This window comes from Acinetobacter sp. YH12116 (assembly GCF_013418895.1).
Lineage (GTDB): Bacteria > Pseudomonadota > Gammaproteobacteria > Pseudomonadales > Moraxellaceae > Acinetobacter > Acinetobacter indicus.
Genome location: NZ_VPBE01000019.1, coordinates 1 through 57,664 on the forward strand (window position 1 = coordinate 1; position 57,664 = coordinate 57,664).

Here is a 57,664-nt window from a genome sequence, read left to right on the forward strand (position 1 = left end):
CGCCTTACAAAACTGTAAAGCGTATATTGCAAGAACGGACTGACCGCTACAAGTCGGAACTGACCGACTCAGGCTCTAGTTACACGCTTGGCAACAAGACATTAACAGAGTGCGAATTACTCCTTGAGTATGTTTGAATACATTTTAAGGAACAGGTACACAGCCGGATTTATGCCCAGCTCTGTCAGGATAACACCCATATTATTCTGGCGCATTCCTTAGGCACGGTAATTGCCTATAATCTGTTAATTCAGCATCCGGAACTGAATATTGCACGCTTTATTACCCTCGGTTCGCCGCTGGCCTTTCGGGTGATTCAGGAGCATTTACAACAGCCGATTCAGCGCCCCACTGCCCTGCATGGCGACTGGATTAATTTTTATTCTCCGGATGATTTTCTGACCGCCTTTCCACTGTCGGAACCACCGTTTTTAAACCGGCCATTCTGAACCAGCAGGTACAAACTCCGGTAGATCGTCCTCATGAAGTCTATGGCTATTTACAGCATCCCCAAGTCTTAGAGGCCTTGGTCGAGTTACTGCCAGAAAGTGCTTAAATTGAGGGAATTTTCACCTGATTTATGCAAATTGTTCTAAATTTATTCGCTTAAAAGCCTTGCAGCCAGAAAATTGTAGAAAAGCGTTTGACACCCTCCTTTTTTCACCCTAATATACGCCCACCTCTGAAACGTCCCTATCGTCTAGAGGCCTAGGACATCGCCCTTTCACGGCGGTAACCGGGGTTCGAATCCCCGTAGGGACGCCAATTTCAGAAGTAATATTTTATTAAGTCCCTATCGTCTAGAGGCCTAGGACATCGCCCTTTCACGGCGGTAACCGGGGTTCGAATCCCCGTAGGGACGCCACTTCTTACAATCAAAAGAAGCGGTTTAAAATATTCTTCTGCACTGTCCCTATCGTCTAGAGGCCTAGGACATCGCCCTTTCACGGCGGTAACCGGGGTTCGAATCCCCGTAGGGACGCCATATTCGGGTCACACACGTGATTCATAAAAAAGCCCAAGCATTGCGACTTGGGCTTTTTTATTGCTGCAACTTTTTATTTGTACAGAACGGGAGCTAGGAAAAATACTATCACCCGTTTAAAACAGTCATACCACCTGCACCCAGATCCTCATCCACTTCATACAATCTCCTGTGAATATGGATGGAAATGCTCAAAAAGGCTGAATAAAGCGTAGATGGGGAATCGGGATGGATCACCCTCATTCCCCATTTCTGTTTAGGCCGATTTACGCGAGTTAATCTGTCCTTTAATGACTGCAGTCAAATTGCCTTTTAAATATTTAAAAAATACTTTTAAAGGCGAGAGTTTTGGATTCGGCTGTTTGCCTTGGGCAATGTCCTTGAACTGCGCGGCATACCAGATAATTTCCATAATTGCCATTTTATCAACCAGTGGAATGCCGGTCTTAATTTTATCGACACCATAACGCACGTCTTGCCCTGCCAGCAAACGATGTGCCAGATCTGGCTCTACCGCAAATGGGCGAGCAATCCCGATAAAATCACAGGCGCCGCTGGCCAGTGCCGTATTCATGCCTTGTACGGTCCGGAAACCGCCGGTCACCATTAAATGACAACGAACTTCCTGTCGGATCCGCTCCGCAAACTCCAAGAAGTAGGCTTCACGCGCTAAAGTCGAGGCTTTGCGTTTTTCCGCTTTTACTCCGGCCATGGCCGGTGCTTCATAAGTCCCCCCCGATACTTCAATCAGGTCAATTCCGGCAGCATCAATCGCTTTAAAGACCTGAATCACATCTTCCTCACTAATACCACCGCGCTGGAAATCCGCCGAGTTCAGCTTGACTGAGATGATAAAATCTTCAGAGGTCGCAGCGCGCACCGCCTGATAAATTTCCAGCAAAAAGCGCATCCGGTTGTCAATCGAGCCACCCCAACGATCTTGGCGTTTATTGGTTAGCGGTGATAAAAACTGGCTGATTAAGTAGCCATGTGCGCCATGCAGCTGCACCCCTTCAAAACCGGCCTGCTCACAGATCTGCGCTGCGCGGGCAAAGCGCTGGATAATATCAAGAATCTCATCTTCACGCAGTTCACGCGGTGTGCCAAAGGTGGTGGCCAAGGCCGGGCTAAACGGTACGGCGGAAGGCGCGACGGTTTCTTTGTTCAGGCCTTTCGGACATTGCCGTCCCGGATGCGACAGCTGCACCAGTTGCACCATGCCATACTGCTTGCCAATCTGTGCCCACTGTTGCAACTTGGCCAGATCACGTTCTGATTCAATGGCCACCACGCCCGGTTCATTTTTGGCACGAATATCCACCATGACATTGCCGGTAATGGCACAGCCCAGCCCACCCTTGGCCCAGGCCTCATATAAGCCCAAATGTAACTGGTTCGGCTGACCAGCCATATTGGCCAGCGCCTCACTCATAGCGCCTTTAATGATGCGGTTTTTAAATGTGGTCTTTCTAATTTGAAGCTGATCTGCAATCTGGCTCATTGGTCAATCCTGACATTGTGGTCTAGAGCAAATACTCCATTGAATTACCCCAATGGTCAAGCAAATTTTGACAACTCGTATTGTCAAAAATAGTCACAGATCAATATTGACTGGCCTGAATCAGCTGCCGGGTATAGTCAGTTTGTGGCTGTGCAAACAGATCTTCAGTACGCTGGAATTCCATCACCTTGGCATGTTTCAGTACCAGTACCTTCTGACACAAGGCCTTGACCACCTGCAAATCATGGCTGATAAACAGATAGCTCATCTGCTCCTGCTGCTGCAAACGCCGCAACAGTTTAACGATGGCGCGTTGTGTGGTGCGGTCCAGCGCCGAGGTCGGCTCATCCAGAATCAGCAGTTTCGGTTTCAGCACCAGCGCACGTGCCAGTGCAATCCGTTGCCGCTGTCCACCGGATAGTTCATGCGGATAACGGGTTTTAAAACTGACCGGCAATTCAACTTTTTCCAGCGCCAGATCAATACGCTGCTGAATTTCGGATGCTGACAGCTTTTGTAAGGCCAACCCTTCGCCAATGGTCTGCTCGACATTTAAACGCGGATTCAGGCTGCTAAACGGGTCCTGAAATACAATCTGAAATTCACTGCGTAATGGCCGCAGCTGCTTTTCCGAAAGCTGGTTCAAGTCCTGGCCCAGCAAATCAATTTTGCCCTCACTGGCAGTTAAACGCGAAATCGCCAGCGCCAGCGAGCTTTTACCGGAACCACTTTCCCCGACAATACCGATGGATTCGCCTTGGGCCAGATTTAAATCCAGCGGCTCCACCGCGACAAAATAATTTTTGACCCGATTGAGTAAACCCTGCTTAATGGGAAACTTCACACCCAGTTGTTGCAGTTGCAATAAAGGCTGAGTCGCCTCTACCTGTAAAGCCTGACCAAAATCATGATGCAGCAGTTCCCGGGTATAGGCCTGCTGCGGCGCATGAAAGACCTGTTCAACCGGCCCCTGCTCCTCGACCTGGCCTTTGTTCATGACAATGACCTGATCGGCATAATGCCGCACCAGATTCAAATCATGGCTGATTAAAATCATGGCCATCTGCCGGCTGCGCTGTAAGCTTTGCAGCAGGTCCAGAATTTGCGCCTGCAGGGTCACATCTAACGCAGTGGTCGGCTCATCGGCAATCAGGATGTCCGGATCAAGCGCCAAGGCCATGGCAATCATCACCCGCTGGCGCTGCCCACCTGACAGTTCATGCGGATAACGCTTCAGTTTATCTTCCGGCTGGGGAATGCCAACATCTTGCAGCAATTGCAGCACGCGTTGCCGGGTTTCCGCCTTGGAATGCCCCTGTAACAGCAGGCTTTCGCCAATAATTTTTTCTACCCGATGCAGCGGATTTAATGCCGTCATCGGCTCCTGAAAAATCATGGCAATGCGCTGGCCGCGAATCTGGCGTAGTTGTACCGGATTCAGCTGTAGCAGATCCTGCCCCTGAAACAGTGCCTGCCCCTGAATCTGTAGCTGACTCGGCAACAAGCCCAGCAAGGCCAGACTACTCACCGATTTACCCGAACCACTTTCACCGACCAGCGCCAGCGTTTCGCCAGCGTGCAATTCAAAACTTAAATTGTGCACCAATAGCTGCTGTTGATGCTGAATCTGGAGCTGCTGTACCGTCAGCACCGGCGTGCGCTTACTGGCGTCTTGGATCGAATGCATCACGGGTCGCCTCTCCAATATAAATCAGTAAAGATAAAACAATCGCCAGGGTAAAAAAGCCCGACAATGCCAGCCACGGCGCATTTAAATTATTTTTGCCCTGTAACAGCAGTTCGCCTAACGATGCGGCATCGGGCGGCAAACCATAGCCGAGGAAATCCAGTGCAGTCAGCGCGGTAATATTCGCGGTCAGCATAAAAGGTAGTTGCGACAGACTCGAACTCATGGCATTCGGCAAGATGTGCCGGAACATGATGGTACGGTCACTCACACCCAGACCGCGGGCAGCACGGACATAATCAAAATTACGTGCCCTTAAAAATTCGGCCCGGACCAGTCCAACCAGGGTCGGCCAGCCAAACAGCAGCATAATCAGAAACAGCCAGTACACGCTTGGGCTAAACATACTGACCAGAATCATTACCATGAACAGCATTGGTAAACCACCCCAGACTTCCAGAATCCGCTGTCCCAGCAAATCGACCCAGCCGCCATAATAGCCCTGTATCGCCCCGACGATAATGCCAAGTGCAGCAGAGGCCAGCGTTAAGGCAAATCCGAATAGCAGTGATACCCGCAGGCCATAGAGAATCCGCGCCAGTACATCTCGGCCCTGATCATCGGTCCCGAGCCAGTTATCGCTGGTCGGTGGTGACGGCACCGGCACAGCCAGCTCTAAATTCGGCGATTGATAAGAATATTCAATCAGTGGCCAGATGGCCCAGCCCTTGTCCTGAATCAGTTGCTGCACGGCCGGGTCCTTATATTCTGCTTCGGTTTCAAAGACCCCGCCAAAAGTGGTTTCAGGATAAGCCTTGAACACCGGCATATATAAGCTGTTTTCATATTTGACCAGCAGCGGCTTGTCATTGGCGATCAGCTCGGCCGCTAAGGACAAAATAAAAATCAGAGCAAAGGCGATAAAACAGCCAAATCCCAGCCGGTTCTGTTTAAAACGCTGGAGCCGCGCCTGCATCAAGGGAGACATTATTTGGCCCCCCGTGATTCAAAATTAATCCGTGGATCAATGACCTGATACAGCACATCGCTGATCAGTCTGAGGACTAATCCTAACAAGGTAAAAATAAACAGGGTGCCAAAAATTACTGGATAATCACGCTGTACAATCGCTTCAAAGCCCAGCAATCCCAGACCATCGAGGTTAAAAATAATTTCAATAAACAGGTTACCGACAAAGAAAATCCCAATTAATGCTTCCGGCAGGCCAGCAATCACAATTAGCATGGCGTTACGAAAAACATGGCCATACAGCACCCGCGATTCGGTCAGGCCTTTGGAGCGTGCCGCCAGCACATACTGTTTATTCAGTTCTTCCATAAACGAGTATTTGGTTAAGTAGGTCAACCCGGCAAATCCACCAATCACCATCGCCAGCAGCGGCAAGGTCATATGCCAGAAATAGTCTTTGATTTTACCCAGCAGACTCAGCTGATCGAAGTTTTCCGAGACCAATCCCTGTAGCGGGAACCACTGAAAATAGGAACCACCGGCAAAAAATACAATCAATAAAATCGCAAAAGCAAAGGCCGGAATGGCATAGCCAATGGCCAGCAAAATAGACGTGGCTTTATCAAAGATCAGACCATGCTGACGGGCTTTTTTTATCCCGAGTGGAATAGACACCAGATAAATCAGCAAGGTGCTCCACAATCCTAAAGACAGCGATACCGGCAGTTTTTCCCACAGCAGCTGGGTCACCGGCTTGTCTTTAAAAAAGCTGGTGCCAAAATCAAATTGCAGATAGCTGCTCAGCATTAGCCAGAAACGCTCATGAATTGGTTTATCAAACCCATATTGCGCTTCAATTTTAGCCACCATTTCATCACTTAGACCTTTGGCGCCCTGATAGGGCGTTGAACCGGCCGCAGCAGTTTCGGCACTGCCACTCCCGCCCATGCCCTGAAAGGCTTCTGCCTGCTGAATTGCCTGCTCGACCGGACCGCCCGGGGCAATCTGGATCACAATAAAGTTAATCAGCAAAATCAGAAACAGTGTGGGAATAATCAGCAACACACGTTTCAGGATATAGGTTCCCATGCGCTCAGCATCCTTGTGGCAAAGCCAGCTTATTGTTTACGCAGATACTGGGCTACTTTTTGCGCCCCGGCTGCATCACTCCACCAGTAATCAAGTCCAATGGAAAGTTTTGGTTTTATTTTCGGTTGTTGGTACATATTCCAGTAGGCCAGCCAGTGCTCGCCTTTGCCATAGGTCGGAATCTGGTAATAACCAGCGCGTAATAAGCGGTCCAGCACTTTGGTCCGGACAATCAGCTGCTGGCGGTCAGGCGCGTAAATAATTTTCTGAATGATGTCATCAATGACCGGATTCTTGATGCCGGCATAATTATAATTGCCCGGCTGATCTGCCGCGGCACTGCTCCAGAATTGCGCCTGTTCATTGCCCGGACTTAAGGACTGTGGCAAGACCATGGTGCTTAAGTCAAATTCTGCCCGGCGCATCCGTTCAATATATTGCGGCACATCGACCTGACGGATATTCACCACAATCCCCAGACGTTTTAAATTGCGCACAAAAGGCATTAAAGTACGCTGTAAGCCATCCTGATGAATTAAAAATTCCAGCTGGATGGTGTTGCCTTTCGGATCAAGCAAACGGCCATCCTTGAAGCGATAGCCGGCATTCAGCAGGATCTGCCGGGCTTTGAGCAGACCACTGCGGTTAAAACCGCTGGCATCACTGACCGGGAATTTCCAGTTGGCCAGCACCCCCTGACGCTGCACCGGATGCAACTGTTTTAAATACGGCTTTAACAGTGCCAGCTCCGCCGCGCTTGGACGACCTTTGGCTTCCAGTTCGCTATTGCTAAAATAACTTTGCAAACGCTGATACTGTCCGTAAAACAGGGCTTTATTCTGCCATTCAAAATCATAGGCATGGCTGAGCGCCTGACGGAAATGAATATCCTGCATCGGTGCACGCCGGGTATTAAACACAAAACTTTGTGTTGGCACCGGGTTTTCATGCCGGAACTTATATTTCACCACCATCCCCGCTTTCACTGCCGGGAACTGATATTCCGTCACCCATTTGCGCGCGGTATATTCTTCATGCAGCGTGTATTGGCCCGACTTAAAGCCTTCAAAGGCCACATCCATATTGCGGTAATAGACAAATTTAAGCCGGTCAAAGTTATAACGGCCCTTATTTACCGGCAGATCTTTGCCCCAATAGTTCGGATTGCGCTTATAAGTAATACTGCGTCCGGCATCAATCCGTTCAATCAGATACGGGCCTGACCCCAGCATCGGCTGCAAGGTAATCCGGCTAAAGTCCTTGCCCTGCCAGTCTTTCTGGGAATAAATCGGTAAGGCCGATAAAATCAGCGGCATTTCACTGTTGTTATCGGATTTAAAGGTCATTTTGACCTGATGTCTGGACAAGACTTCGGTTTTGTCTAAGTCAGCAATATACATCTGCAAACCCGGATTGGATTTGCTCTGGAAGGTATCAAAACTGAATTTGACATCAGCCGCGGTAACCGGGGTGCCATCGCTAAAACGCGCTTTTGGATTCAGATGAAAAATGACAAATTTAGTCTGCTTCGGGTCATAAGTCACTTTTTCTGCCAGCAGTGGATACATCACCCCCGGCTCATCTAGCGAGCTGGTCATGAGCGAATCAAACAGATAATTCACCCCATCGGTCGCACTGCCCTTACCGTTCATGCTGTTCAGGTTGTCAAAAGTGCCATTGCTGGACTGACTCAGTATGCCACCTTTCGGTGCTTGCGGATTGGCATAGGGCATGGCCGCAAGCTGGCTGTATTTCGGGCTGCTGTGCAGCGCGATATACGGCGTGGTCTGCAGCGCAGCCCAACTCCAGCTTGAGGTCAAGGCCAGTGCTGTTGTCACAGCACTCAAGCCATATAAAGATCTGTTCATGCGGTCACGACTCCTTGTGCCCGGCAATTACAGGTTCGGAACCTTGATGATCTCTCCAATACGCAGCTGCGTATTCGGTTTAATCTCGTTCATATCGGCCAGTTCACTGGTTTCCAGACCATAACGGCTGGCCAGCCCAATCAGGGTATCACCGCGCTTGACCTTATATTCTGTCATGGTTTTTGGCAATTGCAGGGTTTGTCCCACTCTTAAACCGGCACGCGGACTCAGGCCATTCAAGGCCGCCAGTTCAGCGACCGAAATACCGGTACGGCTGGCAATGGCATTTAAGGACTCACCGGCTTTAACGGTATAGGCTTCGGTTGCTTTACCCGTGCTGGCGCTGCTCACCGCTGCACTTTCCGCGGCACGGTTGCTACTGCTGTCCAGATCACCTTCAATTTTTAAACGCTGGCCAATCCGCAGTGCAGCAGTACGTGGCAGATCATTTAGTGCGGCCAGATAGTTCAGCTGCAAATGATATTTACGCGCAATACTATTTAAGGTCTCACCCGATTTTACAATATGAATATCAGAGTTTGCCGCAGTTGTGCTGACCTTACTTTCTTCCACTAGCGCTGGCTCACCGCTGAGTTTCAGGCGCTGGCCGGTACGTAAACCGGCAGTCCGGCTGATGCCATTTAAACTGGCAATCTGCTCCAGACTCAGGTTATAGCGGTTGGCAATGGCAGTTAAGGTATCTCCCGACTGTACTGTATAACTATCCGGGATGGTCGAACCGGCTGGAATTTTTAAAGTTTGTCCAATTCGCAGGCCGGTATTGGTCGAAATCTGGTTTAAGGCGGCCAGATCAGCCAGACTCATTTTGCTTTGTGCGGCCACACTCGATAAGGTGTCACCACGCTGGACAGTATAGTTTTCTGTTTTAATCTCAGCAGTTGACGTACTTGGCGCTGCACGACGACTCTCTGCGGCCGTTTCAGTTTTTGCTTCGGCTTTCGAGTCACTTACAGGCACATTAATCCGCTGTCCAACCAGCAAACTGCTGCCCGCAGTCAGACCCGGAGTTAAGGCTGCCAGTTCTGCATTGGACAAGCCATGACGGTCCGCAATCAGTTTCAGATATTCACCGCGCTTCACCGTATAGCTTTGCGTGGCCACTTTGGTTTCAGCCGCTTTCTGCTCAGCTGCCTTGGCACGCATCTCTGCTGTTTCTTGCAGATTCAGCTTCTGGCCGACAAACAGGCCACTGCTTGTGTTCAGATTATTGTAATCCGCCAGTTGCTTGACCGATAAACCAAACTGATTGGCCACGCCGGTTAAGGTATCGTTAGCTTTAACCACATAGGATTCCGGCTGCTCTTTGGCTTTGGCTGGCGCGGCAGCTTGTGGTTTGGCATCATATAAATAGATGGTGGTACCGGCATATAAAGTCGAGTTTGGATCAATCTGGTTCCATTTTGCCACATCACGCCAGTTCACCCCATTTTTCATGGCAATCAGCACCAGGGTATCGCCGGCCTGTACCGTATAGGTACTGCGCTTGCCTTTTGGCGGCACCACCACCACTTCAGTGTCGGTCTTGATTACGTTCTTGCCCTGGTTCCGCTGGGCTTCATCTGAATCTGGACGGGTGCTATCCGCGACACTTTTCGGGTAAGCAAAACCTTTGGTCAGCTCTTTGCCTTGCTGCTCGGCCACCGACAGACTGGTCTGAATCGCGGTCAGCTTAATTTTGCCATCATAAGGATCGACAATTTCAGTGCCTTGTGGTGCAATTTCTTTTAACTCGGCCACCACCTGCGCCTGTTCAGCCTGAGAGGCCACCGGCTGCAACACCTCTTCTACCGTTTTGTTCTGGTCTTCAGTTTTCACTGCCGCCAGAATCTGTTCACGTTCTGCTGCTGAAATTGGCGGTTCGACCTTCACCGGCTGAATATTCTGTGCCGGGGTAATGGCCACCGGAATACGTGGAGCACTTGGAATATCGGAATTGGCCGCAAAAGAGGCCAAAGCCGATGAACCGCGTGGCGTACTGATCCGTTTGGTGCTGGTTGTAGTCGTGCTGCTAGCAGTTTTGGCTGTGCTCGCTGGTGTAGTCGTAGCAGTACGCTGAGTCACACTGGCCGTCAAAGCGGGTGTGGTGGTTTTTGTAGCTGGGGCACTGGTCGTGGTCTGCGTCGTCACACTAGGACGAGTGTTGCTGGCCAGCAATCCACCACCTTGCAGGTTTTTCAGACGTTCATCGACTGTTGGGCTTAAATCGGCTGGAATCAGAATCCGCATCGGGCTGGCACTGTCAATTCGGTCAGTACGATGGCCCGGGTTCAGTGCATATAACTCGGCACGGCTAAGACCAGTAATATTGGCCACATCATTTAAATTCACCGCTCCGACCGTCACTTCACGGAAATGGGGACGGTTGGCAATTGGCGGCAAACGCACCCCGTAGGCACCTGGATTTTTAATAATTTGCGCCACTGCCAGGAAACGCGGCACATAGTTCATGGTTTCCTGTGGCAATTTCAGTGACCAGTAATCGGTCGGTAAACCGGCAGCCTTGTTACGGTTAATCGCCTGCTGAATACGGCCCGGTCCGGCATTATAAGCGGCCAGAGCCAGCTCCCAGGAACCAAACTGGTTATACAGGCTACCGAGGAATTCATAGGCAGCACGGGTCGATTCGACCACATCACGGCGGCCATCATACAGCGGGGTCTGTTTCAGACCATAAATACGTCCGGTACTTGGAATAAACTGCCATAAACCGGCTGCAGCAGCGCTACTGGTTGCTGCCGGGTCGTACGAACTTTCAATGACTGGTAATAATGCCAGTTCGGTCGGCATGCCACGGCGCTCGGCTTCTTTGACTGTGTGATACAAATAACGTGAAGCACGCGCACTTAAACGGTCAATATATGGCTGACGTGAAATAAACCAGCCGCGCTGCGCTTCAATACGCGGATTCCAGTGTTCCAGATCCATTTTGAAACCTACGGTCATACGCTTCCAGACATCACCGTGTTTTAAAATCAGTAAACGGTCGCCTTCTACCGCGCGCATGTCGGTGGCCGACAATAAATCTTCCAGTGAATCTAAACTGCTGGCGTCCAGATAACCTGAACCAACCTGACTCGACGTTGACGCTTTGCTGGCACTTTGTGTAGAGGTACAGCCGGTGCTGATGCCGAGCGCGGCCAGCGCTGAACCCAAAACTGTAATTTTAAATAGTGCCGGGACCATAGGCTGCCACATGCGTGTGGTTGGTTTATACATAGGAAATCCAAACAACTCGTCTATAAATTATTTTTTAGATTTGACATTGTAGTGAAGCATCACTACGACACAAGGTTTTACTCTAGCGCGATTCTAATATAAATGTTACAAGAAATTAAAAAATTGACATCTTCGGCGTTTCTGATCTGCAATTGCGTTATACAATAGCAGCTCGGTTTTTATTTGGCTCTTTTTGGATCTGGCTTATGTCTCAAACAATCACACTATATGTGGATGGTGCTTGTCGTGGAAACCCTGGCTTGGGCGGTTGGGGCGCATATGTCATTACAGAAACCCAGCAACACAAACTTTATGGCGGTGAACTGGAAACCACCAACAACCGTATGGAGCTGACGGCAGCCATTGAAGGCATTCAGTTCTGCCCGGCAGAGGCCAAACTGATTCTCTGGACCGATTCCAACTATGTCAAACGCGGCATAACCGAATGGATTGCCGGCTGGAAAAAGAAAAACTGGAAAGATGTGAAAAATCCGGACCTATGGCAAAAACTGGATGCCATCTGTCAGGGTCGTGAACTTGAATGGCACTGGATTAAAGGTCACGCTGGCCATGCTGGCAATGAAATGGCCGATCAGCTGGCCAACAAAGGGGCCGATCTGGTATTTGCACAGCAGGTCAAAGTGACGCCGGTACAAATCATTACTGAAGATAAAAGCGCTGAGTCTGAAGTCATCCCGCCGGGCACGGCTAAAAAAAAAGCAGAATCTGACTGGTTGCTCGATGACCCTTTTGGCTTCGATCTAGACGACAGCCAACTAGACGTTGAAGTCGAAGAAGAACTGCTAATGGTGCAGGAGGATCATCTCAGTCTGACCCAGCACAGCATTACCGTGACGCAAACCCTCAGTCAAAATGACAGCCCGAATCAGAACGAAGTCCTGATCCAAGATGAAACCCAGAACCAGAGTGCAACAGCGCCAGCAAACACGTCATCGCATCCCCATATTGTGATTACCCCGGCCACGGTTCAGGCTTATGGTCCACGCCAGCTGATTCTGGATACGGAAACCACCGGTTTTTATTATCAGGATGGTGACCGGATTATTGAAGTCGGCGCGATTGAAATGGTCAACCGCAAACTGACCGGCAGCTCGATTCATATTTATATCAACCCGGAAAAACCGGTCGGTGAATCGGAAGTGGTGCACGGTATTTCGGATGAGTTTTTAAAAGACAAGCCGAAGTATGCCGAAATTGCTGCAGTGCTGTATGACTATTTAAAAGGCGCGGAAATTATTGCGCATAACGCCACCTTCGATATGAACTTCCTGGATATGGAGTTTAACCACTGTGGTCTAGGCGATTTATCGGCGGTGTGTGAAGTCACCGATACCCTGGTAATGGCCAAAAACAAGCATCCGGGACAAAAGAACTCGCTCGATGCCTTAGTGAAGCGTTATGAAATTCCGGCGCGTGACCGTACCTTCCACGGCGCCTTGCTCGATGCTGAAATTTTGGCCGATGTCTATCTGGCCATGACCGGTGGCCAGGTATCCTTTGATATGGATGCCCTGTCAGCTCATCATGAAGAACAAAGCGGTGAATCGGGTCGTCGCAGCATTGAAGTGGAATTGCCGGTGATTCTGCCTTCCGCCGCAGAGCTGGAAGCACATGAGAATTGGGTCAAACAATTTGAAGAAAAGCATGGACAGCCCTGCTTTTTTGCCAAATAAAAAACCGACGATTGTAATTTTTTGTATTTAATCTGTTCCTAGTTCAGTTATAGTTAAGATAAACAGGTCTGCTGTTTTTGCAGCAGGCCCATAAACAGATAAAACACTAGGAAAGGTGCAGATACATGTCTTACCAAACCTCTATTCATTTTGATCCGACTGCGTTACTGATAATAAAAAATGAGGTTGATAATTCAATCAAATTGGTGGAATCCGCAGTCAGCACCTTGGCAGAAGATCAGACTTTACCTTTCGGGATTGATGATGCCCTCAACCAGTTTGAGCAATGTGCCCAGGTACTGGCCCTGATTGATATGTCGAGCCTGGCAAAAATTGCCCAATATTCAGCAGAATTAATGCGCAAGATTATGGGGAATCCGGCGCAAATTAAAACTGAAGACGTGATTGCCTTAAGTGAAGGCACCACCATGCTCAAGCGCTACATCGAATTTATTTGTCTGCGCGAAGTTAAAATTCCACAGTTCCTGCTCGATACCTTAAACCGTCTGGAACGTGCCTTGGGTAAACCACTCACCCAGGAAGGCCAGCATATTGAATCTCTGCTGGACTGTATTCACCCGGAATTCAAATTGCCACAAGCACCCGGTCTGGAAAAATCAGGCTATGTGCATCAGCTGTATAAACTGTCACTGTACAAACTGCTGAAGCAGGAAGAATCCGAGCTGGATCTGCAAGCCATGAAACTGGTCGGCACCTATTTAGCCGGTCTATCCGCCCAGCATCCAAGCCAACAATACTGGAATCTGGTCTATGTGGCGTTAAACCAGATTGATAACCTGCTGCTGAATGAACCACGTTTACGCACCTTAATCAGTATTGAACTGAATATGCGTCAATACTTTGCCGCACCAGACAGCTTCCAGGCCCAGTTAAGTGATCTGGCCAACATCCTGAGCCTGTGCATTAGCCAGGAAGATCAGGTGGCCCAGCACATCCGCGAACAGCTGAATATTGGTGAAGACCTGCTGACTGACACCCAGTTACAGGTCTTCAGCCGTCATCTGTATGGTCCGGATTTTGAAACCATGCAGACCATCAGTGCTCTGGCGACCAGCGAAATGGCGCAGATTCGCAATGACATCGAATACAACTACCAGAACATGACCCCTGAAAAAACCCAGGAGTTGCAAGCCAAGCTCAAAGATCTGGCCAACATCTTTAAAGTGCTGAACCTGAATGAAGCCCACCGTGATCTGCTGGTTCAGGCCGACGCCTTGAGTCAGGCCGAAGTGCTCAAAGAAGAAAGCTTTGCCCAGCAGCTGATGAACACCATTTTGTCGGCGATGAACTCGATTGGGGTGCTGGAGCGTCATCATACTTCTAGCCGTTTACAGCTGCGCGTTAACAACATGCACATTTCGCTGGACCGTTTAGATGAAGCGCATGAAGTATTGCTGAGCGAAACCAAAACCTTAATTGATCTGGCTCAGCAGATTCTGGTGCAGCACGTTCAGGATCAGGATGTGCGTTTATTGGAAAACACCTGTACCCAGCTGCGTGAAGTGGCCGGTGCCCTGCTGTTCCTGAATGAAGAAAAAGGCCAGCAGGCGCTGCTGACTGCCGCTGACTTTATCTATCGTAAATGCGAAGCCGGTGAAACGCTCAGTAGTGACGAGCTGAATGCCGTGTTAGACACCTTGGCCGGTGCCGACATGCTGATTGACAATTTAAAAAACAAACAGCCTGTTTTACAGTCGATGTTTGATGTAGCATTGGCAAGTAGCGAAAAACTGAAAGCTGTAGCCTAATGTCTGAACTCTCACTTGCCTATATTTTTCACCAACAGCAACTGCTGGTCGATGAACAGTTTCAACTGCCCCGAGTTGAAAAATTAGCAAGTGACCTGTCTACGGGCAATCAGGTGATTGCCCGCGACTTACTCCCCGATGAGCCCATTCCTGAAGGCTATCAATTATTGCCAATTCGCCAGCTGTTACAGTTCTGGAACAGTGCCGAATTTGAACAGGCCAGCCGTGCAATCCAGTTGCTAGAATGGCGTCGTAATCACCGTTTTTGCAGCCACTGCGGCCATCCAACCGAAGCGCATGCCACCGAATATGCCATGGTTTGCCCGGTCTGCCAGTATCGCCAATATCCACGTGTACAACCCTGTGTCATTACCGTCATTACCCGCGGTGAAGATGAAATTCTGCTGGCCAAAAATGCGCGAAACACCACCAATATGTATGGCCTGATTGCCGGTTTTGTTGAGGTGGGAGAAACCTTGGAAGAAGCGGTACGCCGTGAAACCGCGGAAGAAGTCGGTATCCAGCTAAAGAATATTCAGTATCTGGCCAGTCAGCCCTGGCCTTTTCCAAGCAACCTGATGATTGCCTTTAAAGCCGAATATGCCGGTGGTGAACTGCAGTTACAGGAAGAAGAAATCAGCGACGCACAATTCTTTAAATTTGATCAACTGCCGAATATTCCGTTCAAAGGCAGTATTGCCCATGCCATGATCAAACACGTGACCGAAGGCTCTGCCGTCGCCGACGACAGCAAAGCCTGGCTCTAAAGAGACGCTACTCAGGAACTTAGTGTTTCTTCCAGCGCCTGCATAATCGTGTGCTTGGTCTTAAAATAACGGCTAAACAGACTCGATACCGAGCCCATAATACTGACATGCCCGGTGCGTGGAATGGTGATCAGCTGACTATGATTGCCATGCTTGTTTAGCACATGATCAAAATCAACCGCATTACTCAAATGCACAATCTGGTCATTCTCAGCCACCAGCAAATAGTGACGAATGTGATTACTTTCCACAAAGTAATACGGCATCACATCATGATAAGGAATGGTCTGATCAAATGCATCGGCACAAAGCGGATCATCTTTATAGTCAAAATGATAGGGACCAGCCAAGCCAATCGCAGCCCGAATATTGTCTCGGCAGTTCAGCGCATAAGGCTGCGGATGATAAAGCACCGACATGATATTAAATGCACCGGCCGAGTGCCCCATCAGGATAATCTGATCAGTGTTAATCCTTAACTCTGCCTGCTGATCATGCATATAGTTTAGTGCCAAAGTCAGGTCATCAATATAGACCGGAAAAATATTCTGCGGCGCCAGTTGATAATTAATGACGGCAACATCAAAACCCTGCTGGGCAAAAGCTTCGCCAACAAAGCGGTAGTCTTTTTTATCGCCCCGTGACCAGGCACCACCATGGACAAAAACAATTAACGGCTGCTGGGGACGTGGCTGGACAGTCCGGTACAAATCCAGCTGATGGCGTTCATTCGCTCCATAAGCCAGATCGTTCTCTACCGTATAGCCCTGTCGTGGAGTCAAACGGTTCAGGGCATAACTGCCAAAATCATACAGGCGGAATTCCTGATATACACTTTTGGCCTGAACCAGACGATATTGCAGCTGCGTTTTAAACTGGAACAACTTAGAGCGCATTCGTTGGCTCGATCTGATCCGGATCAATGGCGACCGGGGTTTGTACATCTGGCTGCACATTCATCATCGGGCTGGCAAAACCAGAAGATGTGGCCTGTGAGGCTTCAATATTATCAATTAAGGTCACAATTTTGGTGACATTACCGACCTGCTGTAACACCTGATTTAAATCGGCGATTTCCGCATTATTCAAACGGCCCATCACATACAGCACGCCATCTTCGGTGTGAATTCGCACTTTACTGTCAGAAACCACCGGCGCTTTCATAATCAGGCCACGGGTATTGGCGGTCACGGTGGTGTCCTGCATGATGGTGCTATAACCAATCTGGTTGCCCACGGTAATATAGTTGTGTACGGTTTTGACATCGCTCATGGCGCGTACATTGTCTTCCGCCAACTGCTTCAGATGTGCATCTGGCACCTGACCGGTCAGCAATACATTGCCGTGGAAACTTTCAATATTAACGCGTGACTGTTTAAAACGGGCATCCAGCTTATATAAATTAATTTTTGCTGTACGTTCAATGGAGTTATCAATAAAGACCTGGCCAAGTGAGCGTGCGCCACTTTCCGTTCCTACAGGTGCAGAACCCGTACCACTGGAAATAAAACTTGCACAGCCGGATAAACTTGCCACACACAGCACTGTGATTGCGATACGATTTAACACTCAGCAAGACTCCTCATTACTTATTCATTTCTGTTTTCAAGCATCTTTGCTTCAATTCTCTTCAAAGATTAATGAACTCTGAATCAAAAGTAAAAGCATTTTCAATCCATTGCAGATCATACGTGAAATTGGAAAAATCTTGCTGTACTGTTTTTGCAATTTGTTCAGTAAAATCAAAACAAATCACATCAAATCGACAATAAAAATCCTGTAATTGTGCAGAATTGCTCAAATAGGTCAGCGCAGTTTTTATCAGCTTTTGCTGCTTGGAGATGGAAACCACCTCCACCGCCCGGCCATAATCGCTAAAAGATCGCGCCTTTACCTCCACAAACACCAGCTGCTGATCCTGCCGGGTAATCAGATCGATTTCACCATAACGGCAATGGTAATTGGCCGCCAGAATCTGATAACCCTGCTGCTCTAATAACATTGCAGCCTGCTGTTCGGCCCACTGCCCCAAACGCGCGCGCTGACTGGCCATTTACAGGATCTGTACCAGCTGTTTCTGCTGCACATAGCATTTCGGAATACGCTGAATCTGGTTGTCCTGAATCCGGATTAAACCGGTTCGCCCTTCAAATTCAATGCGGTTTAATTGTGGCTGTTTCAGATAATAATTGGCGATCTGCCAGGCATCTCCACCAAAGGCCACCAGCCGCTGAAAAGAAAAGTGTTCCGCCTTGGCTGCCTGAATTCCGGCCTGTACATCTGCCCAGTGAGACTGATACAAGGCCGGCGCATCACAAAACTGCAGGCCTTGCGGTAACTGCTGCTGTGACTCGACGGCATTGGCCAGGCTGTATAAGCGCTTTTTGGGCAACCTGTTCTGGCGATTGATCCAGCCATTTGAACCCAGCAATAACACCCCCTGCTGACGTTTCAGCCATCTCGGCGGACTGTCCACCACCTCCACCGGATAGTCCAGCTGCGACACCAAAGACATCAATAACAGTTCGTGTTCAGCTTCGGTGCCGGGTTCACGCAGAATATATAAATGATTGATCTGATCTTTCCGGAACAACTGCTTTAAGGTCTGTGCATCATCTTTTTTTGACAGGCTAAACTGTAACACCCGCGGATGCTGCTGGATCACCTCGTTTAAGGCCAGTGTGCGCACTTTGGGCCGCAGCGCAATTAACTGTTCCACATCGGCACGTGCCAAAGGTCCAATCACCACCCGGGTCTTGGCATTGACATGCTGACGTAGCAAGGGACCAATTTTGCGCTGCTCGGAATTAATCAATTTAACCGGCATCTTCTCACCCGATGCATGATAAGCGTGCATAAAACCCTGCTGAATACTGAAACCGGCTCGCGCCATAGGACCCGATTCAGGTAGAATGACCAGAATCTCGGCCTGGGCGACTGAAAGTCCCGCGCCCAACAGCGCCGTGGTGATAATTACTTTTTGAAGCTGTCTTTTATTGTTATTAATAATTTGCCTAAACATGGAGAAACCTAATGAGTGCTCAGTTATTTGTTGTAGCCACCCCAATTGGGCACTTAGACGACATGACCTATCGGGCGATTGATGTTCTAAAGTCTGTAAATATTATTGCGGCAGAGGATACACGGACCTCTGCTCAATTATTAAAGCACTATAATATATCAACTCCGTTAACGGCGTGCCATGAACACAATGAAAGTAACAAAATTGATATATTGGTTCAGCGCCTGCTGAACGGCGAAAATATGGCCCTGATTAGTGATGCCGGTACCCCGCTAATTAGCGACCCCGGTTTTAAACTGGTCCGCGCCGCCCAAGAACACAATATCCAGGTGATTCCGGTTCCGGGAGCCTGTGCCGCAATTGCAGCGCTGAGTGCGGTTGGTTTACCGAGTGACCGCTTTAGCTTTGAAGGCTTTTTACCGTCAAAACAGTCACAGCGTATCTTGAGTCTGGAAAAACTTAAAGACCAGACTGCGACCCTGATTTTTTATGAAGCGCCACACCGGATTCTGGACAGCGTTAAAGATATGGCCAATATTTTCGGGGCCGAGCGCCCGGTCGGTTTTGCCCGTGAAATTACCAAAACCTTTGAAACCATCAAGAAGATGACACTGGGTGAGCTGGTCAGTTTTATTGAAGCCGATCATCATCAGCAAAAAGGTGAAATTGTACTGGTGGTGGGTGGTGCAACCGCGGAAAAAGATCTGGAGCAGGAAAAGCTGGATCAGCTGCTGACCCGACTATTGCAGGATTTATCGGTGAAAGCCGCGTCACAGCTGGCCGCCGATTTAACCGGAATCAAGAAAAAAGTGGCCTATCAGCGTGCGCTGGAACTGAACCAGAACAATGATGACTGATTCTGGCTGTTGATTCGCAATAAAAAAAGCATCACCGGAGTGATGCTTTTTTCTTATTGGCGTGCAGCCTCATCTGGTGGGACTTCAGTAATTTTTCCCCCACGTGCCAAGAAGGCCGCAATTTCATCTTCTAACGCTTGGCGTTGCTTCTGTTTAGCGGTTACGGTTAAGGTTTCTGCTTCCGCCACATCACCATCGTTTACGGCATCTTCGCTGTCCAGTGCACCTTTTTCAGCCGCTTTTGCCTCATCGTCATCGACGGTGGTATCTTCTACATCATCATAATCGTTCATATCCGTCATTTTAATCTCCCCGCAAATGACCTCAATTGAGTCCTGGTGAACGTTGTCATGCAATTAGGAAGAAATTTATCAATCTCTGCGCCTTTCGCCTAGAGGTAAAGACAAAAAAATCGTGTCTTTTTTAACCAAATTCGTAATCATGTATTAATGAATGTTTAAAAAATAACTATTTCTAGCTAGACCGCATACCGCGTGTCTTTCAGCAGATGCAAACCATTGGCCTGCGCCATAAAAGCATCCTTTAACACCGGCAGCTGTTCAACCTGCTTCAAGCCAAAATTACGTCCCCAGACCAGCGGGAATAACTGGGTGGTTTCCAGCCAGCCTATTGCAGACATGCTGTGCATCATTGCATCATTTTGACCTTTACGACGATGCTCATAACGCTTCAAGGTCTGCTCATGCGCCCAGACCCCACGTGCCCGGTCATGCAGCAGGACATCACACAAGACCGCGGCATCCAGACAGCCAATATTGACGCCCTGCCCGGCCAGTGGATGAATCACATGCGCCGCATCGCCAATGAGTGCCAGTCCCGGCTCGACATAGTGCTGCGCAGCACGGGCTTTTAAAGGGAAACGGGCACGTGGTGTAGCTTCCAGTACTTGACCCAACATATGATGGCTTTCACGGGTCAACAGCTGGGTAAATTCCTGATCGGATAATGCGGCATATTCTTCTGCATAATCCTCTGGTAGCGTCCAGACAATAGATTGCCAATGGCCATCCTGTTCAGGCTTGAGGCTGCTCATCGGCAGGTATGCCAGCGGACCGGTTTCCAGAAAAATCTGGCGCGCCACATGCTGATGCGGCTGGACAGTTCGAATAGCACAACTGATGCCTGCCTGCTGATAATCCAGCACATCCAGATCAATAAAGGCCTGTTCGCGGACAAAGGAATTGGCCCCATCTGCGCCAATTAACAATTTGGTGCTGAGCTTCGTGCCATCGGCCAGGAAAATATGCCAGACGCCAATGCCCTGCTCAATCCGGGTCACTTTGACCTGGGTACGATAATCCTGAATCTGCGTCAGCATGGTTTGCTGAATGGCCAGATTTAAAATACTCGGCTCCACCATCGAACCCAGCGCCTGGTCCACTCCGGGTGTTTTTTCTGCCGGCTGACCAAAATTGATTTCGCCATAGCCATTTTTATTCCAGACCTGCATGCCGGTATAAGGCTGCTGACGCGCCAGTTTGTCCCAAACACCCACATTTTTTAGCAAGTGGATAGTGGCCTGACTTAAAGCCAGTACACGTGGATTGGCCACGCTTAAGGTTTTTTCTGCATCCAGAATTGGCGCGGCATCCAGCACCGTGGCCTGCACTCCACCTTGGGCCAGTAATAATGCGGTTAAGCCACCGACCAAACCACCACCCACAATAACGGCGTCTAATACGTGTGCTGTCTGGTTCATGCTTTTAGTCCCATGGCATAGTTGGCAACAAGTGGTTTAATTCCCGGAATGGTATCAAAGGCAATCAGACCGGTATTTCTGAGCAGTTTCAGCACCGGATTCTGGTTACTAAAACCACGTACCACGCTGTCACAGAATTTGATCACACGCTGCTGATCGGTCAGACGGGATTTTTCATAATCTTGCAGCATGGCGGCATCGCCCAAATCGGCCTGTTGAGCCAGTTGTTCTTTTAAATAACGCACCAACACATAAGCATCGCGCATACACAGGTTAAAGCCCTGTCCAGCCACCGGATGGATGGTATGTGCCGCATTGCCCATTAGTACTACTCGGCCCACCGCCTGTTTTTCTGCCAGCACCTGCGAAAGCGGGAAGCTAAAACGGCGCCCGGTTTTCTGGAATTTTCCAGCCCGATCACCATAAGTCTGCTGCAAGGCATCGAGGAAATGCTGGTCATTGTCCTCCCCCAGCCATTCATGTTCCGTGCCTTTTTTCACCGGCCAGACCACTGAACGACGATATTCACCCGGCAAAGGCAATAACGCCAGCGGACCTAAAGGACTGAAACGCTCAAAACCGACATGATTGTGTGGTTTAGAGGTTTGTACGGTGGTTACAATGGCGACCTGATCATAATCATGTTCATCGACCCCAATGCCTAGAGCTTTACGGCAGAATGAATCGCGGCCATCGGCAGCAATCACCAGTTTGGATTGCAGTTGTAAGACTTCACTTCCACGCTGCGCTTCCAGATAAGCCAGATCTGCATCTTGGGTCAGCGAGGTGACTTTTACCCCATCAATCAGTTCAATTAAAGGCTCTGTGCGCACCTGAGTCAGCAACACCCGGCCTAACCAGGCATTTTCAATCACCTGTCCAAAACTTTCGACTTTTTCCTGTTCGGCTTGCAAACGCGCCTTCCCAAAACTGCCCTGCTCGGTAATGTGCACTTCCAGAATCGGGACAGCATGTTCCTGTAAGGCATCCCATAGGCCCAGTTCCTGATAAATCTGTACGCTACGACGCGACAGCGCACTGTTTCGTGCATCAAAACTGGAGTGATACGGGGCAAGATTGGCATCATCATAATTCGGGTATTGAATTGCTTCGAGCAGTTTGACCGCAATATTGGCTTTGGCCAACATGAGCGCCAAACTCAGCCCCACCATACCGCCGCCCACGATGATGACTTCTTGTTGCATGCTTGAATCCTTATTTGTGGTATCTCAAAAGTTTAGATACATCTTAATCATGATTGATTTTATATTACATCAAGGGATTGGATTTTTATAATGATTCGTGTGGATGGCTGGAATTTCTGAGCTTCAGCGCTTGCGTGTTCTGACCATAAATCCCGTTTAAAAGATGTTATTCCATAAAATGACACTGGAATGGAGTACAATATAACATCTATACAAAGCCTGAAGCGCTAGACTTAAGCTGATCAAGCGACAACCCTGACGTAGATAAAATAAATTAAAGAATTCGTATCAGCTGTATGCTATTGCTTGTAGAAAATTTAAAACATGAAGAAATTAGAACTTATCTTTTTAGTCGTTTTAATCTTGGTTCTGTTGTGGGGCATACAATGGATGTTTCATGGCTTTCCGGCCGCAAGTTAAGTCTTCTATTATTCACTCTAAAAGCTATACTATAATTTCTTAAAGTAATTAGAATGTTAGGATAATAAATGGATCATACTGAACGTTTTATTACAGCATTTTACTACGCTGTCGCCGGGATTTTTTTGGGGCTAGGATTAGCAATTTTTTCATCCCTCTATCTCAGCCTTACAATAAGCTCAGCTCATATTGTAATTTTTACAGTCATTTGCTGTTTTGTTTTAGGCTATGTATTTCCTCATAGTGTTGGCAATATTTTTAAATGGGTTTGGTATATTTTCGTTCATTAGTCTGGATGTCTATCTCTATTTAACCCATTAACGCTGATTCAAAATCAAAAAAGCCGATCTTCTGACCGGCTTTTGACCTGTACGGCTTTTATTGGGCCGCAGCCATCAACGCTTCAATCTCGTCTACAGTTTTCACCACTTTCGCAGTTAAGTTCAGTGGACCATTTTTGGTCGCGACAATATCATCTTCAATCCGGATGCCAATGCCACGCCATTTTGGATCTACTGTTTCATCATCCGGGGCAATGTATAGGCCCGGCTCAACCGTGACCACCATACCGGCTTCATAAGCACGCCATTCGCCATCAACCTTATAAGTTCCGACATCATGCACATCCATGCCCAGCCAGTGGCCTGTACCATGCATATAGAACTGACGATAACTTTCTGACGCAATAATCTCGTCCAGATCACCCTGCATAATGCCTAAATCAAGTAGGCCCTGCACCAGAATACGCACCGCCACATGATGCGGTTCTTTATAGGAGTTGCCTATCTGTACGGCATTAATTGCTGCAAGCTGAGCATCTAGTACAAGGTTATACAGCGCTTTTTGCTCGGGGCTGAATTTGCCATTCACCGGAAAGGTCCGGGTAATATCTGAAGCATAGAACTGATATTCACAGGCGGCATCAATTAACACCAAATCGCCATCTTTCAGTTCTTTGTCGTTCTCTACATAGTGCAGAATGCAGGCATTTTCACCACCACCGACAATACTGTTATAGGATGGAACACAGCCATTTCGGCCAAATACATAGTTCAGTTCGGCTTCCAGCGCATATTCCATCATACCTGGCTTAACCGTTTGCATGGCCCGGGTATGCGCTTCGGCAGAAATATCTGCCGCAATTTGCATCAGTTCCAGCTCTTTGGTGTCTTTGTGCAAACGCATTTCATCGACCAGACGGTCGAGCTGCACCACCTGCGCTGGTGCCGAGGTGCCACGGCGGCTTTCGCCATTGGCAGCTGCAATCCATTTGGCCACCCGCGCATCAAATTCGGCATTCTGTCCAATACGGTAAAAGAGCTGGTCTTTATCCAGCAGTTTTTCCAGAATTTCTTCATCGAGCAGGTCAATGGCATAGGCTTCATCGGCCTCATACTGTTCAATGGCGCCATCAATACCGGCGCGATAGCCATTCCAGATTTCCATCTCCCGGTTACGTTCGCGGCAAAACAGGCTATAGGTATAGCCTTCATCTATAGATTCATAGGTTTCAATGACCGCGACCGCTTCAGGTTCTGCAAAGCCAGTCAAGTAGAAGAAACTGCTGTCCGTTCGATATTTATAGTCAGCATCCCGGTTACGCATGGCCACCGGACTGGTGGCAATAATGGCAATACTGTGTGGTCCCATCAGTTCAGCCAGACGGTCACGACGTTCTTTAAATTCTACCTGGGTCAGTTTCTTCATTAATTTTTCTTCGCAGCCTAAATAAAGGGAGGATGGTATCGCCCGAATCAGCTCGGACGATGTGGGGTAAACATTTCAACAATACTGCCACTTTCTGGCGCAGCCACCTGACGTGACTTGGCATGTACGTTTTGTAACAAAGAACTTTCATCAACCGCTATTTTCTTGCGGCCAACCGACAGGCTCACCGGAATCAGGCGGACAAATTCATATAATTCCTGATAGCTTTCTTCGCCTTCTTCATCATTGTCCGAGTCTTCAAACTCGACTGCTGCCACATCTTGCAGATGTTCAATCAGCTCCAGCTCATCGCTGCGGATATGTCCGGACGCCAGGCCAAAGCCCAGTACCACGCCGGCACACCAGTCAGCCAGCGCCTGTACCCGCTCCTGTAATATGTGTTCATCATCCGGTAACAGGGGCAGATAATCCAGTTCATCTTCAGATAAAGCATGCGCTACATCTTCCGCTTCACCGGTTAAAATATCCAGCGCTTCCGGGCTGAGTTCGGGCACATTCAGGGTTGCCAGAATCTGTTGCCACTCGGCTTCAGTTGGTGCATTTGTCACACAAACTATACCGGTCAGTAAACCATGTAACTCACTTGGACTTGAAATTTCTTCAATCATAGAAAAATTGCGGTACCATTCGGACCAACCTGAAATATCGTCTTGCATTCGCTTATCCAATCTCTATACTTCGTATATATTACCTTTGTTTGCAAGACTGTGCGACCACGATATGTTAGAAGAATTACAGCGTCTACAGGCGCATATTGGTGTTTTAAAAACACGACTTGCGCATTATGAGAGTGAAACTCAATCTTTAGCTGAAGCCAAGCAACAGGCTGAAGAGCAGCATCATGCACAAATTGTGCAAAGAAATGGGGTGATTACCCAAAAACAAGAAGAAATTGAGTCTTTAAGTGAACAGCTCAGCACCAGTCAGGCCCAATTTCAGCAGTTAAATCAGGATGCGACCGCATTGGCGGACCGTTATAGCCGTCTGGAAAAAAGCTGCACCGATCTTAAAAACCGCTTTCAGGAATTGCTGGCCGAACGTAACGAGCTACGCGTCATTAAAGAAAAGTTGCAGAATGAACAGCGTCAGACTTTGCAGAATGTCCAATCTTTGCAGCAAGAACGTGAACGTTTATTGCAGAAGAATGAACATGCCAAAGCCAAAGTCGAGGCAATTATTCAGCGTCTGGCCATTTTAGGAACTGCACAAGACCAGAATGCCCAGGAAATTCAGCAATTGGCCCATCCAACTGATGTCAGCGAGGAAGCTTAAGCATGAGTGAACAAATTCCTGTAGATTTACGTGTTTTAGGACACAGTTTCAAGCTGGCCACGACTCTTGAAAAACGGGCGGATCTGGAACGTGCAGCAGAATTACTGAATGAAAAATATGATGAATTCCGTCGTAAAGCACCACGCATGGAACCAAGCAAGCTGATTATTATGGTGGCCTTAGAGCTGATGCAGGAAGTGCTGTCAATGAACAAGTCCCTGCAGGAATATGTCCATTGTGAACGCTTGCTGGCCACAATTCTGGAAGAAGTCGAAACACTGACCGAATAAGGCTTTGACTTGCATAAAGCCTGTGCAAATGACACTTAAATTTACAGTTCTGTAGGCCGATAGGTTTGCGTCTAAAGCTGAATCCTTTATACTGAGTCTAACTCTGAGGTGTTCGCCAGCAGGTCTATTCCCCTGCCGATACTTAAACTTATGGATTGCGTTCTGTATATTTAGAGTGCATGCTCACCCTGAGTGGGAAGCCCAGCAAGTATACGTCGCGTCCACCTTGAACTCATCGGGTTCAGGGTAACGACACATGCAGCGGCACCGTCGGAGGGTTTAGCTGATTTATCCTCTATTCAGTCCTCAGAATTTCTATATTTCCTCCTTTTTATAAGTAATGATTCTCTCGCTCTAATCTTTTAAAGCTTCCAACTAACCGTTAAGCCCTCTTGTAGATACAACCCATCTTAAAAGAACGCCATCCCGAATTAAATCAGTAAGATCGATTTGATTAACATCTTCACAAGATTGCAGTTCAGCAAAATTTTTAAGCAGACGACTTGACTGTAGAACGGATGCAATTCCGCCCACTATGTTTTGCTTCATAAAGTTTATTATCTGCAATTTTTAGTACTGCAGCCACATCGACGGCATCTTTTGGCCAGAACGCGATGCCAATAGAAATCGTGATTTGTCCCATCTGGTTAATCGTAGTTTCCTGCATGGTTTTTCTAAGCCGCTCTGCAGCTTTATACGCCACACTTGCATCTGCAGTCGTCATTAAAACCAGAAATTCTTCACCGCCACTACGACAGCAAATATCCTGTTCCCTAAAATTAGTTAGCATTAGTTGCGCGAGCGTTTTAAGTACCACATCACCCTGATCATGCCCGTACTGATCATTAATTTTCTTAAAAAAATCAATATCAATGGCTAATACTGCAAATTCGGTACGAGTCTCTAGCAGTTCATTTAAAAATAATTGCATACCACGACGGTTGTATAAACCTGTCAATGGGTCCGTATTGACATGATGTTTTAACTCCGCAATCCGATGACTAAAGGTTTCCGAACTCATTAATAATGAGGTTCTAAACTTTAAAACCTCGAAATACCATGGATCAACTTCTTTAATTTTATTTTCAATGTCCGCATGATTAAGCATACTTGCCATACGAGCTAAGCGGTTCAAAGGTGAAGAAATAAAGCTTGAGATATACCAAATCAATAAAAAAATAAAAAAGTAGAAAATGAAGATTCCAATCGATACTTTTAAAATCAGCGTATTCGCTTGTGCAAGTAAATCCTCTGTCGGTTGTTGAGAAACCACTATCCAATTTACACTTGGAATATGTGCAAAACCTGCCAAATTATCTATACCTAAACTATTTTTTAAACGGATTGAGCCATTTTTATGCTGATTAATAAAGTCTAAACCCGTATTGTTGATAATTTTTTCACCGATGCGATTTTTATCTGGATGGAAAATAATACGGTTATATTGATCAATCACATACATATAACTTTTTTTATAGTCATATTGCGTATTAAGCATTGTATTTAATAAATTTTTCCGTTGTAAATAAATCGAACCACTGATCATCCCTAAATAATTATCTTTGCCATTATAAATAGGCTGAGACATCATGACCAAAAGATTGTTTTTTACAGACCAGTAGGGTGTAGAAATATAAGTTTTCTTTTTTTCAGTTGACTCTACTATACCCAATGAATTATAAGCTTGACCAAAATTAAAATTCAAACTACTGGGTGAAAATGCAAAAACATGCTTATTTTCCCCCACAAGTAAAACACTATTAAAGTTATCAGACTGATTCTTTAAACGCTCTACTTCTGATTTTCTTAAATCTATATTATAAAAATTTTTCTCTAATACTTTAGCGCTATATTCTAATTCTTTTAACATATCAGCAAAATGCTGATTAGTACTGGTGGCAATTTTCTCTGCATATCTTTCGTTCACAGAAAGTGAGTTTTGAATTAATTGTTGCTTAATTACATAATTTAAAATAAAAACACTTACGACAAATAAGCCTGATACACTTAAAATTGTAGAAATTAAAATAAGTTTACGCAGATCCAATCCGAGTCGTAGTAAAAAATGTTTCAACAGTTCCCACCCCAAAAAATTCAAAAAACTGCGACAAATTGTAATTTTAACACATAATTTTACAACTCAATCACATATTTGAAAGCAATACAGTTGAATTTTAGTTGTCTATTTTTGATGTTCAATTGCATAAATTAGATAGTTCGTTTGTTGCTGACTACCACCTAAATCAGAAATATATCCTCTAAATACAATTTCTAGCATACACTTCCTCAGAATGCACCGATTAATAACAAATAATGACAACTTGAGTTTTTTCGTACTTATTTTTTTGCTAAAAACCGTGTCTATTCGATAAATTTTTAGGGTCAATTACTCCTAAAATTACAAAAAATAAATATCTTTTCATGCTTAAAATTTATATAACCACTTAATAAATAGGTTTTTTTCATATATTAGACTTCTTGCGTTAGTCAAATTTTAAGCAGTAAAAAGCTATATTTTATAAGGTTTTAGCCAATTCAAAAATTAGATAAAACTATACTTTCGCAAGAGGTCTATTTAATCACTATTTTAATTTAAGCGGTTGCTCATTTTTTATTAGTCTTTCTTGTTGTGGACGCATTAGCATCAGGGCAGATTCCCATGATCATAACTCAACCTCAAACTCTACTCAGCACACCTGTAGAACGCGTTGCTCAACAAACCTTTATGTGCCAATATCTTGGTCTTATCCTACTAAAACATAGTAACAAAAAATTCAAAATTAAAACCTAAAATGGTATCTGCGTCGATTTTAGTTATAGAAATCAACTTAGCTTTCAGACTTCGCATTGTCATGATGCTACTCATCCGAATTTTATTTTCCATCCTGATCAAAACATTACCGTACAAAGCAAGTGCCTAAATATGGCAGGAAACAGAAACATGATGATGCTGAAGTTATTGCTTATAACTTGGCAGACTAACCAAAATGGTATCTCGATAGTCAGTTTATTCGTAGTGCTGATACAGGCGAATGTTGAGACATTTATATGGAAAAATGAAAATGTATAGCTGCAATCTAAATCGTGGTCAGAAATTCAATTTTATTGCATCATAAATAAAAATCACTCATCCGATTAACCTAGTATTTTCATTTAAAGATGGGGGAATTAGTGAATGATGATTTAAAAACAACTTTAAAAAAATTTAAACACAATTAATTAAGGATGCTGGCTAAACAAATCAAAAATCACTTTTCTTAACCACTGATGACAGGTTTGGTGATGACAAGACGTATGCCAATACTGTCGTACAGGATAAGTTGGAAAATTCAACGGCGCACTTACTACTTGTAAATTCCCACGTGCCAACAATACCTCACTTAAATAATAAGGTACTGTCGCAATCATATCGGTTTCTTGCACAATTAACCCAACGCCCAAATAACTTGGAATACTCATTAAAATATTGCGTCTTAAACCGCGATTGCTTAGTTCATTTTCAATATGGTAGTGACCTATACTGGTATCCACATCGACATGCGATTCACGAATATAAGCTTCAACATCTAAACTTTTTTCACTAATACGTGGATGATCTTTACGACTAATCACCACATAATATTGTAAAAATAATTGCTGCTGATAAAAACCCTGTTCTAATTCAGGTAAAAATCCAATCGCAAAATCAATTTCACCATTTGCCATTTGATAACTGGTTTCACGGGTAATAGGACGAATTTTAATCCGTACCGAAGGCGCATATTCTTTTAAAAACTTTGTCAGCTTTGGCAATAGAACCAAATGCGAAACATCGGTCATCGCTAAAGTAAATAATTGATCTGAATGTGTCGGATCAAAATCTACCTTAAAATTATTGACCGTTTCTATTTTATTAATAATTTCACTAATTGGAGAAAAAATCTGTTTTGCCAATTCTGTAGGCAGCATTTCATTGCCCACCCTCAAAAATAAGGGATCATTAAAATGCTGACGAATTTTATTTAAGCAGTTACTTACCGCAGGTTGGCTCATACCTAGAGCATCTGCTGCAGCTGATACATTTTTTAATTTATATACATAATAAAAAATCTGTAGCAGTTTGCTGTCTAACTTAAACATATTAATCTTTCCTTAGAATCGGTTTTCACTGCTCAGTTTTCATCCTCAATTAGCGCCAAGATTTTAATTTAGAGCTATGTCCAATACCCACATTAAAACTATTGGTTGGATCTAACTTTTGATAATGCTGCTTTAATGCAGGTTTCGCCACATATAAATGTCCAACATTATGTTCAGCAGGATACTCTGCGCCACGAGCATCAAGCAATGACCACATTTGATGTTCCATGGCCAACGGGTCTACCCCTTTTTGAATGATATAGTCCTGATGAAAGACATGACACAAAAAATGTCCGTAATACAACTTATGTATAATCGCCCGCTCCAATTCTTCGGGTAAATTTTCAACCCATTGCGAATCATTACGTCTTAGAGCAATGTCTAAGGCAACAATATCTTCAACTTCATCTCGATGCGTATCTCGGTAACGAATTGCTGCACCCGCCACAGCAAAACGATGCAAAAAGGCTTTACGTCCTTCATCCTCATTACACAGAAAGAAACTGCCTGAACTGCGTGTAATAAAGTAATCCAGTAAAAATTTCTGTACTGCTGCAACATCTTGCTGCTCAATACGTAAAATTAAATGATGCTCGTACAAATCACGAAATTGATTCATCCGTTCAGGTAAATGATTAGGCAACAGCTTCGTGAACATTTGCAAAACTTTATCGGACAGCCCGCGCATGCCCCAACGGCTCAGCACACCATCGACTTTATCTTTCATGGCAAAAGCGGCAGGTACTTTACTGGTGCCAAATTTCTCAATAAACAAGAAACTGTCTTTGCCATATTCTGCGCCAATGTCATAGGCAACACGGTGGATATACTCGCCTGCAATTGGAACACGGGGTAAATCACGCAATAAAAAACGGCGGATGGCGGTTAAATCATCCTGTTGATTGGTGCCAATATAAAACACCTGACTCGGGATTTTTTCAAAAGTATCCAAGCGCACGGCAAATACACAAACTTTTCCTGCAGAACCCGATGCTTCAAACAAACGGCTTGGATCAGCATTAAAACGTGCAGGGGTATCGGCATCAACTTGTGCAACATCATGCACATAACGCTGATCTGAAGCACAGCAATGTTCCGAATATTCAATATCTTCAGGACGATATTGTTGTTGCTCAAGTTTGGTTAAAATTTCTTCTGGCGAGCTTCCTAAATTTACCCCCAAATGATTGATGAGTTGCAACTCGCCCAGTTCATTGACTTGTGCATATAAGGCCAACTCGGTATAGGCAGGACCTCGTCTAACCAAAGCACCACCTGAATTGTTGCATATTCCACCCAAAACTGAAGCGCCAATACAAGATGAACCAATCACTGAATGTGGCTCACGTTGATGTGGTGCCAATTGCTGTTCCAATGCATCCAACGTAGCGCCGGGTAAACAAATCACTTGCTTGGCATTATTAATCAGCTGAATGCCTTTTAAACGCTGAGTATTAATCAGAATAACAGGACGGTCATAATCATCACCAAAAGGGGTCGAACCACCAGTCAGTCCTGTATTGGCGGCCTGCATAATAATGATACAGTCTGCCGCCACTGCCACTTGCAAAACTTGCCACTGTTGCAACAGCGAACCTGGCGTGACTACAGCAAAAACCTGCCCCTCACCAAAACGTCGCCCTTGACGATATAAGCGGGTATCCGACTCATGGGTCAATACATGCGCTTTCCCCACAATATCGACCAAATTTTTGAGTGTCGCTGCTGCATCAAATTGTGCTATTGATGAATTTGTCTGTGGCATGGTGTGCATGTCCTGAATTCCAATGGTGAAGAAAATACAATTGAGCAATCAAGCCAAACTTTTAAAGTTATGGATTCATCGCCCATGTTTGCAAATTAGTCTTTCAGCTCACGCTCAAGTCGCACCAGACAATCTGAAGTAATGGCCTGAATATTCTTGGCACCTGTTAAGGTCATTGCCACCCGCATTTCTTTATCCATCAGTTCAAGTAAATTACTCACTCCTGCACCGCCTGCTGCACCCAATGCATAAATAAAGGCTCGACCGAGCATACAAGTATCGGCACCCATGGCCAGCATACGTACTACATCTAAACCGTTACGAATGCCTGAATCCACCAGAATTTTTAAATCGCCTTTGACAGCATCGGCAATGGGTGGCAAGGCACGTGCAGTAGATAACACACCATCTAACTGACGCCCACCGTGATTCGATACCACAATACCATCGGCACCAAAGCGGACTGCATCTTTGGCATCTTCAGGGTCTAAAATGCCTTTAATCACCATCGGGCCATCCCAAAATTCACGAATCCACTCTAGGTCTTTCCATGAAATGGATGGATCAAAGTTATTGCCCAACCAACCAATATAATCTTCCAGTCCAGTCGGCTTGCCCAAGTATTTGGAGATATTGCCCAAATCATGCGGACGACCTAGTAAACCCACATCCCACGCCCAGTTTGGATGCATCACTGCTTGCATATAACGGCGCATGGCCGCATTTGGCCCACTCATGCCTGAATGTGCATCACGATAACGTGCACCAGGCACAGGCATATCTACTGTAAAAACCAATGTTGAACAGCCAGCTGCTTTGGCACGTTCCAAAGCATTGCGCATAAAGCCACGGTCACGTAACACATAGAGCTGAAACCACATTGGGCGAGAAATGGCAGGTACCACTTCTTCAATTGGACACACCGACACTGTAGATAATGTAAACGGAATACCCTTTTTGTCTGCTGCTACCGCAGCCTGTACTTCACCACGGCGCGCATACATGCCTGTTAAACCGACTGGCGCCAAAGCCACAGGCATCGACAAAGTTTCATTAAACAACGTGGTTTCTAAACTTAAAGCCGACATGTCATTTAATACACGTTGGCGCAAGGCAATTTGTGAAAGGTCTTCTACATTTCTTTTTAGCGTTTGTTCCGCATACGCACCTCCATCTATATAGTGAAATAAAAATGGCGGTAAACGGCGTTTAGCTGCTTCGCGGTAATCATTCGCAGAAGAAATAATCATGGCGCTATCCTGTTTAATCGACTCGCACGCTGACGACGCGCATCTTCCTCGTCTATCATGCGTACTTGTTGAACTACAAATTCAATATGTCCACACACTGCCGCACGGGCAGCTTCTGGATCCTGACGTTCAATTGCATCCATCACTTGAAAATGCTGATCATGCAACTGATCGAAACGGTGGGCTTCGGTATAAACTTTACGTCGGCCCAAAACCACGTTGTATTGCAACAAATCAAATAAGCCGCGCATCATTTGAATAAGCACCAAATTGTGCGATGCCTCGGCAATTGCCAAATGAAACTTGGCATCGGCAATTGCCGCCTGATCATCATCACCCAAAATTTGAAAATGGGCGATTTGCTCATAACAGGCACGGATTTTTTTCAAATCCTCAGCAGTTGCCCGCTGTGCGGCATACCATGCCGTACCACCTTCAAGCACCATTCGTGCTTCCTGCACATCAAAACGATAAGCAGGATCTTCATCAATCAGGTTACTTAAAGGCTGCACAATTTGATATTGCGACCAATTGGTTGGCAGCTGTTGCAAAAAAGTACCCGCTCCAACTTTGCTGACCAGCATGCCCTGACTGGTCAATTGCTGAATAGCCTCACGCAAAGAGGAACGGGAAACCCCGAGTTGTTCACACAACTTTCTTTCGGCAGGCAATCGGTCTCCGACTTGCATTTGATTTTTTTCAACCAGTGTGCGCAGGTCTTGAACAACTTTGTCGGAAACTTTCATGCGGCTATCCTCTTGTGCATGTGGTTATGGAATCATCCATGGGAACACATAAGCTTGTAGAGTGATAATAATACCGATCATTACGGTGAACGTGATACTGTGTTTCACGGTAAAGCGGAATAAATCCGATTCTTTACCGACTAAACCGACTGCGGCACAGGCAATTGCAATCGATTGCGGCGAAATCATTTTTCCTGTAACACCACCACTGGTATTGGCGGCAACAAGTAATACTTCTGGCACACCAATTTGCTGTGCAGTTGTGGCTTGCAAGGCTGCGAATAACGCATTGGCTGATGTGTCTGAACCAGTCAGGAATACCCCAATCCAGCCTAAAAATGGCGAGAAGAAAGTAAAGGCATTACCTGTATGAGCCAAAGCCAATGCCAAGGTGGCAGACATACCTGAATAATTGGCAATAAAAGCAAAAGCCAGCACCATACCAATGGAATAAATCGGTGTTTTTAATTCATTGATGGTTTCTGCAAAGGTTTTCACCGCTTCACGTGGTTTCATTTTTAAATAAATGATGGTGATGAAAGCCGCAATCATAATTGCAGTACCCGTGGCACTCAGCCAGTCAAACTTGAAGATGGCATCGTAGTCTTTGACGTCTGCCACCACAGGCGGCATTTTTTGTACCAGTTGATGTAAAAATGGCACCTTGATGGAAATGACCCAATCATGCATTGCACCATCTTTAGCAAATAAATCTTTGAACGGTTTGATGCTCCAAATCGTAACTATCACCGTTAAAATTGCAAAGGGTGACCATGCTTTCACAATCTGACCGATGCTGTATTTCTGCTGCTGTTCTGCAACCAAGTTGGCATCTACTTTTGTGTCTGCATCGCTAAAACGGAAAATGTGTTTTGGCTGCCAGAATTTAAACAGTACTGTTAAGCTCACCAACGATGCAATTGCAGCGGTAATATCTGGCAACTCTGGTCCAACAAAGTTAGAGGTCAAGTATTGTGCAATTGCAAAAGCACCACCACCCACCAATACCGCAGGCCAAGTTTCTTTCACACCGCGCCAGCCATCCATAATTGCCATGATCCAGAACAGCACAATAGGCACCATAAATGGCAACTGACGCCCAACCATCTGGCTAATTTCCATGGTTTCTACGCCTGAAACCTGACCCGCCACAATAATTGGAATCCCCATTGCGCCAAACGCAACCGGTGCGGTGTTCACAATCAGACATAAACCCGCAGCGTATAAAGGTTTAAAACCCAAACCTACCAACAAAGCTGCAGTAATTGCCACTGGCGCCCCAAAGCCCGCTGCACCTTCTAAAAATGTCCCAAACGCGAAGCCGACTAATAGCATCTGAAGACGCTGATCTTCTGTAATCGAAAGAATAGATGAGCGAATAATGTTAAATTGCCCTGTTTTTACAGAGATTTTATATAAAAATAATGCGCCAATAATAATCCATGCGATTGGCCACAAACCGTAGAAAAATCCATAGATCAATGAAGCAAAAGCCATTGGTGCAGGCATGCCATAGGCAAATAAAGACACTAATAACGCCAAAATCACCGTAATTGTTCCCGCAACACTTCCCTTTAAGCGAAATACAGCTAGTGCCAAAAAGAAAAAAATAATCGGGATTGATGCAATAAGACTCGAAATCCAAATATTTGCCATTGGATCATAGATCTGTTGCCAATGTTGAAGCATTGTCATCTCCTTGAAATGCTCACTCAAACGTAAACATAGGTCTAAGCGTAGAGGTAAAATTCTAATTTTGGTCTGACCAATATTGAAATGAAAATCAAAATACCCTCAATATTTGCAACAAATAATAGTTTTATACAAATAAATGTCAATATTGGTCTGATTATTTATTTAAATGGTCATACCAATTTAAATTAAGATGATCTATGTTTGCAGCATAAAAAATGCGGTGAAGAAAAATTTAAACTTTGTTTTTTCTGTAGTTTTTAAAAGGAGGGAAAAACCAAATTTATTTCGCACAGCTTTATACAACTTTAGTCCAATACAATGGAATCAGTGTGCTTTCTTCTAAGATGAATTGAACGCTTGATAAAATGAATCGTAGATAAATTCAGCTCAAGTGGCCGCTATTCGGTTTAGAAAACATGTTGGTTAAAGAATATTTTAGACAAAAAAATAACGCCATTGTTGACTGCAACAATGGCATTATCGTGTATTTATAACAGCAGATCATAAGCTTATCTGTGGGCTTAGCCTGTCACCCCACGTTTAGACGTTTTAAACGCGAAATATGCAAATCAATTTGCCCTGCAATTTCAGGTAAAATTTGCTTTAAGAACTGGCTATAGTTCATTGCATCTTCTGCTCTTAATACGCCTGCTTGTACCAATTGTTCCTGCTGTAGCAACATACTTTGTACACGGTTTAAATCAGGTTTTTGCCCTTGGCTTAACCCTGTACTAATTTGCTCAAAGCCTAAATACAACTGATCACGTTGCTGGATTAATTGCTGCATTTCAACTGCAGATACCGCAGCACGCTCTAACATAGCGTTTGTTTCAATTACATTTTCAGATTCATCTGAAAATAGACTTTGCGTTGTTTCTATCTCTGTGGAAGCTGCGTTCGGTTTCACCCATACTGTTTCCGAAACAGTCTTATTCGGCGGTTGAAACATATACACCACGGTAAACAACACCGCGACAGCCAAAACAAAAAAGCCAATACCGAGCCATCGAGTCCCTTTCATGTGCACGCTCCATAGGTAAACCATTCTAAAATGCGCTCAATTCAAATATCGTCTTGAGCGCTTTAGTATGTTTTGCCTGTTATGATCGGCTTAAAAATTACGGCGTCGACCAATCGCTTGGTGCATAACCCAAACGTACTCGCTGTGGGTGATTCCCTACTGGCACACTGCGGACTTTTTCTCCTGTAGCGAAGTCAATCACCGTGACCACATCGGTTTCACTTTCTGAAATCACACAGCTTTTTCCATCTGGACTACGGGTTGCCCAATATGGTTTACCTGCAGGAATCAGTTTGCCAGCTTTTAAACTCTGACGGTCTACAATGGTCGCGTAATCATCCATCGTACCTGCCACACAGAGTTTTTCGCCATCGGCACTAATGGATAAACCATGATGACGTGAATCATTTACCCATTTGCTGCGGTCTTTTGGAATTGTACTGCTGCCCGGTAATTGTCCAATACGGGTGACTTTATCGGTTTTTAAGTCATATTCCACCAAACCATTAAAAAATGAAACCTGTGCATAAAGTTTGCTTTCATCTTTACTTAACACCATAGGACGTACTGAATTGGATAAATCTTTACGTCCAAAGGCATCTAAAGCAGGTCGGAAATCAATTTTTTTCAGAACTTTATAATTGTTGGCATCGGCAATGGTAATAAAGCGCTTACCTTTGGTGAAGTCTTGCCACTGTGCATCCATTGAGGTTTCTACGTTACCAATCGCAGAGTTTAAGATTTTCGTTCCACCTGCAAAGTAAATATTTTCGTGCGGTTTATCCCCTGTTGCAAAACGCCCCAATTCTTTACCTGTATGAATATCTAAGACATGCACCACATTACCTGAAGATGCCGACACAGCAACACGCTGCCCATCTGGTGAAACCGCCATGTGGTCTGCACGGAAACCTTCGACTGGCGTACGCCAATTAATTTTGCCCGTTTTAATGTTGATGGATACCACATCGGCAAAACTTGGACGTGAAGCTACAATGGATTGTCCATCTGGGGTGGAATACATATCATCCACCAACTGGTCATTGCCCTCACCTGCAGTTTGTTGAATGTAGGTATAGGCAATTAGCTTGATTGGATTTAAATGAATTTCCAGCAGCCGCTGTTTGCGGTCCGGAATCATATTCACCACCCCAATCTTGCCAAAATCACCGGAAGGACGAATCACTGTGACCGTTCCATCCCAGTTATTGCCCACAAAGAAAACCTGTTTGGAATTGGCCGGTGCAGGCATTTCTGTAGAGGCTGCCTGAGCAACGCTAGCGCTGAGTGCCGTGACAGCACAAACGGCCGGCAGCAGATATTTACGCAGGGTATTTTTATAGTCCATGTTATTGTTTTCCTAACCATGTGTTCATTTTTAATTTGTTCTTGTCATACTCACGTATCAACACTGCATCAGCACAGGCCCTAGAAATCTATCCGCTTGCTGTAAAATCCGACGGAAGCCCATTTGATCTTGCAGATCGAGCATCAATAAGCTCCGGTTTTTGCAATACATCTTATTAGTGAAAATCTGTAACGGTCCTGCTCCCTTTGCAAGTTGTGCAGAAAGGATTAAACTGCGGGCACCACTTGTTTTTATGCTCCGCTCTGTGACCCACGACCTGATCCAGCTCCGTAAACAGCTGCGCAAACAACGCCGCCAGTTAAACCGCTTTCAGCAGCGTCAGGCTGAACAGCAGGTATTGCAGCGGTTACGTGCATGGCCAGCGTATCGGCAGGCTCAGAAAATTGGCGTGTATTTGCACGCCTTTGGTGAAATTCATACCACTAAAATCATTGAACTCTGTTTTGCCCAAGGTAAACAGGTGTATTTACCAATGATCTGTAATATGAATGACCGGCTGGTCTGGGTGCGTATTCAGCAAGGTCAATATCGTAATAAACGCTTTGCTCACCATCGTTTGGGTATGCAGGAACCGATGGCCAGTCGTGGCCGGCATGTCTCCGAACTTGATCTGCTCTTGATGCCTTTACTGGCCTGTGACCGACGCGGAACCCGGATTGGAATGGGCGGCGGCTATTATGATAAAACGCTGGCCAGCGCCCCGACCACACCGCTGCGGGTCGGCCTGTGTCATGATTTCCAGATTGTGGATATTCCTTTGGCGCGTGAGGCCTGGGATCAGCCGCTAGATGCCCTGATCAGTCCACATTTCCAGTATTCTTTTCAGCGCAAGTTTGCGATTTATAATCATTAACAATAAATTAAAATCATCAACTTAGCTAAATTTCCAACAATTTATAGACTTCGGCCCTTGTAATTTTTAAATTACCCATCACTATAAAAAACATGGCAACACCGTTGTCACTCATTAGGAGTGCCCATGTCTGAAATTATTATGAATGAACAAACCTTAGAGCCTCAGGTTCCAAGTGTATTACCGCTTTTAGCGCTACGTGACGTGGTGGTTTATCCGCACATGCAAATTGCGCTATTTGTAGGTCGTGAAAAATCGATCAATGCAGTTGATGTGGCTCGTAACAGTGACAATCTAGTATTTGTAGTTGCGCAAAAAGATTCGCTTACAGAAGAAATTGATCACGACAATTTATATCAATACGGTACTGTCGCGAAGATTGTGCAAGTTGTGAATCACGAAAATGATGAGAACTGCATCAAAGTCCTGATTGAAGGTCTACATCGCTCGAAGCTGGTCGAAATTATCGAAGAAGAGGACCATCTAAAAGCAGAACATCAGTTAAGCCCAATGACAGTTGCGGTAGACAGTGAGGTTCAGGCCACACGTGTGCTCGAATTGCGTGCCCTGTTTGCACAATATGCCGAAGCAAAATTACGGAATGCGCGTGAACTGATTGCTGCGGTCAACAAAATTGATGACCTGCTGCAATTGCTGTTTTTTGTGGCGACCCGCGTTCCACTGAATATCGAAGTGAAACAGAAATTCCTGGAACACGACGAGTTTGAAGCACATTTACAGGAACTCATGACCTATTTGCTGCAACAGTCTGAAGAACAGCAGATTGAGCAAACCCTGCATGATTCTGTCAAACGCCAGATGGAAAAAAACCAGCGCGAATACTTCCTAAATGAAAAAATGAAAGTCATTCAGCGCGAACTTTCCGATATGAATGGCGGTGCGGAAGATGACGTTGCGGAAATTGAAAAACGTTTGGCCGAAGCCGATTTACCGGAACACGTGCGTAAAAAAGCCGAATCTGAACTGCGCAAGTTAAAAGCCATGCAACCGGCATCAAGTGAAGCGGCGGTGGTCCGTAACTATCTTGAAGTAATTCTGGATACGCCGTGGAACAAGGCCAGCAAAGTCAGCATCAACCTGAATAAAGCGCAGGAAATTCTGGATGCCGATCACTATGGTCTGGACGAAGTCAAAGAACGCATTGTGGAATATCTGGCGGTTCAATCACGCGTGAAAAAACTGCGTGGCCCGATTCTGTGTCTGGTAGGTCCTCCGGGTGTTGGTAAAACCTCTTTGGGTGAATCAATTGCTAAAGCCACTGGCCGTGAATTTGTACGTATGGCGCTGGGCGGCGTACGTGATGAAGCGGAAATCCGTGGTCACCGTCGTACCTATATTGGCGCGATGCCAGGTAAAATTGTGCAGTCTTTAACCAAGGTTGGCGTCAAGAACCCGCTGTTCCTGCTCGACGAAATTGACAAGATGGCACAAGATTACCGTGGCGATCCTGCCTCGGCGATGCTGGAAGTACTCGATCCATCACAGAACAACAAGTTCAATGATCACTATTTAGATCTGGACCTGGACCTGTCTGAAGTGATGTTTATCTGTACTGCCAACAGCATGAATATTCCTGAAGCGCTTCTGGACCGTATGGAAGTGATTCGTCTTCCGGGTTATACCGAAGAAGAAAAAGTGAATATCGCCGATCGCTATCTGGTGCCAAAAGCCATCAAGAATAACGGTTTACGTGGCAAAGAACTGACCGTACATGAAGAAGCAATTCGTGACATCGTACGTCGTTATACCCGTGAAGCCGGTGTACGTAGCCTGGAACGTGAAGTGTCCAAAATTGCACGTAAAGTGGTCAAAGAAGCAGTCAGCAAAAAAGCCAAAAACCTGCAGGTTGAGGTGAATGCGGGCAACTTGCCAGACTACTTGGGTCCACACAAATTCGACTTCGGCATGGCGGAAGAAGAAGCAGAAGTGGGTCGCGTGAATGGCTTGGCCTGGACCTCTGTGGGCGGTGAATTACTGACCATTGAAGTGGCGACCATGAAAGGCAAAGGTACTTTCATTACCACCGGTTCACTCGGTGATGTCATGCAGGAGTCGATTAAAGCAGCCATGACAGTAGTGCGTACCCGTGCCGACTCTTTGGGCATTGAATCTTCAGTCTTTGCTGAAACTGATGTACACGTGCATTTACCTGAAGGTGCAACACCAAAAGATGGTCCATCGGCAGGTCTGGCGCTGACTACCGCGCTGGTGTCGGCCTTTACCGGTATTCCAATCCGTCCGGATATTGCCATGACCGGTGAAACCAGCTTGCGTGGTCGTGCTATGCGCATTGGTGGCTTGAAAGAGAAACTGTTAGCCGCACACCGTGGTGGTATTAAACTGGTGTTTATTCCACAGGAAAACGTCCGTGACCTGGCGGAAATTCCGGATAACGTCAAAGACGGTCTGGAAATTAAAGCAGTGAAATCCATTGATGAGATTTTACCGCTGGCATTAACCTCAATGCCAAAACCACTGGTGAAAGCGCCGATTGTAAAACCGGTAGAAGAAGGTAAGGCTGCACGTCACTAAGTGGTGCCTTCATATCTTCTCCACAAAAGAGAGCTTCGGCTCTCTTTTGTTGTTTTCGGGTGATGAAATGTTCCACTTGAAAAATTTCCGTTCATCTCCATCTATAATAATACAGAGCATATTGCTGTAAGTTTCTTTTTTTATTCCTGCTCATCGTATGGCCATTCAAACTCCAGATGAATGGCCTGTTTGACCGCAGTCCTACTCTATTTCAGGGCTGCGTTTTTTATGGCCGCTTATGGCGTTGCCCCGAGCAGTTGATGAATCAGCCCATCAATCACCTGGCCCATTTTGGTGACATTTAAAGTATCCAGCGTATCCTTTTCGGTATGATAATTCGGATTACGATAATGCGAAGTATCGGTAATCAGTAGCGCCGGAATATCATGCTGCCAATAACTGCGATGATCCGAGAAACCGGCTGCACTGACAAACGCCGGCATCACCAGCCGTTCACACTGCAATTTATCTAACAGGCGCATCTGTTGACAGTATTGCTCACCCAGCGCATTGGACTGAAAATTACTGATCGCGGCAATATAATTGCCATGACTTGGATAAATCCATTTTAACCCCATCGGATACTGCTGGATTAAACGCGAATCATAGTAGCCAATCATTTCCAGCACATAGACTGCCTGAATATGCTCTTTTTCGGCCAAAATAGATTTGGCATGTACCTGACTGCCCATAAACTCGGTCTGATAATACGGTGCTTCTTGCAGGGTATAAAAAACAAACTCGACATTATGCGGCAGCTTGGTTTTTTCCTGGCTTAAAATACGCGCTATTTCAATTAATCCGGCCACACCGGAAGCATTGTCATCAGCGCCCTTCTGGTTGCCATGCACATCATAATGCGCACCTAAAATCACCCGATCTGAACGGCCAACCTTTAAATGACAGACCACATTGCGATAACTTTTTCCATTCACCGGATAAGTCTGGTACTGGCATGGAATGCCGAATAAACGCATCTGCTCTTTAATCCAGGCCGAAACCCGGTTCAATTCTTCAATATTTTTATGATTACGGTACACGCCCGGCGGCCCGATAATCTGCTGCAAATAGACTTTCAAGTTTTGTGGATCGGCCGGTTCATATAATGAAATGGCGGCGGATAGCGGCTGCATCCAGCCCAGCAGCAAAGTACAACCCAATATCCCTAAACCGTTTTTAATCTGTTGAAATAACCACATTTATTATTGTTCCATACAAAAGCAGGTTTTATTGTCCTGTGGCTCATTAAAGCAACAGCAGCATACAGATTACAATTTCAAATTGTGTCTTTTCTCCTGCACAAGCGGCTTTCAAGGTTATAATTACTTTTCGTTTTCTTGCCTGTTTTATTATGAAAATCCGTATTCTGACCATTGGTCAAAAAATGCCGGCTTGGGTACTGACTGGTTTTGAAGATTATTTCAAACGTATACAGCCTTTTGTACAAACCCAGATTATTGAATTGCCGATGGCCAAACGCGGCAAAAATGATTCAGAAGCCGATATTTTAAAATACCGGCAGATTGAAGGTGACAGCATCTTAAATGCCCTGAAAGCCAATGAAACCCTGATTGCACTAGAAGTGGGTGGGCGTGAATTCAGCACCGAAAAACTGGCTGAAACCATGAAAGGCTGGATGCTGGAAGGCAATGATATTGCCTTGGCGATTGGCGGCCCGGATGGTCATTCGGAAGCAGTACGTAAAGCTGCAGCATGGCACTGGTCCTTATCCAAACTGACCCTTCCGCATCCACTGGTGCGAGTGATGCTGATTGAACAGCTGTACCGGGCCATGAGCATTAACCATAATCATCCTTATCATCGGGCGGGTTAAGAAAACCCTACCCATTGTTTCGTATTTAGAACATTCTGTTGAACCCGACCCGGTTTAATAAAGCATGTCGCTTTGACATGATAGGATCAGAATCGTGACATAGGCTTTCATTATGAATTTACAGACCCTTCCCGGCTTATTTATATCGCATGGTTCGCCTATGCTCGCGCTCAACCCTGAACAGGTCGGGCCGGCGCTTGCCCGTTTAAGCACCAACCTGCCCAAACCGCAGGCGATTGTGGTGATGTCGGCGCATTGGGAAAGTCGCAGTCTTGAAGTCAACACCGGTATTCGTCCAGAAACCTGGCATGATTTCCGCGGCTTCCCGGAAGAGCTGTACCAGATTCGCTATCCGGCACCGGGACAACCTGAGCTGGCCGAAGAAGTATTACAGCTACTGGCCAATGCCGGTTTTAATGCGCATGCCAACAGCACCCGCCCGCGCGATCATGGGGTATGGATGCCTTTGCTGCATATGTATCCTGAAGCCGACATTCCGGTAATTGAAGTGTCGTTGCCGATGCATCTGCAAGCTGCAGATCTGTACAAAATTGGCCAGACCTTGGCGGTGTTACGAGAACGCCAAATTCTGCTGATTGGTTCAGGTAGTATTACCCACAATTTAAGAGAGCTATCTTGGGACAACCAGCACAGCGTGGTGCCGGAATGGGCTTCGACCTTCCGTAATTATGTGGTCAGCAAACTGGCACATCAGGACTATGATGCGGTACTGGACTGGCCGACTATTCCTTATGTGCATCGCAACCATCCAACCATCGAACATCTGGCCCCCCTGTTTTTTAGCATGGGCACCGGGCATCGTTTTAGTATTGTGCATAGCAGCTTTACCATGGGCGCACTGGGTATGGATATTTACCGCTTTGACTAAAATCTAGCGCGACCAAACATAATTTTTTCTTATTTATTAACAAAAAATTATTTATGGATACATTTTGCAACCGGAAAAGGGCAAATGTATCCATTTTTTAAATAGCAAATCGGTTATATTCTGATGAATTTCCGATAAGTGCTTTATTTATAAAATGAAACTCAAATATTTAGCCATTTTACTTTTCCCTTTAAGCTTGGCCGCTTGCCAGAGTAGTGATCTGCAACGTGCGGGAGATCTTGCAGTGTCTGTATTACAACAACAAAATACCGATAAGATTGTCAGCGCTTACCAATGGTCTTTAGATACCGGTGCAGCCAAACCCTTGACCCTGAATTTTAATGACAATCGCCGTTTAAGTATTGGCACCAGCTGTAACCAGATGGGTGGTAACTGGCAGATTAACAACAACCAGTTACAGGTGGGTATGTTAATCAGTACCGAAATGGCCTGTGAAGCCAGCGCCATGCAGCAGGAACGTTTTGCTGCTGCCCTGTTCCAAAAACCTGTCAGCGTGCAGCTGGACATGAAAGATACACAGCAACCGAGCTTGATCTTGACCGCTGCAGATGGCCAGCAACATACTTTTCAGGGCAAAATGACGCCGGAAACCAAATACCAGTCGGCCGGTGAAACCATCTTCCTGGAAATTTCCCCGGAAACCAAAGCCTGTACCGGCGTTGCTCCACAAACCTGCTTGCAGGTACGCGAAGTCAAATACAATGAACAGGGTCTGAAAACCCAAGTTGATCAGGACTGGACTTTATTCTATGACCAAATTGAAGGCTTTCAGCACAATCCGAATGAACGCCAGATTATTCGGGTCAAGCGTTATGAACTGAAAAACCCGGCGGCTGATCAATCCAAATATGCCTATGTACACGATATGACGGTTGAAACTGGCCGGATCAATTAACAGCAGATCTTAAAAAATAACCCATAAAAAAAACCGAGGTCAGTGCCTCGGTTTTTTCAGCTTATACACAGTTAAAACTTAGTATACGCCTTGAGCCAGCATTGCATCAGCAACTTTTACGAAGCCTGCAATGTTTGCGCCGTCTACGTAGTTAACAGTACCATCTTCCTGAGTACCGTATTTCACGCAGTTACGGTGAATTTCTTTCATGATTGCGTGTAAACGCTCATCTACTTCTTCAAACGTCCAGCCCAAACGTAATGCGTTTTGAGACATTTCCAGACCAGAAGTCGCTACACCACCAGCATTTGATGCTTTACCTGGTGCATACAGAATTTTCGCCTCAACGAATTTCTCAACTGCGTCTAAAGTAGACGGCATGTTGGCACCTTCAGCCACACAGATTGCACCGTTAGCCAGTAATACCTCAGCATCTTCACCGTTTAACTCGTTTTGAGTTGCACATGGCAGCGCGATGTCACACTTGATACCCCAAGGACGTTTGCCTTCCAAGTATTCAAAACCGTGTTTAGACGCAAATTCAGAGATACGGCCACGTTTGATGTTTTTCAGATCCATCACTTCTTTCAGCAATTCGTCCGTGAAACCATCTTTTACATACACAGTACCGTTAGAGTCAGACAGTGAAACCACTTTCGCGCCCAGGAACATGGCTTTTTCAGCAGCGTATTGCGCGACGTTACCTGAACCAGAGATTGCTACGACTTTGTCTTTGAAGCTGTCGCCACGAGTTTTCAGCATTTCCTCAGCGAAATAAACTGTACCGTAACCTGTTGCTTCTGGACGTGCCAAAGAACCACCAAATGTTAAGCCTTTGCCCGTGAACACACATGAAGTGTCATTGCTCAGCTTTTTCATCATACCGGCCATATAGCCAACTTCACGGCCACCTACACCAATATCACCCGCCGGGATATCTGTGTCTGAACCTAAATGACGATAAAGCTCGATCATTAACGCCTGGCAGAAACGCATGATTTCGCCTTCAGATTTACCTTTAGGGTCAAAGTCTGAACCGCCTTTACCGCCGCCCATTGGCAAAGTAGTTAAGGCATTTTTGAAAGTCTGTTCAAAACCTAAGAATTTCAGGATAGACAAGTTCACTGACGGGTGAAAACGCATACCACCTTTGTATGGACCAATTGCCGAGTTGTATTGAACACGGAACGCACGGTTCACATGAGTTTGACCCTGATCATCTACCCAGGAAACGCGGAACTGGATCGCACGTTCTGGCTCGACTAAACGCTCTAACAGACCATGTGCAGCGTATTGAGGATTCTTTTCAATGAATGGCCACAGGCTGGTCATCACCTCTTCTACTGCTTGTAGAAACTCTGGTTGATAGGCATCACGTGTTTTAACGTAATCTAGGAAATCGTTAAGGCTGTTATATTTCAACGCTTAATCCTCAGCAGAATGTTGGATCAAAATTGGGCAAAATTTCAATCAATGATTTATTTTGGCGCAAAATATTAAATATCTTTTGTTAACAATCTACAATAGTTTTTTTCAAAAAACTTTATTTAATCCATATTTTCAATAAATTAGATTGATCAAAATTGAAAAATTATTCCATTTTTTGTAAGCAAATATGTATTTAAAATTGACCATTTTGCCCAAAAATAAAGCAGATTATGGTCCAACTTTGTACACAAGCTTAATGCTTGAAAACATGCTAGAATCTGCGGCTCAGGTTTATTGTTCGCTTTCTCTGCGCCCTTCGCAGCCGTGGTTTTTACATGAATTCGCAAATTGCTCTCATCCAGAATATTGATGCCCTGCTTCCTCAAACCCAATGCGGTTTATGTGGACATCGGGATGGATGTTTACCCTATGCAAAGTCAATTGCCGAAGGTGAAGCCGCCAATAAATGTGTACCGGGCGGTCAACCGGTTGCCGATGCGCTGGCCAAACTGCTGGGCAGAGAACGCTTAACCGCCGAAGCCAGTGTCTGGCCCATTCAGTCCGATGGCCGTCCGCAGCGTATGAAAGCGGTGATTCGTGAAGATGAATGTATTGGCTGTACCAAATGTATTAATGCCTGCCCGGTCGATGCCATTTTAGGTTCCGGCAAACTGATGCACAGCATTCTGACCGACCTGTGTACCGGCTGTGAACTGTGTATTCCACCCTGCCCGGTGGACTGTATTGATCTGGTTGAAGATGTCAAACCCGTACCCACAGACGCGGAACGGATGAGCGAGCAGAAGGATTTACGCCAGCGCTATTATGCGCACATTCAGCGTGAAGAGCTGCGCCGCCTGCACCGTAAAGGGCCCGTGGTGCGTGCTGAAATTGATACCGCGCTGTTCGCCCAGTTCTCGCAGCAGACCGATGCCGTACCGGAAATCCAGATGGTTGAAAAAGCCGATCATCCGGCTGTCACCCACGATGCCAAAACCACCATCGAGCTGGCCAAGCTCAGAACCCAGATCAAAAAATTAGAAAAACAGCTGAGTGTGCGTGAAGATGCCAACAAGCGCGCGCAACTGGCGCAGCTTCAGCAACAATTACAGCACTTACAGGGAGAGGCCTAATTCATGAGCAGCGCAGTCAAACCGGTAAAAAACTTGACCCGAAAGCAGGTCTATACCTTTTTTGAGCGCTTGCGTGAACAGCGTCCGCATCCAACCACCGAACTGAATTTCTCCTCACCGTTTGAATTGCTGGTGGCAGTGACCTTATCGGCGCAGGCCACCGACGTCAGCGTGAACAAAGCCACAGATAAGTTATTTCCAGTAGCGAATACTCCGGAAGCGATTTATGCACTGGGGGTTGATGGGCTAAAGGACTATATCAAGACCATTGGCCTATATAATTCCAAAGCGGAAAATGTGATTAAGGCCTGTAAAATCCTGATTGAAAAGCATAACAGCCAGGTACCGGAAAATCGGGCCGATCTGGAAGCCTTGCCGGGTGTGGGGCGTAAAACAGCCAATGTGGTGCTGAACACAGCGTTTGGTCAACCGACCATGGCAGTTGATACCCATATTTTCCGTGTCGGCAACCGGACCGGTTTAGCCGTGGGTAAAAATGTGCTGGAAGTGGAACACCGTCTGGTGAAAGTGATTCCGAAAGAATTTATCGTTGATGCGCACCACTGGCTGATTCTGCATGGCCGCTATTGTTGCATTGCTCGCAAGCCTAAATGTCATGAATGTGTAGTGGCCGATGTCTGTAACTGGCCAGACCGGTTTGAGTTTGGAGCTGCGCGCCAGATTGCAGTCAAAAATATTGAAGCTGAATCCTGAATTCAGCTTTTTTTATACTTGAAGATGACCTGCGCTGCATATTCGAGGTAGATCATTCAATAATGCTGACCTAAGCTGGGCGACCAAAAGCCGCTTAGTCTTGTGCGTCTTTATCTTGCGCTTTTTTCTGCTGCTCTAATTGCGCCTGCAATTTAGGATGCAATTGACGTTGCTGTGGCTGGTTGGCATTTTCAGCACGTTCTTCCTGACGCACTTTCAGCAGCATTTTATAGCTGATATAAAACAGACCCACCAACATGACCAGGAACAGCACCATTAAAATTAACACACCAATTTTCACCGAGGCAGTTTCCTTATACGCACGCAAATAAAAAAGGAGCCCTACTATGACCGAGGACTCCCTTAAAGTCAAAACAATCAGCGGATGATTATTTTGCCTGATCTAAAATTGCAAACAGATCCGCTTGTACGTCTTCAATTGGACGCAGACCGTTAAGTTTGTCATACGTCGGTGCATTTTCACCTGTCGCTGCGCGGCCTTGGTAGAAACCAACCAGTTGCTCAGTTTCAGTGTGGTAAGACGCTAAACGCTTACGAATGGTTTCTTCCTGGTCATCTGGACGTTGTACCAGATCTTCACCCGTTTCATCATCTTTACCTTCCACTTTTGGCGGATTGTAAACGATGTGATAAACACGACCAGAAGCCGGGTGCTGACGGCGACCAGACAGACGCTGTACGATTTCTTCGTCCGGTACATCAATTTCAATCACGTGATCAATGTTGATGCCTTCTTTTTCCAGCGCTTCCGCTTGTGGAATGGTACGCGGGAAACCATCAAAAATGCATCCATTGGCACAATCAGGTTGAGCAATACGCTCTTTCACTAAACCGATGATCAATTCATCTGAAACCAGACCACCGCTTTCCATTACGTTTTTAGCCTGTAGACCTAATTCAGTACCTTCACGAATCGCAGCACGGAGCATATCACCGGTTGAAATTTGTGGGATATTGTAGCGCTTACAGATCAACTGAGCTTGTGTACCTTTACCTGCTCCAGGTGGTCCGAGTAAGATAATGCGCATAAAAAAACATCCTCATTTTTAACAATGTACATGACACTTTGTTCATGACGAACTCAGGTTCGACATGCTGTCCAGCATCCAATTATAAGAAAGCGACAAACAAATGTATTAAACCAGCAATAAAACCGGTTACCCCTCCCAATACAATCAAGATCCATTCATCTTCCTGAAAGGCAGGACGCAATAAATTTTGAAACTCTCTTGGTGTAAGTTCAAGAATACGTTCTCTAAACATTTGATAGATTTTCTGTGCACGGCTCGCATTAAAGGCTGGGTCGCATACAGGCACCATCGTAATTTCAATTGAGCGATCGATCAAGTCTGTCTTGAGTTTTGCGTATTCTTTTGGCCCTAAAGACAATTGTAAAGAGGTTCTGACCAGTGGGGTTTCCATAATTTCATTAATATGGCGTTTAACAATCCGACGGGTCTTGTCTTTTTTACTGCCATACATCATTTCGGTCATAATGGATTTTAAAGTAATTAAATCTTCGGTGACCACACTGGCAAATACATCAGACACCTCTTCCTGGCGCTTCATAAAGGCACCCTGAACATTATAGGTGCCAATGCGCGGAATAACAGGTTTAATCCACGGAAATTTGCGACTCTGTGTTCGCGTAAAAAATTGCGGATACTTCACATAATGCGGTTCAATCGGGTTGAACACCATCCAGATCGCAATCCAGTTGGTTAAAAAGCCCCAGATGGCGGCCCAGAATGGTACGGTCCAGTGCCACGGCACAATAAACCAGACAATCATCTGGAATATACCAAAGAACATCCCGATTAACGCACTGATATGCCAGATAAAGTTAATTTCTTTCTGGCCCACTTTCAGGAACATGCGCACCATTAAACGGCGGTCACCTTCCATCTGGCGTACCACCATTTCGCGCATATCCACCAGTGACTCGACATTCAAAGTCAGTTCAGTGACCAGTTCACGCAGCACCGCAGGCAACTGTTTATGTGCCTGGGCATAAATCCGGCGCTTAATTGAATAGGGCAGGTTTTCCCACAGCACAGCATTGCGGTCGATCATCACCTCATCAATTAAATGCTCCAGCTCAAAACCGACCTGCTCGCCAATAATCCGTGCCATATCTTCCGGGTCCATGGCATCCAGAAATTCGCGCAATGAGCCCAGTTTAGACAAGGTATTGTCGGTAATAATGCCTGAAATACGCCCGGCCTTTCTCGGCACAATCCCCTGCCAGCCCACCGGCAATGGCCCCAAATGAAAGCCCCAGAAATTAATGGGATAGAACACCATTTTCAGTGCCATCCACACGTGGGCCCAGGTCACAAAAGCGGTGACAGGGATAATGCTGAGCACAGCCCAAAAATCCGGGCGATTCAAAAAGGTTTGCCACAACTGATTGATGTACTCAAGCATGCATATTTTCCATATTTATTTCTAATTACCGGATTCTAAAAGCATTTAACTCGCTATTCTGGCTATAAACCCACACTTAAAGTATAGGAAAATTGTAGTTTTGGCTCGGTTTCTGCAATCACCCGACCGGCCCGATCTTCCAGTTTTTCACCTGCACCAATCCCCACACTAAAGGTACTGATCCGTTCACGGCTCAGCAAGACATAAGCAAGATCTACACCAGCGCCCAGACGTGCTTTCTCTTTCTGGTCGACCACTTTGGATTCAAGATGACCCGCATAAGCTCCGATATAATAACCATTTTTATCTTTACCGGTGAAATGATATGGCAAGCGAAAGCCAATTTGTCCACCCGGTTCATGATCCCCATTTAAAAATGCCCCGGCTTTGGCATAGGCAATGCCGTAGGGATTGACCCATTCTGCATTTAAATGAAGTAATTTTTGTGTAATTCCTGCCCCGATATTCCAGGTTTTTGTATCTTCCCCGGTCAATTTTGCCTGTGGGAAAAAAGAAGATTGTTCGGCATAGGCCACATTGCACAGTGCAATACATGCCACTAAGGAATATACTTTTTTCATTATTTTCACCAAGTTCCTTAATTCTAATTGTAAAACAATCCTGTTTTATTTTTTTGACTGTAGCAGATTTACCCGGATTCTTATATACAGCAGCCGATCTTTTTATTGTCGCAAAAGTCAAAAACCTAAATCACATTATTTGTGTCGAATCGGTCATGCAGGCATACGCAAAGCGCTGTGTTATCGGCTAGAATAACAGCCCTATTCTCATCTCCTTGATCTGTTTAAGCCGATTGCATATGAAACAGCACTTTCCTTTAAAAAACGTTCAGCAAGAAAAGCGCATTTTTCGCAATCGGGTATTCATCTCTATCGGGCTGGTCAGTTTCTTTTTACTGCTGCTGGTTGTACGTTATGCCTATCTGCAAATCAGTAGCTTTGATGAGTTTGCCACCGCATCTGACAAAAACCGGATTCGCCTGCAACCCTTAGCGCCCGCACGCGGTTATATCTATGACCGTAATGGGGTGTTGCTGGCCGATAACTATCCGGTCTTTACCGCGACCTTAAGCCGGGCCGATGTCGAAGATATTGATGCCACCATCGAACGGCTGACCCCGATTCTGGAACTGACTGAAGAAGATATTGAACGCTTCCAGAGCCGGATTAAAACCGCGCGTAAAACTGAACGGGTCTCCATTAAACTGAATCTGAACGAAACCGATATTGCCCGTTTCAGTGAAGTAAAATTCCAGTTTCCCGGGGTGAATATTGAAACCCAGATGACCCGTTACTATCCACATGGTGAGCTGTTTGCGCATGTGATTGGTTATGTGGGCCGGATCAATGACAAAGAGCTGAAAGAGATTGATAAAGATGCCTACGCCGGCACCAACCTGATTGGTAAAATTGGCGTAGAAAAATCATATGAGCATTTACTGCACGGCGTACCGGGTAATGAATCGGTCGAGGCCGATGCACACGGTAATGTACTGCGTCATTTGGGCCGTAAAGATCCGGTTCGCGGTAATGATCTATACCTGTCCTTAGATTATGGCCTGCAAGTGGTGGCCTCTGAACAGCTGGCTGGCCGCCGTGGTGCGATTGTCGCGCTTGATCCACGTACCGGGGAAATTCTGGCGCTGGTGTCGAGCCCCAGCTTTAACCCGAACCTCTTTGTCACCGGCATCAGCCATACCAATTATGCTGCCCTGCGCGACAATATTGACCAGCCGCTGTATAACCGCGCCGTGCAAGGGGTCTATCCACCCGGCTCGACCATTAAGCCGATGTTTGGTTTAGGCGGAATTCATTATGGTCTAGTCGACTGGAGTACTGCGATTCAGGATTATGGCTATTTCACCTTACCGGGCGATAGCCACCGTTTCCGTGACCATAAAAAGTCGGGGCATGGCATTGTCAATATGCACACCGCTCAGGTGGTGTCCTGTGATACCTATTTCTATGTACTATCCTACCGGATGGGCATTGAAAAGATGAATGACTGGATGCGCCAGTTTGGTTTTAGTGAGCGCACTGGTGTCGATTTACCAAGTGAAAGCACCGGCCTATATCCAAGTCCGGAATGGAAGATGCGTACCCGCAATGCCAAATGGATGCGCGGTGAGACCATTTCGGTCAGTATTGGTCAGGGCGCCTTTACCGCGACGCCATTACAACTGGCCATGGCCACTGCCATTACCGCCAACCAGGGCTTTAAAGTCACGCCACACGTGCTGCGTGAAAGCCGCGGTGCGCGTCCATTTAAGGTGCATAATGGTACCAATGGCCGCATTGAATTTAACGGGACCGACGAAGACTGGATTAAAATGCGCGATGCCATGGTGGATGTCATTCAATCAGGCACCGGTAAAGGCATTAAAGGCGGCCTGCAATATTCAATTGCCGGAAAAACCGGGACCGCGCAGGTCAAAAGTATTGCGCAGGGCAAACGCTATAATGAAGCGCTGCTCACCGACCGTCAGCTTGACCACGGTTTATTTGTCGGCTTCGCTCCGGCAGAAAAACCTGAAATTGCCATTGCGGTGATTCTGGAAAATGGCCGTGGTGGGAGTGCTGCCACTGCCCTGGCCCGTCCAATTCTGGATTACTGGCTACTCAACAAAGACAAGAATCCGATTCGCCCATCTGCGGCCCAAATTAGTGGTGGCCTGATGACCGCCGGTTTAAAGCCAAGTGAACTGCCAAGTGCCGAAGGTGCTCGTAGCACCACCACTCCGGCTCAGGATACTGCTGCATCTGCGCCAGCAACACCGGCCGCTGCCCCATCTGCCACAATAGAGAGTGACTAAACCATGAAAAACCAGCTACGAATTATTGGTGGAGACTGGAAACGTCGCCAGTTGGCCTTTGCCAGTATTGACGGTTTACGCCCGACGCCGGACCGGGTGCGTGAAACCCTGTTTAACTGGCTGATGTGGGATGTGCAAAATGCCAAAGTGCTGGACCTGTGTGCCGGCTCGGGGGCGCTTTCCTTTGAAGCGCTATCACGTGGTGCTGCACAGGTCACCATGATTGAACCGGACCGCACTCAAGCCCAGTTCCTGACCCAGAACCTAGAACTGTTAAAAGTCACCAAAGCCCGCGCCCAGTTAAAAATCAGTACTGCACAGCAGGCGCTGGCCAGCCTGAAAGACAGCTATGATCTGGTGTTTCTTGATCCGCCTTATAACCTGGATTTATGGGAACAGCTGGCACAATTGGCTGATCCATTAATTCAGGATAAAGGCTTGATTTATGTCGAGGCCGACCGTGATCTAAACCAGCTAAAACTGCCGGCCTCCTGGCAGCAAATCAAGGAAACCAAAGCCGGTACAGTCCGCGCCGGACTGTATCAGAAATCACTTTAACGTTTGATTGAACGGTTATAAAAAAAGGATTCCAGATGGAATCCTTTTTGATTTATACGCTCGGTCGTAATGGACGCTGCACCCCAGAAGCCGGCGGCAAAGCCGTGACGGGTTTGGCCTTAGCTGGATTACTCGCCTGTGGTTTTTTCGCTGGCGGCTTGTTGGCCACCGGACGATTTGGCTTTACCGGTTTGCTTTGTGCAGGTTTACTCTGTGTCGGTTTATGTGCAGGACGGTTGGCCTGACCCGGTTTTTGCCCATGCGGACGTTGAGCATGCGGTCGATTCACTGGCTTAACCGATGGACGCTGCTGAATATACACCGGACGGCGTTCATGTTCCCAACGCGACACGGTATATGGATAGCTTGAATAGCCTCGATCATATCCGGTATAGACGCTATGTCGTGGACCATTCTCATACGGCGTGACCACACACCCGGTAAGTGCCACCGCCACCAGCGACACAAAAGCCAGCTTTTTCATGCAATTTATCCCCTGTTCAGATGGCTGCATTTTCAGCAATCAGCATGAATTTACTGGCAATTTTTTGTTGCGCTCCTGTATGTACAAGTTCACATTTCATGCATATCTTGGCTATTTTTCTGGTGGATAAAAGAAAAGACTGGCCGAGTTTCTGCCGAGTTAAGGTTTTATCTGCCCTGCCTGATCTACTATTTGCAAGTGGAGATCAAAATTGGTTCAGAAAGATGAGCTTTTGACTCGATATTCAAGCAGTGCAAATGTTAAATGCTCACAAGAAAAAAGACAGCCATAGCCATCTTTTTAGAATCAGGGAAAAATAGAGATATTGCTTAGGCTATTTAGTTTTTAAACAGGCCCTGTTTTTCAATAAACTCAATAATCTGCTCCAAACCATCTTTGGTTTTCATATTGGAAAATAAAAATGGTTTATCACCACGCATGCGCTTGGCATCCTGATCCATTACTTCCAGACTGGCGCCGACCATCGGGGCTAAATCGGTTTTGTTAATAATCAGCAAATCAGATTTGGTAATGCCCGGCCCACCTTTACGTGGAATTTTTTCACCACCGGCCACATCAATCACATATAAAGTCAGATCGGATAATTCCGGACTAAAGGTTGCTGCCAAGTTATCGCCACCACTTTCAATAATGATCAATTCCAAGCCATCGAACTTTTCACACAAGTCGTCAATCGCTGCCAGGTTAATCGAAGCATCTTCACGGATGGCCGTGTGCGGACAGCCACCGGTTTCCACACCGACAATCCGGTCTGGGCTCATGGCTTCGTTGCGGGTAAGGAAGTTGGAATCTTCCTTGGTATAAATGTCATTGGTGACCACCGCCATGTTATAGCGCTGGCGCAAGGCCTGACATAAATTGAGAGTAAGTGCAGTTTTACCTGAACCGACTGGACCACCGATGCCGACACGTAATGGAGAACGTTCTGTCATGTTGATTTTCCTTTTCTTGTCCCTCTCCTCTTAGGAGATAAGCAGTCATACTGCGCTAAGGTGAGGTGATTTCCCTCTCCCAAAGGGAGAGAGAATATTGATTAAATTTTTGAGCCCTCTCAATCTCCCTTTAAAAAGGAAGACTTTAAGAACGAAATAAGCGTGAATACTGAGTTTCATGCGCCATACTCAGCATGGCGTAATTGGGTAAGGCGCTACTGAGCTGCTCATCTTCCAGCGTTAAGGCTTTTTCGATGGCTGCCGGAACCTGCTCATGTAAATACCATAAAATCCGTTGCCCACTCATCTGCCCCAGCGGGACAGTTTTCACCGCCGCCAGCACCTGATTTTCCAGCACAGTAAAGGTATAAGCGGTTAATACATCTGCGTCATTGAGACCCAACTGGCCGCAGAGCTGGGCATAAACCGGCACAAAACCTAGCTGTTTTTTCACCGTCACCGGCATTTTCAGCACATCTTTAATCCATGCATTAAGAGAAAATGCCAGCTGCTGTGATTCTGCTAAAAGTTCACGGCTTTCCCGACTGGCACGATAAATCTGCGCCCAATGATCAAACTGTGTGTCATCATCATAAAATTGCATCAGCCGTTTTAAGACCGGTAGTTCAAAACGTACCAGTAGCATCTCCAAGACTTCTTCAAAGTAGGCGATGCTACTGCTTTCATCTTGAATCAGGCCCTGATCAATCGCACTTTCTACCCCTTGCGAATAGCAATACGCTCCGACCGGTAACGCTGTCGAGGACAGGGTTAGCAGTTTGAGCAGTTGCGCTGCATTAGTGATGGGCATGCGCGTGAATCGCTTTGATCGGGCTTAAACGATGATCATGACTGTGCTGTGCGTATGCCCCGCTTTCTGGTTCAAATGGATGCTCGACTTCACTCACAGTCAGACCCAGTCCAATGACCATTTCAGCCAGCACATGATCTGGTTCAAAATACAGTGCAGTTGGCGTGAGCATCAGCGGTACATGGCGGTTGCCGAGGTGATACGCCGCTTTCAATAAATCAAAATCGGTTTGGGCGACCACTTGCATCAGGTGTTCAGGTTTTGCATCGACCCGGAGTACATCCCCTTGTTCAGTGGCAATAAATGAGCCGCTACGCAAAATGCCGGTACGCGGCAGGTCTGCACCAATATCGGCGCCTGATTTTAATGTTGCACGAAATCGGCTCTTTTGGCGGGTGTCAAAACTGAGTTCGACGGTTTCAAAAGTGCTTCCCTCTGAAATGTGTTCTATTCGTTGAGTGTAGATGTTCATGCTGTTCCTTTTGTCACGAAGATGTTTTGCTTTGGCTTATGTTTTTCAATTTCAAAGCAAAACATCTGTAAATTTACGCATCAAAAGTAAGCATTTTTTATGCCAATTATGAGTTTTATTGGTGCGTTTACTTCCTAAATTCACTCACTAATTTAGCAAGTTGTTCCATACCATCAAATGTGGTTGGGATTTTGTCATCTGATGATACAAGGGGTGAAAAGATAATATTTTCAAATTTCTCAAAGCCTGCTGCATTTTTCTTATGTAGTTTTTCTGAATCTTCAGCATAGTTATGAATAAACTGACAAAGTGTCATTAGTAGTTCAAGCTGCATCATTTGAGATTGTACAGAACGGACGTGCTGTAAACTCACTCTTACAAAATACAGAATAATCAGCATAAATGTTGAAACAGGGAACATTACATATAACAGGTACTTTAGAATATCCTCACCTTTTATTAGAAATCCCAAAAAAGAAAATATGATCAGAGTCAATGGAGTAATGGCCTGTAGTGGTCAACAAATATTGGACACAGTTTTAAGTTTTTGTTCAGCCTCATAAGGGCTGACCCCTTGATTAAAATGATGTGGTCGGATGCGGTTGTAGTACTACATTAAATAAAAACCAATGTCTGCTTTGGCTTCTTGAATGGAATGGTAACCAAGTTTTGGGATCCATTCCGTTTTAAGACTTCTAAAGAGTCTCTCTGTAGGTGCATTATCCCAACAATTCCCTCTG

Annotated in this window: 49 protein-coding genes, 3 tRNA genes, 1 other RNA gene and 2 pseudogenes; 20 read left to right on the top strand and 35 right to left on the bottom strand. The window is 46.0% G+C overall.

The window, feature by feature from the left end; translation table 11 throughout:
• Positions 1–143 precede the first annotated feature (143 nt).
• The 4 genes and pseudogenes from FTU54_RS15305 to FTU54_RS11175 form a co-directional block, all read left to right on the top strand.
• Positions 144–556 (top strand): annotated as a pseudogene (locus FTU54_RS15305) (alpha/beta fold hydrolase); the annotation flags it as partial.
• 133 nt (positions 557–689) lie between these two features.
• Positions 690–765 (top strand) — tRNA-Glu (locus FTU54_RS11165).
• Between the two features lie 24 nt (positions 766–789).
• Positions 790–865 (top strand) — tRNA-Glu (locus tag FTU54_RS11170).
• A gap of 44 nt (positions 866–909) precedes the next feature.
• A tRNA-Glu gene (locus FTU54_RS11175) sits at positions 910–985 on the top strand.
• Positions 986–1,241: 256 nt separating this feature from the next.
• On the opposite strand, the gene FTU54_RS11180 is transcribed toward FTU54_RS11175, so the two are convergent.
• From FTU54_RS11180 to FTU54_RS11205, 6 genes are all read right to left on the bottom strand, one after another.
• Positions 1,242–2,486, bottom strand: a complete 1,245-nt coding sequence (locus tag FTU54_RS11180; protein ID WP_160242960.1) for an NADH:flavin oxidoreductase/NADH oxidase family protein — start codon at positions 2,484–2,486, stop codon at positions 1,242–1,244.
• Positions 2,487–2,586: 100 nt separating this feature from the next.
• Positions 2,587–4,173 (bottom strand): ABC transporter ATP-binding protein, encoded by a 1,587-nt coding sequence (locus tag FTU54_RS11185; RefSeq protein WP_160243686.1) that lies wholly within the window; start codon positions 4,171–4,173, stop codon positions 2,587–2,589.
• Positions 4,148–5,161 (bottom strand): ABC transporter permease, encoded by a 1,014-nt coding sequence (locus FTU54_RS11190; RefSeq protein ID WP_104487386.1) that lies wholly within the window; start codon positions 5,159–5,161, stop codon positions 4,148–4,150. The genes FTU54_RS11185 and FTU54_RS11190 overlap by 26 nt, the downstream gene beginning before the upstream one ends.
• Entirely contained in the window at positions 5,161–6,231 is a 1,071-nt protein-coding gene (locus FTU54_RS11195) for a microcin C ABC transporter permease YejB (RefSeq protein ID WP_005179212.1), read from the bottom strand. The genes FTU54_RS11190 and FTU54_RS11195 overlap by 1 nt, the downstream gene beginning before the upstream one ends.
• 29 nt (positions 6,232–6,260) lie before the next feature.
• Complete coding sequence (locus tag FTU54_RS11200; RefSeq protein ID WP_160242958.1) at positions 6,261–8,099, bottom strand: extracellular solute-binding protein; 1,839 nt, start codon at positions 8,097–8,099, stop codon at positions 6,261–6,263.
• A gap of 27 nt (positions 8,100–8,126) precedes the next feature.
• Complete coding sequence (locus FTU54_RS11205; protein WP_160242957.1) at positions 8,127–11,336, bottom strand: LysM peptidoglycan-binding domain-containing protein; 3,210 nt, start codon at positions 11,334–11,336, stop codon at positions 8,127–8,129.
• A gap of 206 nt (positions 11,337–11,542) precedes the next feature.
• Here FTU54_RS11205 and dnaQ point away from each other — a divergent pair, with 206 nt between their 5' ends.
• The 3 genes from dnaQ to nudC all read left to right on the top strand — a co-directional run bounded on the left by dnaQ (position 11,543) and on the right by nudC (position 15,566).
• Positions 11,543–13,030, top strand: a complete 1,488-nt coding sequence (gene dnaQ, locus FTU54_RS11210; RefSeq protein WP_180074760.1) for a DNA polymerase III subunit epsilon — start codon at positions 11,543–11,545, stop codon at positions 13,028–13,030.
• A 125-nt stretch (positions 13,031–13,155) separates the two neighbouring features.
• Complete coding sequence (locus FTU54_RS11215; RefSeq protein WP_005179216.1) at positions 13,156–14,799, top strand: hypothetical protein; 1,644 nt, start codon at positions 13,156–13,158, stop codon at positions 14,797–14,799.
• Positions 14,799–15,566: an NAD(+) diphosphatase gene (gene nudC, locus FTU54_RS11220; RefSeq protein WP_075167710.1), complete on the top strand. Its 768-nt coding sequence runs from the start codon at positions 14,799–14,801 to the stop codon at positions 15,564–15,566. Before FTU54_RS11215 ends, nudC begins: the two co-directional genes overlap by 1 nt.
• 11 nt (positions 15,567–15,577) lie before the next feature.
• Here the strand turns inward: nudC and FTU54_RS11225 are convergent, their stop codons facing one another.
• From FTU54_RS11225 to FTU54_RS11240, 4 genes are all read right to left on the bottom strand, one after another.
• Complete coding sequence (locus FTU54_RS11225) at positions 15,578–16,462, bottom strand: alpha/beta hydrolase (RefSeq protein WP_180074761.1); 885 nt, start codon at positions 16,460–16,462, stop codon at positions 15,578–15,580.
• Positions 16,452–17,135 carry a BON domain-containing protein gene (locus FTU54_RS11230; RefSeq protein WP_016659235.1) on the bottom strand — a complete coding sequence of 228 codons (684 nt, stop codon included), beginning with the start codon at positions 17,133–17,135 and terminating at the stop codon, positions 16,452–16,454. The genes FTU54_RS11225 and FTU54_RS11230 overlap by 11 nt, the downstream gene beginning before the upstream one ends.
• Positions 17,136–17,196: 61 nt before the next feature.
• The gene (locus tag FTU54_RS11235) at positions 17,197–17,619 is read right to left on the bottom strand and encodes a YraN family protein (RefSeq protein ID WP_168399675.1); all 423 of its coding nucleotides are present in this window, start codon (positions 17,617–17,619) and stop codon (positions 17,197–17,199) included.
• Positions 17,620–18,588 (bottom strand): penicillin-binding protein activator, encoded by a 969-nt coding sequence (locus FTU54_RS11240; protein ID WP_168399676.1) that lies wholly within the window; start codon positions 18,586–18,588, stop codon positions 17,620–17,622.
• A gap of 11 nt (positions 18,589–18,599) precedes the next feature.
• Here FTU54_RS11240 and rsmI point away from each other — a divergent pair, with 11 nt between their 5' ends.
• Positions 18,600–19,445: a 16S rRNA (cytidine(1402)-2'-O)-methyltransferase gene (gene rsmI, locus FTU54_RS11245; protein WP_104490575.1), complete on the top strand. Its 846-nt coding sequence runs from the start codon at positions 18,600–18,602 to the stop codon at positions 19,443–19,445.
• Positions 19,446–19,498: 53 nt separating this feature from the next.
• Here the strand turns inward: rsmI and FTU54_RS11250 are convergent, their stop codons facing one another.
• From FTU54_RS11250 to FTU54_RS11275, 5 genes are all read right to left on the bottom strand, one after another.
• Complete coding sequence (locus FTU54_RS11250) at positions 19,499–19,747, bottom strand: hypothetical protein (RefSeq protein ID WP_005179228.1); 249 nt, start codon at positions 19,745–19,747, stop codon at positions 19,499–19,501.
• Positions 19,748–19,923: 176 nt separating this feature from the next.
• The gene (locus tag FTU54_RS11255) at positions 19,924–21,165 is read right to left on the bottom strand and encodes an FAD-dependent monooxygenase (RefSeq protein ID WP_180074762.1); all 1,242 of its coding nucleotides are present in this window, start codon (positions 21,163–21,165) and stop codon (positions 19,924–19,926) included.
• A complete protein-coding gene (ubiH, locus tag FTU54_RS11260; protein ID WP_180074763.1) occupies positions 21,162–22,370 on the bottom strand; it encodes a 2-octaprenyl-6-methoxyphenyl hydroxylase in 1,209 nt (402 codons plus the stop codon). Before ubiH ends, FTU54_RS11255 begins: the two co-directional genes overlap by 4 nt.
• 798 nt (positions 22,371–23,168) lie before the next feature.
• Positions 23,169–24,497 carry a Xaa-Pro aminopeptidase gene (gene pepP / locus FTU54_RS11270; protein WP_180074764.1) on the bottom strand — a complete coding sequence of 443 codons (1,329 nt, stop codon included), beginning with the start codon at positions 24,495–24,497 and terminating at the stop codon, positions 23,169–23,171.
• Between the two features lie 47 nt (positions 24,498–24,544).
• Positions 24,545–25,174, bottom strand: coding sequence for a UPF0149 family protein (locus tag FTU54_RS11275; RefSeq protein ID WP_104487370.1), 630 nt, complete (start codon positions 25,172–25,174; stop codon positions 24,545–24,547).
• 64 nt (positions 25,175–25,238) lie between these two features.
• Between FTU54_RS11275 and FTU54_RS11280 the strand changes: the two genes are divergently transcribed.
• The 3 genes from FTU54_RS11280 to ssrS all read left to right on the top strand — a co-directional run bounded on the left by FTU54_RS11280 (position 25,239) and on the right by ssrS (position 26,361).
• Positions 25,239–25,790 (top strand): hypothetical protein, encoded by a 552-nt coding sequence (locus FTU54_RS11280; protein ID WP_005179239.1) that lies wholly within the window; start codon positions 25,239–25,241, stop codon positions 25,788–25,790.
• A gap of 2 nt (positions 25,791–25,792) precedes the next feature.
• On the top strand, positions 25,793–26,080 hold the full coding sequence (locus tag FTU54_RS11285; protein ID WP_104487367.1) for a cell division protein ZapA: 288 nt from the start codon (positions 25,793–25,795) through the stop codon (positions 26,078–26,080).
• A 97-nt stretch (positions 26,081–26,177) separates the two neighbouring features.
• A non-coding RNA gene (gene ssrS / locus FTU54_RS11290) (6S RNA) lies at positions 26,178–26,361 on the top strand.
• Positions 26,362–26,570: 209 nt separating this feature from the next.
• Here the strand turns inward: ssrS and FTU54_RS11295 are convergent.
• The 8 genes from FTU54_RS11295 to FTU54_RS11330 all read right to left on the bottom strand — a co-directional run bounded on the left by FTU54_RS11295 (position 26,571) and on the right by FTU54_RS11330 (position 38,024).
• Positions 26,571–28,178 (bottom strand): sensor domain-containing diguanylate cyclase, encoded by a 1,608-nt coding sequence (locus FTU54_RS11295; protein ID WP_180074765.1) that lies wholly within the window; start codon positions 28,176–28,178, stop codon positions 26,571–26,573.
• 1,121 nt (positions 28,179–29,299) lie between these two features.
• Complete coding sequence (locus FTU54_RS11300) at positions 29,300–30,199, bottom strand: LysR family transcriptional regulator (RefSeq protein ID WP_180074766.1); 900 nt, start codon at positions 30,197–30,199, stop codon at positions 29,300–29,302.
• Positions 30,200–30,248: 49 nt separating this feature from the next.
• The gene (dld, locus tag FTU54_RS11305; protein ID WP_180074767.1) at positions 30,249–31,964 is read right to left on the bottom strand and encodes a D-lactate dehydrogenase; all 1,716 of its coding nucleotides are present in this window, start codon (positions 31,962–31,964) and stop codon (positions 30,249–30,251) included.
• A 95-nt stretch (positions 31,965–32,059) separates the two neighbouring features.
• Positions 32,060–33,214 carry an FMN-dependent L-lactate dehydrogenase LldD gene (gene lldD / locus FTU54_RS11310; RefSeq protein WP_104470019.1) on the bottom strand — a complete coding sequence of 385 codons (1,155 nt, stop codon included), beginning with the start codon at positions 33,212–33,214 and terminating at the stop codon, positions 32,060–32,062.
• Complete coding sequence (gene lldR / locus FTU54_RS11315; RefSeq protein WP_005179260.1) at positions 33,211–33,960, bottom strand: transcriptional regulator LldR; 750 nt, start codon at positions 33,958–33,960, stop codon at positions 33,211–33,213. The genes lldD and lldR overlap by 4 nt, the downstream gene beginning before the upstream one ends.
• 24 nt (positions 33,961–33,984) lie before the next feature.
• Complete coding sequence (lldP, locus tag FTU54_RS11320; RefSeq protein WP_171432161.1) at positions 33,985–35,655, bottom strand: L-lactate permease; 1,671 nt, start codon at positions 35,653–35,655, stop codon at positions 33,985–33,987.
• Between the two features lie 529 nt (positions 35,656–36,184).
• A complete protein-coding gene (locus FTU54_RS11325) occupies positions 36,185–36,676 on the bottom strand; it encodes a hypothetical protein (protein ID WP_228278776.1) in 492 nt (163 codons plus the stop codon).
• Positions 36,677–36,773: 97 nt separating this feature from the next.
• Positions 36,774–38,024, bottom strand: coding sequence for a YncE family protein (locus FTU54_RS11330; RefSeq protein WP_180046523.1), 1,251 nt, complete (start codon positions 38,022–38,024; stop codon positions 36,774–36,776).
• Between the two features lie 265 nt (positions 38,025–38,289).
• On the opposite strand from FTU54_RS11330, the gene FTU54_RS11335 reads away from it, so the two are divergent.
• Together FTU54_RS11335 and lon are read left to right on the top strand one after the other, a co-directional pair.
• Positions 38,290–38,898 carry a 5-formyltetrahydrofolate cyclo-ligase gene (locus FTU54_RS11335; RefSeq protein WP_160242950.1) on the top strand — a complete coding sequence of 203 codons (609 nt, stop codon included), beginning with the start codon at positions 38,290–38,292 and terminating at the stop codon, positions 38,896–38,898.
• Between the two features lie 126 nt (positions 38,899–39,024).
• Complete coding sequence (lon, locus tag FTU54_RS11340) at positions 39,025–41,451, top strand: endopeptidase La (protein ID WP_016659256.1); 2,427 nt, start codon at positions 39,025–39,027, stop codon at positions 41,449–41,451.
• Positions 41,452–41,687: 236 nt separating this feature from the next.
• Here the strand turns inward: lon and FTU54_RS11345 are convergent, their stop codons facing one another.
• On the bottom strand, positions 41,688–42,650 hold the full coding sequence (locus FTU54_RS11345; RefSeq protein WP_005179272.1) for a M28 family peptidase: 963 nt from the start codon (positions 42,648–42,650) through the stop codon (positions 41,688–41,690).
• A 152-nt stretch (positions 42,651–42,802) separates the two neighbouring features.
• Here FTU54_RS11345 and rlmH point away from each other — a divergent pair, with 152 nt between their 5' ends.
• The 3 genes from rlmH to FTU54_RS11360 all read left to right on the top strand — a co-directional run bounded on the left by rlmH (position 42,803) and on the right by FTU54_RS11360 (position 45,090).
• A complete protein-coding gene (gene rlmH, locus FTU54_RS11350) occupies positions 42,803–43,285 on the top strand; it encodes a 23S rRNA (pseudouridine(1915)-N(3))-methyltransferase RlmH (protein WP_005179274.1) in 483 nt (160 codons plus the stop codon).
• A 112-nt stretch (positions 43,286–43,397) separates the two neighbouring features.
• The gene (locus tag FTU54_RS11355) at positions 43,398–44,174 is read left to right on the top strand and encodes a dioxygenase (protein ID WP_005179275.1); all 777 of its coding nucleotides are present in this window, start codon (positions 43,398–43,400) and stop codon (positions 44,172–44,174) included.
• Positions 44,175–44,328: 154 nt separating this feature from the next.
• The gene (locus FTU54_RS11360; protein ID WP_180074768.1) at positions 44,329–45,090 is read left to right on the top strand and encodes an META and DUF4377 domain-containing protein; all 762 of its coding nucleotides are present in this window, start codon (positions 44,329–44,331) and stop codon (positions 45,088–45,090) included.
• 78 nt (positions 45,091–45,168) lie between these two features.
• Here FTU54_RS11360 and gdhA read toward each other — a convergent pair whose 3' ends face one another.
• Positions 45,169–46,512, bottom strand: a complete 1,344-nt coding sequence (gene gdhA / locus FTU54_RS11365) for an NADP-specific glutamate dehydrogenase (protein WP_016659259.1) — start codon at positions 46,510–46,512, stop codon at positions 45,169–45,171.
• 341 nt (positions 46,513–46,853) lie between these two features.
• Here gdhA and FTU54_RS11370 point away from each other — a divergent pair, with 341 nt between their 5' ends.
• Positions 46,854–47,651: an RnfABCDGE type electron transport complex subunit B gene (locus FTU54_RS11370; RefSeq protein ID WP_104470011.1), complete on the top strand. Its 798-nt coding sequence runs from the start codon at positions 46,854–46,856 to the stop codon at positions 47,649–47,651.
• A gap of 3 nt (positions 47,652–47,654) precedes the next feature.
• Positions 47,655–48,365 (top strand): endonuclease III, encoded by a 711-nt coding sequence (gene nth, locus FTU54_RS11375; protein WP_045796358.1) that lies wholly within the window; start codon positions 47,655–47,657, stop codon positions 48,363–48,365.
• A gap of 94 nt (positions 48,366–48,459) precedes the next feature.
• Here the strand turns inward: nth and FTU54_RS11380 are convergent, their stop codons facing one another.
• The 4 genes from FTU54_RS11380 to FTU54_RS11395 all read right to left on the bottom strand — a co-directional run bounded on the left by FTU54_RS11380 (position 48,460) and on the right by FTU54_RS11395 (position 51,394).
• On the bottom strand, positions 48,460–48,666 hold the full coding sequence (locus FTU54_RS11380; protein WP_180074771.1) for a hypothetical protein: 207 nt from the start codon (positions 48,664–48,666) through the stop codon (positions 48,460–48,462).
• An 88-nt stretch (positions 48,667–48,754) separates the two neighbouring features.
• Positions 48,755–49,414 carry an adenylate kinase gene (gene adk, locus FTU54_RS11385; RefSeq protein WP_005179287.1) on the bottom strand — a complete coding sequence of 220 codons (660 nt, stop codon included), beginning with the start codon at positions 49,412–49,414 and terminating at the stop codon, positions 48,755–48,757.
• 82 nt (positions 49,415–49,496) lie between these two features.
• Positions 49,497–50,813, bottom strand: coding sequence for a hypothetical protein (locus FTU54_RS11390; RefSeq protein ID WP_005179289.1), 1,317 nt, complete (start codon positions 50,811–50,813; stop codon positions 49,497–49,499).
• Between the two features lie 62 nt (positions 50,814–50,875).
• Positions 50,876–51,394 (bottom strand): hypothetical protein, encoded by a 519-nt coding sequence (locus FTU54_RS11395; RefSeq protein ID WP_163141525.1) that lies wholly within the window; start codon positions 51,392–51,394, stop codon positions 50,876–50,878.
• Between the two features lie 239 nt (positions 51,395–51,633).
• On the opposite strand from FTU54_RS11395, the gene mrdA reads away from it, so the two are divergent.
• Both mrdA and rsmD read left to right on the top strand, forming a co-directional pair.
• Positions 51,634–53,646, top strand: a complete 2,013-nt coding sequence (mrdA, locus tag FTU54_RS11400) for a penicillin-binding protein 2 (RefSeq protein ID WP_104470010.1) — start codon at positions 51,634–51,636, stop codon at positions 53,644–53,646.
• 3 nt (positions 53,647–53,649) lie between these two features.
• A complete protein-coding gene (gene rsmD, locus FTU54_RS11405) occupies positions 53,650–54,204 on the top strand; it encodes a 16S rRNA (guanine(966)-N(2))-methyltransferase RsmD (RefSeq protein ID WP_160241127.1) in 555 nt (184 codons plus the stop codon).
• A gap of 52 nt (positions 54,205–54,256) precedes the next feature.
• On the opposite strand, the gene FTU54_RS11410 is transcribed toward rsmD, so the two are convergent.
• From FTU54_RS11410 to FTU54_RS15310, 6 genes and pseudogenes are all read right to left on the bottom strand, one after another.
• Positions 54,257–54,688 carry a hypothetical protein gene (locus tag FTU54_RS11410; RefSeq protein ID WP_180074769.1) on the bottom strand — a complete coding sequence of 144 codons (432 nt, stop codon included), beginning with the start codon at positions 54,686–54,688 and terminating at the stop codon, positions 54,257–54,259.
• A 338-nt stretch (positions 54,689–55,026) separates the two neighbouring features.
• Entirely contained in the window at positions 55,027–55,641 is a 615-nt protein-coding gene (gene ureG, locus FTU54_RS11415; RefSeq protein WP_005179298.1) for an urease accessory protein UreG, read from the bottom strand.
• A 145-nt stretch (positions 55,642–55,786) separates the two neighbouring features.
• Positions 55,787–56,452 carry an urease accessory protein UreF gene (locus FTU54_RS11420; protein WP_005179301.1) on the bottom strand — a complete coding sequence of 222 codons (666 nt, stop codon included), beginning with the start codon at positions 56,450–56,452 and terminating at the stop codon, positions 55,787–55,789.
• Positions 56,439–56,924: an urease accessory protein UreE gene (ureE, locus tag FTU54_RS11425; RefSeq protein WP_104487343.1), complete on the bottom strand. Its 486-nt coding sequence runs from the start codon at positions 56,922–56,924 to the stop codon at positions 56,439–56,441. The genes FTU54_RS11420 and ureE overlap by 14 nt, the downstream gene beginning before the upstream one ends.
• 127 nt (positions 56,925–57,051) lie before the next feature.
• Entirely contained in the window at positions 57,052–57,240 is a 189-nt protein-coding gene (locus tag FTU54_RS11430) for a hypothetical protein (RefSeq protein WP_228152207.1), read from the bottom strand.
• A 201-nt stretch (positions 57,241–57,441) separates the two neighbouring features.
• Positions 57,442–57,664: pseudogene (locus tag FTU54_RS15310) on the bottom strand (integrase core domain-containing protein); the annotation flags it as partial.

Bases quoted from the DNA above. Each gene is read 5' to 3' on its own strand.
- ureG (WP_005179298.1), bottom strand. From the start codon at position 55,641: ATGACAGAACGTTCTCCATTACGTGTCGGCATCGGTGGTCCAGTCGGT.
- nudC (WP_075167710.1), top strand. From the start codon at position 14,799: ATGTCTGAACTCTCACTTGCCTATATTTTTCACCAACAGCAACTGCTG.
- FTU54_RS11215 (WP_005179216.1), top strand. From the start codon at position 13,156: ATGTCTTACCAAACCTCTATTCATTTTGATCCGACTGCGTTACTGATA.
- FTU54_RS11345 (WP_005179272.1), bottom strand. From the start codon at position 42,650: ATGTGGTTATTTCAACAGATTAAAAACGGTTTAGGGATATTGGGTTGT.
- adk (WP_005179287.1), bottom strand. From the start codon at position 49,414: ATGCGCATTATCTTACTCGGACCACCTGGAGCAGGTAAAGGTACACAA.
- dld (WP_180074767.1), bottom strand. From the start codon at position 31,964: ATGCCACAGACAAATTCATCAATAGCACAATTTGATGCAGCAGCGACA.
- FTU54_RS11195 (WP_005179212.1), bottom strand. From the start codon at position 6,231: ATGGGAACCTATATCCTGAAACGTGTGTTGCTGATTATTCCCACACTG.
- nth (WP_045796358.1), top strand. From the start codon at position 47,655: ATGAGCAGCGCAGTCAAACCGGTAAAAAACTTGACCCGAAAGCAGGTC.
- FTU54_RS11430 (WP_228152207.1), bottom strand. From the start codon at position 57,240: ATGACACTTTGTCAGTTTATTCATAACTATGCTGAAGATTCAGAAAAA.
- FTU54_RS11275 (WP_104487370.1), bottom strand. From the start codon at position 25,174: ATGCAAGACGATATTTCAGGTTGGTCCGAATGGTACCGCAATTTTTCT.
- FTU54_RS11390 (WP_005179289.1), bottom strand. From the start codon at position 50,813: ATGCTTGAGTACATCAATCAGTTGTGGCAAACCTTTTTGAATCGCCCG.
- FTU54_RS11330 (WP_180046523.1), bottom strand. From the start codon at position 38,024: ATGGACTATAAAAATACCCTGCGTAAATATCTGCTGCCGGCCGTTTGT.
- rlmH (WP_005179274.1), top strand. From the start codon at position 42,803: ATGAAAATCCGTATTCTGACCATTGGTCAAAAAATGCCGGCTTGGGTA.
- ureE (WP_104487343.1), bottom strand. From the start codon at position 56,924: ATGAACATCTACACTCAACGAATAGAACACATTTCAGAGGGAAGCACT.
- ubiH (WP_180074763.1), bottom strand. From the start codon at position 22,370: ATGCAACAAGAAGTCATCATCGTGGGCGGCGGTATGGTGGGGCTGAGT.
- lon (WP_016659256.1), top strand. From the start codon at position 39,025: ATGTCTGAAATTATTATGAATGAACAAACCTTAGAGCCTCAGGTTCCA.
- FTU54_RS11370 (WP_104470011.1), top strand. From the start codon at position 46,854: ATGAATTCGCAAATTGCTCTCATCCAGAATATTGATGCCCTGCTTCCT.
- FTU54_RS11420 (WP_005179301.1), bottom strand. From the start codon at position 56,452: ATGCCCATCACTAATGCAGCGCAACTGCTCAAACTGCTAACCCTGTCC.
- lldR (WP_005179260.1), bottom strand. From the start codon at position 33,960: ATGAAAGTTTCCGACAAAGTTGTTCAAGACCTGCGCACACTGGTTGAA.
- FTU54_RS11355 (WP_005179275.1), top strand. From the start codon at position 43,398: ATGAATTTACAGACCCTTCCCGGCTTATTTATATCGCATGGTTCGCCT.
- lldD (WP_104470019.1), bottom strand. From the start codon at position 33,214: ATGATTATTTCTTCTGCGAATGATTACCGCGAAGCAGCTAAACGCCGT.
- pepP (WP_180074764.1), bottom strand. From the start codon at position 24,497: ATGAAGAAACTGACCCAGGTAGAATTTAAAGAACGTCGTGACCGTCTG.
- FTU54_RS11360 (WP_180074768.1), top strand. From the start codon at position 44,329: ATGAAACTCAAATATTTAGCCATTTTACTTTTCCCTTTAAGCTTGGCC.
- mrdA (WP_104470010.1), top strand. From the start codon at position 51,634: ATGAAACAGCACTTTCCTTTAAAAAACGTTCAGCAAGAAAAGCGCATT.
- FTU54_RS11190 (WP_104487386.1), bottom strand. From the start codon at position 5,161: ATGTCTCCCTTGATGCAGGCGCGGCTCCAGCGTTTTAAACAGAACCGG.
- FTU54_RS11225 (WP_180074761.1), bottom strand. From the start codon at position 16,462: ATGCGCTCTAAGTTGTTCCAGTTTAAAACGCAGCTGCAATATCGTCTG.
- FTU54_RS11200 (WP_160242958.1), bottom strand. From the start codon at position 8,099: ATGAACAGATCTTTATATGGCTTGAGTGCTGTGACAACAGCACTGGCC.
- FTU54_RS11185 (WP_160243686.1), bottom strand. From the start codon at position 4,173: ATGCATTCGATCCAAGACGCCAGTAAGCGCACGCCGGTGCTGACGGTA.
- FTU54_RS11205 (WP_160242957.1), bottom strand. From the start codon at position 11,336: ATGTATAAACCAACCACACGCATGTGGCAGCCTATGGTCCCGGCACTA.
- FTU54_RS11300 (WP_180074766.1), bottom strand. From the start codon at position 30,199: ATGTTTAAGTTAGACAGCAAACTGCTACAGATTTTTTATTATGTATAT.
- FTU54_RS11255 (WP_180074762.1), bottom strand. From the start codon at position 21,165: ATGAACCAGACAGCACACGTATTAGACGCCGTTATTGTGGGTGGTGGT.
- FTU54_RS11180 (WP_160242960.1), bottom strand. From the start codon at position 2,486: ATGAGCCAGATTGCAGATCAGCTTCAAATTAGAAAGACCACATTTAAA.
- FTU54_RS11395 (WP_163141525.1), bottom strand. From the start codon at position 51,394: ATGAAAAAAGTATATTCCTTAGTGGCATGTATTGCACTGTGCAATGTG.
- FTU54_RS11240 (WP_168399676.1), bottom strand. From the start codon at position 18,588: ATGTTTAGGCAAATTATTAATAACAATAAAAGACAGCTTCAAAAAGTA.
- FTU54_RS11235 (WP_168399675.1), bottom strand. From the start codon at position 17,619: ATGGCCAGTCAGCGCGCGCGTTTGGGGCAGTGGGCCGAACAGCAGGCT.
- FTU54_RS11410 (WP_180074769.1), bottom strand. From the start codon at position 54,688: ATGAAAAAGCTGGCTTTTGTGTCGCTGGTGGCGGTGGCACTTACCGGG.
- rsmI (WP_104490575.1), top strand. From the start codon at position 18,600: ATGAGTGCTCAGTTATTTGTTGTAGCCACCCCAATTGGGCACTTAGAC.
- rsmD (WP_160241127.1), top strand. From the start codon at position 53,650: ATGAAAAACCAGCTACGAATTATTGGTGGAGACTGGAAACGTCGCCAG.
- lldP (WP_171432161.1), bottom strand. From the start codon at position 35,655: ATGACAATGCTTCAACATTGGCAACAGATCTATGATCCAATGGCAAAT.
- FTU54_RS11285 (WP_104487367.1), top strand. From the start codon at position 25,793: ATGAGTGAACAAATTCCTGTAGATTTACGTGTTTTAGGACACAGTTTC.
- FTU54_RS11280 (WP_005179239.1), top strand. From the start codon at position 25,239: ATGTTAGAAGAATTACAGCGTCTACAGGCGCATATTGGTGTTTTAAAA.
- FTU54_RS11250 (WP_005179228.1), bottom strand. From the start codon at position 19,747: ATGACGGATATGAACGATTATGATGATGTAGAAGATACCACCGTCGAT.
- FTU54_RS11325 (WP_228278776.1), bottom strand. From the start codon at position 36,676: ATGAAAGGGACTCGATGGCTCGGTATTGGCTTTTTTGTTTTGGCTGTC.
- dnaQ (WP_180074760.1), top strand. From the start codon at position 11,543: ATGTCTCAAACAATCACACTATATGTGGATGGTGCTTGTCGTGGAAAC.